This is a genomic window from Parvibaculum sp. (assembly GCF_049651025.1).
Classification (GTDB): domain Bacteria; phylum Pseudomonadota; class Alphaproteobacteria; order Parvibaculales; family Parvibaculaceae; genus Parvibaculum.
In genome coordinates, this window is the sequence record NZ_JBASBH010000035.1 from 1 (window position 1) to 57,671 (window position 57,671).

Here is a 57,671-nt window from a genome sequence, read left to right on the forward strand (position 1 = left end):
GATGAAGACCGCCGATGCGGCGAGCATGTACACAAGACCGATTGTCAGCATGAAGTAGGAAAGGATCGGTATCGGCAGCAGGAGCCAATAAAGTGGCTTTGCTGTGCCAGCGAGGATCGTCAGGCCCAAAGGGAAAGCGAGACCCACACCCAGGACAACCAATGTGGACAGCGCAATTTTCAGCGGCAGAATTTCGACCGGGAAGACAATCTGTTTGATAAGGCTCTTATTCTCGGTGATGCAACTCGGCGCACGTCCGACCGCCTCCTGAAAAGCCAACCACGGCACGAGGCCAGCCAGAAGATAGGCGGTATAGGTCAAGCCGCTATCGTTTGTTCCGAGGCGAACCCCGAAAATAAATGAAAAAACGAAGACATAAACCAGCATCATAAGTAGCGGCTGGCCAAAGACCCAGAAACGAGAAAAAATCAGACCTGCCTGGCGCTCATTGATATCCCTGCGCGTCATCTCCCACAGCAGCTCGCGGTACAGATACGATCTGCTCAACAAGAGCTGAAGCGCGTAACCATTGGCCGTGGGATTGAAGATACGGAGCATCTCAGGTTCCCTTGCATCCCAAAACATGCCACGCCGCATTGTGAGGCTCTTCCTTATTGAGCGTCACGACATCTGTGAAGCCTGCCTTGCGAAACCATTCATGGACGACGTCTTCAGGAATAGTCCAGTTGTAGAATGTATTCAGCATATCCATGTAGTTGATTGCGTTGTCAGCGTCTTCCGCCACCTTGAAGACAAAATCCATCTTCTCTTCAATCGTCCGACATTCCCGATGAAACTGTCGGCGCATGTTGCGCACCGCCTCGGAGGAGTGGTAGGTCGGCGCATAGACCATGACATAGAGACTCCCACCGGGAGCCACGGTCGAGGCCACATTCTCGAACGCGCGCAGAGGATCGTGCGTGCACATGACGACACCCCAACACAGCGTAAAGTCAAATGCCTGATGAAGTTCCGGCCTGGACGGGATGTCGAAGATATCCAATCGATCCGTATCGGGATTAAACCGACGAGTTGAACGAAGCGCGTGTTCCGACACGTCGACCGACTTGACGCGGGCACCCAAAGCACCAAGCGTTTTTGTCCAGCGTCCTGCGCCGCAACCAATATCCAGACACCGCTTTCCCTCAAAATATTCGAGAGGGAAGCTCGGTTTCAGATAAAGCCTGCCGCCCACGTTGCGGCGCTTTTCCATTCCGAAGTAACGACGCCATTGGCGAATTAACGGATAAAGCGCGCCAAGGCGCCGACGCTCCAGAACGCCCCTCACACCGGTCAGTTCGAAAATACGATCATCGATATACGGGTCGGACGTTTCGACACCTGTATGATCGCGGAAGCCTCGTTTTTGCTCCAGGAAAAGGCGCCACTGGTCGTCAAATTGCTGGCCGTAGACAACGGGGCTGTATCGGCCAGTGTAATCATCGCTCCAAATCACGAGATCGTCATCGAAATCCGGATTGCGTGGCTGGTTCGATTCCAACTGCATATCGTTCATCTTGGGCCACTTGCTCTCTTCATTATGAATGCGCCACCGGAAGACAGATTGATGATCGGCTCCGATTTATCCGCCATGAATTCATCTATCGCCTTGGTGACACCAGGGCATGAATCAAAACCGTAATCGTCAAGCAAAATGATGCCGCCTTGCTCCATACGCGGGTAGAAAAAGGCGATGGAGTCCAGGCTCGGTTGATGAAGATCGACGTCGATATGGACGAAACAGAAGCGGCGATCTTCGATCTCTGCGAAACGAGCAGGAATCCAGCCCTCGTAAAACTCTACGAAGGGTGTCGCACCAAGCGGCGCCAGAGCACGCCGCACATCGTCAATTGAGCTCGTCAATGCGCCGGAGTGCCAATAGTCGCCGTCGACTTCTCCAGGAACAGACAGGCCCTTAAAAGAGTCAAACAAACAAAGGCGCTTGACGAGTCTCCGCTCCACAACATGTCGCGCCATGAAAAAGGCTGAGCCACCCTGATAGGTGCCGCATTCGGCTACGTCACCATCAACGTCCAGAACGAGCTTGAAAAGTTGATCCAGCGCATATCGGCGCTCATAGGTCACATCGCTTTCGGGACAAAGCCGCACACACTCCATGGCAAAGTCACGATCCTGTTCGATGTGCCGACCGTGATCGGGCAAGGGCGTGTCTCGCCACATGCGACGAAAAACGCGACGAGCAAGATTGAACCGTTCCATAGGATGCATTTCATCCAGTGGAAAATTGTCCAGAGCCACTGAGATGTCGTCATTGTCCGGCAGAAACATGCTCGCAGGAATGAGCAATTGGTAAGTACGTCCATTGCCAACAGGTGACGTATTGTCACTCGCAGAGAAATGAAGCTGATTGTTCCAGTGGGAAAATCGCCCGGCACCTTCCGTACGTATCTGGTCGTGCGGAGTGTTTTTGGGGCCGATCTCCCTGCCGTCCTCGAACAACCGTGCTTGTGAACGGAACGGCGCCACTTCTACGTCACCGACAGGAACGTCTGACGACAAGTCACAGGCGTAAGCGTACCCCTGATCATACTGTACGCTTTCCATGCTGATAGAAATCAGCATTGATCTGCGCTTCTCGGTCAAACGGCTATCCTTCCGTACATGCGTTGCGCGCGGCAAATTATGGTGACGACTACTCTTGGCGTGACGCAGCGCCATTTGCGCTGGCGATAATTTATCGCGCTCTCAAAATCATTGTCGCCAAGGCTACGCATTCTCATTTTGCGCCCATGGTTTAAATATATCTGAAGGTATCACAACAACCTGAGTGCCATTTGCACCGGCTATTGAAATCGATTTCAACCGGCGCCTAGATATCAGGCTGCCATTTCATGCGTCGGACACACTTCGCTGTCGATCCACATTTGGAACCACAATTCCATCATGAGCAAGGGCCACAGCCGCGAGTGGTGCGCGTGGCTTCCTGAACAATGCTCATCCAGTAGGGCTTTGACCGCACTATGCTTAATAATGCCGCGATCGGTCGCTCGCGACGATAAAAGAAGATCGTAGGCCATTTCCTTCAGCTCGCCCCGCAGCCAATGATCGACGGGACATCCAAAGCCCATTTTCGGCCGATATAGCACCTCATGCGGCAGGTAGGGCTCCATCGCCTTCTTGAAGATGGCCTTTGTCGTTCCGCCAGGGATCGTCAGGTTCTCCGGTAGCGTCAGCGCCCACTCCAGCAACACGTGGTCGAGCAGCGGCGAACGACTTTCCAGCGAATGGGCCATTGTCGCAATATCGACTTTTACCATCAGGTCGTCGGGCAAATAGGTGTGAATGTCGGCCCAGTTCGCACCCGAAACGATACTTTCCGCCTCCGCAAGATAAGGTTGCAAAATGTCCAGCGCCGAGTCCTGGAGATAGTCGGACATCGCATCACCATAGGCACCTTGCTTGTGCTCATCGGCAAAGGCCGTAATGGTGAAGGAATAACGGTGCTGCCGTGCTTGCTCATCCGCACGCAGAAGGCCTGCAATTCGCTCGGCGCGCGACGCCATCCTTCCGCGGAACGGAAGGCGCGCAATCACTTCGGCTCCAAGATACCTCAGCGACTGAGGAACAAAATCGAGCCTTGAAAGCATTTGCATGGAAACGTAGCGGTTATACCCCATGAAAGCTTCGTCTCCGCCATCCCCGTTCAACGCGACGGTCACATGGCGGCGAGCCATTTCAGCGAGGTAAAAACTTGGAACAGCCGATGGATCAGCGAAGGGCTCTCCGTAGTGATAGACGAGTTTCGGCAGTATATTTACAGCATCCGGCTTTACTATGAGTTCATGATGGTCGGTGCCATAACGCTCCGCGACCATGCGGGCAAAAATGGTTTCGTCATATTCCTCGTTCTCAAATCCGATAGAGAACGTCTTTACCTGCCCACCGCCTTGCCTGGCCATCATTGCAACGACCGCCGACGAGTCGACGCCTCCCGACAGGAAGGCCCCGAGCGGAACATCGGCTATCATCCTTAGTCGGACGGCTTCCTCAAGATGATGCACCAGCTCCTCGGCGGCCTGATTGACATCCATCGCACGTCGGCGCGGGCGTGGCGCAGGCAGATGCCAGTAGGCTTCGATTTTAGGTTCAGTCAGCCGCCCCCCTTCATCGACGCCAATGACCATCTTGTGGCCGGCCGGAAGTTTCCTGATGCCGCGAAATGCTGTCAGAGGTGCCGGGACATACTGATAGGTCAGGAATTGATGCAATGCCTCCATGTCCGGTTCGCGCGGTATGCCAGGCCAAGCGAGGACGGCCTTGATTTCAGACCCGAAGAACAGACCCTCACTGGTCAAGGCATAGTTCAGCGGCTTCTTTCCGACGCGATCCCGGGCGAGGAGAAGTCTTTGCGACCGACGATCCCAAATAGCGATGGCAAACATGCCGCGTAATCGCAGCAAAACGTCGTCACCCCATGAGAGATAACCATTGAGAATGACCTCGCTGTCGCTATGGCTTCGGAACACGTGTCCCTTTGCTTCAAGCTCGGCGCGCAATTCGCGAAAGTTGTAAATCTCGCCGTTAAAGGCAAGCCAAACGCCCTCGTCAACGCTTCCCATCGGCTGATGGCCAGCAGGTGACAAATCGATGATGGAGAGTCGCTTGAACCCCAACCCCGCACGGCCATCAGACCACACGCCCTGATCGTCGGGACCGCGATGATGCAGCGTCGCCGCCATCTTATCCAACCGTCGCTCCGCAAGTGAGCGATCAATCGGATTATTCAAAACAAAGCCGGTCAATCCACACATCAAATAACGCTCAACTCAGGCGCTCGAAGACGAGTTGATGACAGCCATAACCATCGTTGGGAAGAATTTTGCGTAGCTTAAAGCCGTCCTTCTCATAGAAATCGATCAACTGTTGAGAGGATGCATATTCGTAAGGATACCCGCCAATCCAATCGATCATGTCGTGCCACCGACTCATGCCACGGCTCTTTTTGTATTCCGTCCAAAGGGAGAAGTAGCCGGCGACATTTTTGTTACGCAAATAATGCAAAAAATATCGCGCCTCAATGGGCGTCCAAACAGCTATGGCGTAAGGCAGCTTGAGAAGAACAGGTAACTTATTGTAGGTAATTTTTTTCTTCATCCAGTATGTGCTGACATCTCCGCAATCATTGTAAATCGCGATGAAAAGCTTACTGCCAACCTTACTGTTCAGCTTGATGTTCTCAAGTGCAGGCCACATCGCGCCCGTGTGGTGAAGAACACCCCACGAATAGACGATGTCGAATTGGCCCAGAGATTCCAGAAATTCTCTGTCCAGAACCGAGCCCGACAGGATATTCCAGTTCGGATCCTCTCCGAAGTAACGGTGACGTAGTTCTGCAGTGCAGGCGACCGATTGTGGATCATAGTCAAACGACAGCACACGGGCGCCTAGCCTGCGAGCAACCAGACTGAACAGTCCACTGCCGCTACCGATATCTATGAAGGTCTTTCCCTCGAGATCTTCGACCTCCAGAAATTCTTTGAGCGACTTCTCTGCCTCCGAGATCCGCTCGCCATTAAGAACACGAAGAAACCTTTTCCAATTACTTCCAAACTTGAATCTTCGTCCGCTTCTGATTTCGGAGGCGTGGGATTCTTTTACATGCGTATTCATTGGACTTCCGACTCGACAGCTTGGGAGGATGGGATTTCGAGATTGGCGCCGCCCTCAAGTTTGTAAACAGAGAGGGTTTCCCGGATCATGCGCGACATGCCATATCTCTCGGAAATAAAGGCAGGTCCTGCCTCGCGCGCCATTTCACGAAATTTTTCATTTTGCAGGATCGTTACTGTAGCATCAGCAATAACATCAGCATCATTTTGTTTGACAACGGTTCCGGTTATCCCATCGAGTACGGCTTCGCCCGCCCCTCCAGCATCCGTCGTCACGACTGGCAAACCTAGCCATTGTGCTTCAAGAAGCACATTCGGCGTCCCCTCGCCGGTAGAAGTCAGCATTATCAAGTCACAGGGTGAAAGGCCGTTCAGAGCGGGCGCAATGACGCCAAAAAAATGCGTTTGCATTTCGATGCCGTGCTCTTTGACTGCTCTTTGCATAACGGAGAGCATCGACCCTTGGCCGAATAATATGAAATGCGCATCTGGCATGATCTCAGCAATTTTAGCAGCGGATTCGATCCACAAAAGCGGCTGCTTTTCAGCACTGAAACGAAACATCCCACCTATCAAGGGCGCATCCGCCGGAATTCCGAGACGCTCGCGGAAGGCGACATTATATTCTGACGACGGCCGAAGATCGTCCGTAAACTGCACACCGTTGCGAATAACGTCAATCCTGTCACTCGGCATTTCCAGCCAATCGGCGTAGTCGCACGCCCCAGCCTGACTATTGTTCAAAAATATGACACGGTCACCGCTGTACTCACTCAGCGCTTTGTATATGGGATGGAAATATTCCGTATTAAGATCAAAATGCCGCGGGCTGAGATTGCGTCCCGACAAAACGACCTTGGGAACACCCGCAAGCATGGCTGCAAGACCCACTCTGACATTGCTCCAATCCAGCCATGCGTGAACCACCTCAGGGCGCATAGTCCGAAATTCGAAATACAGATTGGTAATGTCCAAAACAAGCGACGGATGAAGCTGAGGAGCTATGTCAAGGAAGGCTTGAGGAAGACCCTCCTCGTTATGCCTCTGTCCATGTGTCTTGATCGTACGGACAGGAGCGCCCGATTCGAGCGCAAGAGGCAGGTAGAAATCCCTCTTCTCTGGCGTGCCGCCTTCAAGATAGTCACAAAGAAGCGTAACGCTTTCGACGGGCGAATCGGCCAGACCGATCAACGTGTTCACCACTTGCCGCTCCGCCCCACCCGGCTGCAAGGAACCGCAAACCATCAGTACACGTCCCGGGACCACGGACATTGAGGCGTTCACCGCAAGCATCTTGCGAAACCAATCGACTTCAGGCGGCTTTATAACTGTGGCCACTACTTTTCCGCGAAACGAGGACGGAAGAACGCGTCGCGCGATGGCGCGCACGACTGAGTTGCGGGCAATCCGCCTCATGATCATTCTATCTCTCCCCCGCCCGCCTATTTTTAGCATTCTTGGAGCGCGCCATCCGCGGCGCAGCTGACCTGCTTATTTTCTTTTCTTGTTCCCTAGTCATCTCATGCCGGAGAGAGCATGACGGTAGTGGAAGATTTGTTAGGATACAAAGCAACGGATTTTTTATACACCGCATGAATCAGAATAAATGTATCGGCTGAAACTGCGGCGCGCAAACCATCTGCACAATCGAAACTGTTTGCCACATTATCGACCCTATAACTTAAGTCGATGAGCAGCCGCGCCTGAGGGTAAACAATGATGTCTATCGCTGACCCCGTCGATACACATGGGCGGCCACTGGTCACAAAATCGGGGGCGCTCCGGCTCGCCTTTGTCATTCCTACGATGGAAGCTGGCGGCGCGGAGCGTGTTGCCGCGACGCTTTGCAATCATTGGGCAGATATGGGCCATAATGTTCACCTTATCACATTTGAAGGCGATAACGACGTCAGCCATTATTCTCTTGCCCTCGGCGTCAAGCGCCACAAGCTTGATCTGCTACGCAATTCGCGCTCATTAGCAAGTTTTGCTGCCCATAACCTGAAGCGGGTCTTCGTCTTGAGGCGGGTGCTCCGTTCGATCGCGCCGGATGCCGTCATATCGTTCATGCCTGAGCCGAATGTAATCGCGTTGATCGCAAGCATTGGGCAGAGATGGCCTGTCATCGTCTCGGAGCGCATCCACCCCGGCTTTATGCAGCTAGGCCCGATACCGGCAGGCATGCGCCGCCTTATGTACCCACGCGCAGCGTCCGTTGTGGTGCAAGCAAGCGCCATTGGTCGCTACGTTGACGAGACGTTCAAAGTCACCTCGACGACCATCCCCAATCCGGTCGATCTCACTCAATTCACGACCACGGACAATATAAAATACGAGCCGGTACGCCGACGTATCGTTTCGGTGGGGCGGCTCGACCGCCAAAAAGGCTTCGACCTTCTGATCGATGCGTTTGGAATGGTGGCGAATGACTTTCCCGACTGGGATCTCGTAGTCTTCGGTGAAGGGAACCAGAGGACGACGCTGGAGCAACAGATCGATGCTCACAACCTCACCGATCGCATACGGCTAGCGGGGACTGTTACCGACACAGCGCGAGAACTTCAGCATACGGATATATACGCGCAATCCTCGCGATTTGAGGGCACGCCCAATGCGGTTATCGAGGCACTGGCTTGCGGCTGCCCGGTGATCGCGACGGATTGTCCGGGGGGCATTCGCGATATTCTTGGCGATAGCGATTACGGCCAGCTGGTGCCGGTCGATGACGCGGCAGCTCTGGCCGAAGCCCTGCGGCGGCTGATGACCAATGAAACCCTGCGTCAGGCCATGAGCCAGCGGGCGCCGGTTGCCGTAGCGGATTTGTCGGTTTCGGTGATTGCGGCGCAATGGATTAGTCTGGCGCAGCGCCTTATTGCGGAACGGCGGCGGCTGTAATGCAGAAAAAGATGCACTGACCGGTGACATTCGGGTAATCATCGAGGCCATCGAAACCGGGATCAGAAACGATATCTATCAGGGAGCAAGACATATGACTGAAGCATGGATTATTGACGCCTGCCGCACACCGCGCGGCATTGGCAAGCTCGGCAAGGGCGCCCTTGCCGAAATTCATCCCCAGCAGCTCGGCTCGGCCGTTCTGAAGGCTTTGGCTGAGCGCAACAATATCAATACGGCCGAAGTTGACGACGTGATCTGGGGCACCAGCTCGCAGCGCGGTCAGCAGGGCGGCGATCTCGGTCGCATGTCGGCGCTCGACGCGGGCTATGACATTCGCTCCAGCGGCGTGACGCTCGACCGGTTCTGCGGTTCGGGCATTACAGCAGTCAACATGGCTGCGGCAACGATCATGTCCGGCATGGAAGACCTCGTGGTTGCGGGCGGCACCGAAATGATGTCGATGCCCGGCCGCCGCGCGGAAGACGGCCCGCCGGTCATGGACAATGGCAATCTTCGCCTGCGCGCGCTTCATCCCCAGTCGAACCAGGGTGTCTGCGCCGATGCCATCGCGACGATGGAAGGCATCTCGCGCGAAGCCGTTGATGAGCTTGCTCTGGTGAGCCAGCAGCGTGCGGCGCATGCGATTGCGAACGGCCACTTCGACAAGAGCCTCGTGCCCGTCTATCACGAAGACGGAACGCTCGCGCTTGATCGCGAAGAGTTTCCCCGTCCGCAGACGACAATGGAAGGTCTGGCGAAGCTGAAGCCGTCTTTCGAAGCGCTGGCCGATATTCCGCTCGACGACAAGGGCACGACATATCGCAGCCTCATCCTTCAGAAGCATCCGGGCCTCGACATCAAATTCATCCACCATGCCGGTAACTCCTCGGGCGTGGTTGATGGTTCGGGCGCCCTTCTGCTCGCCTCGCCGACCTATGCCAAGAAGAATGGCCTGAAGCCGCGCGCGCGCGTCGTGGCCATGACCAATATGGGCGACTCGCCAACGCTCATGCTCAATGCGCCGGTGCCTGCCGCGCGCAAGGTGCTCGCGAAAGCCGGGCTGACGGTTGACGATATCGACCTCTTCGAAATCAACGAGGCCTTTGCCGTCGTTGCCGAAAAGTTCATTCGCGACCTGAAGCTCGACCGCGAAAAGGTCAACGTGAATGGCGGCGCGATGGCGCTTGGCCATCCGATCGGTGCGACCGGCGCCATCCTCATCGGAACGATGCTGGACGAGCTGGAGCGTCGCGATCTGCGTCGCGGCCTGATCACCATGTGCGCTGCCGGCGGCATGGCACCTGCGATCATCATCGAGCGCGTCTGATAACTGCCCTGCCTCCACCGCCCGCATCGGCTGGCGGTGGAGGCAAAGACCAAAAGAGAATGCCCGGACGCTTGGATGCGTCCGGGCATTTTTATTTGCGACCAGAAAGGCTCAGCTTCAGTAGGTGAGCGTGATCCGTGTGCCGACCTGCCAATCGCCACGCTGCGTCAGGCCCGCGTCGCGGATGGCATAGGCTGCCTCAAGCGACGAGCTCAGATTTCCGCCAAGGCTGTAGCCGAGGCCGAGACCTGCCGAGATCGGCGATGCGCTGCTGCGATCGAAGCGATCACGCACATAGGCCGCGTCAGCAAAGACATAGGGTGAAACCCGGTCCTGAATATCGCTGAACGAACCGAGGGCGCTGAAAGCAGGCAGACGCAGTTCATTGCGGGCAGTGACGCCGACATCGAAGCTGCCGTCGTCAGAGGTATAGCCACGCACGTTACTGATGCTGATCTGACGCGCTTCGGGCAAGGCGCCTGAAGCAAGCTGTCCCTGCACTTCGCTGGACACGCTGAAGCCCGGCGCGATGACGAAGCTGTGATTGATGCTCGTCTGGATGTAGTCGTAACGCGCATTCTGAACGCGGCCAGCCGAATAGCTCAGGAAATCGGCGCTGCTATTGTGGCTGCCGATGCCACCGGGCGAGGCATGGAGCGAGGCATCGATCAGCGTCGCGCCGAGCGGGCTGGTGAAACCACCCGACCAGCCGAGGAAGAGCTGATAGACGTCGACCATCTGGCTCAGCGCATGGAAGCCAAGGAAGTAGGTGTCGCTGTTCTGGTGCACGGCTTCGACACCGGCATAGATGTCGCCCGACATGCTGCTGAAGTTCGACATGGCACTGCGATAGGCGACAGTGCCTTCAATTGTGCGCTGGCGAATATCAAAGGGGCTCACATTCTTCGCCGTCTGGACGGCGCTGAACGTGACTTCAAGCTGCTGGCGCGGCGCAAGCGGCAAGGCAAGACGCATCGCGTGGCTGATATAGCTCGGATGACGCGCATTGTTGAAGAACTGGCCCTGATCGTACCAGAAGTCGCGGCTGCCCGTGATCTGATAGGAGAGGAACGAATCCGGGATCAGGAAGTCGCCCGCCATGCCGCCCGCAAAGAAGCGGTCGCGCGTGGTCGAAGGCGCACCGGAATTGGCATAGCCCGCATAGACGCGCCAGGGCTTGCCCTCGGTCACGCGCAGGTTGAGATCGGTCTCGCCGGACTGCGTGCCCGGCGTGAAGACGGCTTCGGCCTTGTGGAAATTGCTGCGGTTGATCCAGTCGAGATCCTGAACCAGCGGTCCGGTTTCAACGCGGTCGCCCGACTTCACGCGGACGCGATCCGTGTAGAAGCTCGCATCGCCACGCGTATTGCCGGTGGCTTCGACCTTGCCCACCTTGAATTCGATGACGCGGAACTGAACGATACCCATCGTCACTTCTTGCGGCGGCGTCATCACGGCGACGAAGGGCAAACCCTTGGCGCGGTAGATATTGGCAATCGTCGCTTCGACTTCGGCAATGGCGCGACGCGTCATCGGCTTGCCGATATATGTGCTGAGCTGGGCCTGTGAATCGGCGTCGGCAAGATCGGCGACGCGGCTCGCATCGACACCGGCAAGGTTTGCAGATTTAACGACCGCATCCTTCGGGCCGAGAATGACGATGGCCTTGAAGTCCGGTCCAAGCGGAACAACGTCCAGTGCTTGCGGCACAGCGTTCGGCGGCACCACAGTTGCCGGGCCTTGCTGCTGCTGTGCAGGCGGCAGGTTACGCTCGATCGCATCCGCCGCGGCGGGGCCGGCTCCCAGAAACGCCAGCAAACCTGCCGTCGTCACTACAATTTTATTCATCTTCCGCATTAACCGCCCCTGGCGCCGTATATGTAAAAATATCCGGAGCGAGGGTTCCCCCTCGCTCCGGCGGTTATGTCTTTCAGTTCATCGAGATGAACGTGATGCCTTCGCTCGGCGTCCAATTGCTCGGATAGGGCTTGTCGACGCAGATCCCATCAGCGGCTTTGCAGTTGCCGTCGATGCTGCCCGTCACGTCGCCGCCATCGCCGCCGTTGCCGGCATTGTCGCCAGTTTGCGAAGCGACGGTGCTGCCGGTCGGCTGATCCGCCGTGCCGCCTTCATAGGTGGTGCCGGGGGCCTGGGTCAACGGATCGATTGTGAAGGTGCCGTTGATGAAGGCGAGCGCGTAGTTGGACGAAAGGCCAAGTGTGCCTTGCGTGATCGCGTAGTCGCCTGGAAGCGAGCCAGCATCGCGGGTGATGTCGCCAGCAAACTCATCGCCATTGACGAGATTGCCATTGGTGATCGCCCAGGTCAGTGCGGGGTCGTCTTTACCGAGCAGCTTGCGCAGATTGTCAGCCGTGACGGTGATCATACGCTGGGTAATCGTGAGATCATTGCCCACATAGTTGATCGTGTAGTTGCTGCCGACTGCGAGCGAACCTTGATTGATACCGTAGCTGCCGACGTTTTGACCTTCGTCGCGGCTCAGGCTACCGGACAAGATCGAGGTGCCCTGACCGAGTTTGAAGCCCGAGGCCGTGTAGCCCAGCATCGGATCATTCTCTCCATAGACCTTCGTCTGGCTGTTGGCCGTAACAGTCAGCGTGGCAGGCGTCACCGCCAGCGTGCCGGTGTTGTAGACGAAGCTGTAGTTATTATCGAAGGCAGCCAGCGCGTAGATGTTGTAGTTGCCGACATTCGAGTTTTTGGTACCCGTCGTTGCCAGCGTGGCTTTGCGATCGATGACGCTCGCGTCCTGGCCCAAAACGAAGCCGGAGTAGGTCGCCGTCAGAAGAGGGTTGGCGTCGCCATAGATCTTCGACTTGTTGTCGGCTGTGACAGTCAGAACCGCCTTGTTCACCAGCAATGCGCCGGGGATATAGGTGAAGTTGTAATTGTTATCCAAAGCGCCAGCGGCTTTGATCGAATAGATGCCGGCGTTCGAGTTCTGCGTCGCGCTGGTCGTGACCGTAGCATGCGTATCGATAACCGAGGCGTCCTGGTTAAGCTTGAAGCCGTAATAGCTGGCCGTCAGCGCCGGATTCACATCGCCATAAGTCTTCGACGCGCTGTTGGCCGTCACGAACAACGTCGCCTTGTTCACCGTCAACGTGCCAGCGTTAAAGCCGAGATTGTAGTTGGACGAAGCGGCCAGATTACCCTGCAGGATGCCGTAGGTGCCGACATCGGAGGCCGCGGTCGCACCGCTGAAAAGGCCGCCCGTCAGCGTATCGCCGTTGACGAGATTGCCGCTCGTGATTCTGTAGGTGAGCGCCGGGTTCGCATCGCCGTATGTACGGCGCTTGTTGTCAGCCGTGACCGTGATCGCGCGCTGACCGATCGTCAGGGTGCCAGCGACGAATGTCACTGCGTAGTTCGACGAAGCGCCTACTGTGCCCTGCGTGATGTCGTAGGTGCCGACATTTGAGGTCACGCCTGCCAGCGTCGCCAGATCGCCCGTCAGCGCATCGTCATTGACGAGGTTTCCGGCCGTGACGCCATAGGTGAAGGCCGGGTTCGCATCGCCATAGGTGCGGCCCTGGTCATTAGCGGTGACCGTGATCGCGCGCTGACCGACGGAAAGCGCACCGCCAGCATAGGCGATGTCGTAGTTGGACAGGCCCGAACCGATGGCGTTGCTTGCGGTGATCGCATAGGCGATGTCCGACGCGTTTGCCGTGACTGCGGTACCATCAGAAGCCAGCGTCACGCCCGACACGCTGTCGGAGTTCTTGAGGCCGGCAACGCTGTAGCCGGTCAAGGTCAGCAGGTCGCCATAGACCTTGCTGGCGTTCGACGCTGTGATCGTGAGCGCCGCCTTTGCGACCGACAGGCCATTGGCAATCGTCGTGCTCAAAGCGCCATAGGCTGCGGTGACACCATAAGAGCCAACGTTTGCCGTTGCGGCCGTTCCAGCGGACGTCAGTCCGATGGTCGAGATCTGCGTGGCATCCAGAGTTTGGGTCGAACCGGTATCGGCCTTATAGGCTCCGGTAACGGCGGCGTGTCCGCTGGTGGTGAGCGAGGCTGCCTCGACACTGGACGAGGTCAGGTCGAGCGTATCGCCGTAGGTCTTGCTGATGGGCTTCAGCGTGACCGACAGGGTGTTGGTTGCCGTGTCATTGGCGAAGACATAGCGGTTGCCGAGCGCCGAAACGGCGCCAAGCGCTTCCACGCCCCACACGGCCGTGTTGCCGCTATCGAGACCACCGAACGTGTTGCCGGTCGAGCTACCCGCATAAACCAGCCAGTTGGCATTGCTGCCGCCGGTCGTCAGAGCGTTCGAGCCCGCCTTGTTGATGAACTTGCCGTCGGCTGCGACGGTGATCGCCGTGCCGTTAGCCGAGCGCGTCGTGTTGATGCCGTCGCCATTCGTCGATCCGTTCGCGAGGGTGATGTCGCTGCCCGCGCCTTGCGCATACAGAGAGACAATACCGTTCGAGAAGATGCCGTTTGCCGTGACAGTCAGGTCCTGCGAGTTGGTGAAGGCGAAGTTGCCGACGCGCGCATTGCTGGTACCTGCCGTGATCGACGTAACGGTATTCGCTGTGCTGTCGAGCGTGACGGTCGGGTTATTGCCCGACGAGGCGCGCTGGATGCTGAGTGCGTTCGCGGCGATATAGCCGGACGTGCCGTCCATGATGGCGCCGTTTGCACGCAGCGTGACATCGCTGTTGGAGCCGCTGGCTTTCAACGCATTGTTGATCGCGATGTTGCGCCCGGCTGTGAGGCTGACCGAACCATCGCGGCGGTCCGTGTCGAGCGCACCGGTCAAAGTGACGTCGCTATTGTTGCCGTTTGCCTTCAGGCTGACATCGCGATTGAAGTAGATGCCTGCCGAGCCAACAGTCAGCGACTTGTTGTTGTTGAAGGTCAGCGAACCGATGCGCGCGTTTGTGCTGTTGCCGCCCGCGGTGAGCGTGCCGACCGAATTGGACGAGCTGTCCAGCGTGACACTGACGGAGCCGCTATTGCTGTGGTTCTGGATATCGAGATTGGCGACTCGCACATATCCATCGTTCTGGCCATTGGAGTTGTCGGTGATCGAACCGTCGGCCTTCAAAATCAATGCGGCATTGGCATGGCTGGCCGTAACGGCGCGATTGAACGTGATGTCGTTATGCGCGTCGAGCGTCAGGCTGCGATCGCTGGTCCAGTTGACCGCCGAGCTCACCGTGATATTGCCGCTCTGGTTGCCGCCGCCGCTGGTGCTGACCACGGTGTTGTTGGAAGCCAGCAGGTTCTGCAGCGTCGTTGCACCAAGCGTCGAATTGCTGCTGCCAGAGGTGACGCCGCCACCTGTGCCGCTGACAATGGTGAGGTTGTAGGGGTCGAGCAGCAGCATGCCGGTTTCGCCGGTTTCCGCCGTGCCGAGGAAGTTGAGCGCGCCCTTGCTCGATACTTCCGCGAAGCCGCCGAGGTTGCCTGCGCCGAGCGTGCTGACCGCGCCCTGATAGTCGGTGAAATCTTCCGACCAGAAGACGACTTTGCCGCCTTCGGCAGCGCTGCCATTGGCGGAGATTTCGGCGCCTGAAGCAACCGTGACTTCGGATGCGTTGGCCACATCGTAATCGACGAACTTGCGCGATGCGTCCTGGCCGCCGAACTGGTCGCCGCCGATGAGGATCGTGCCGCCCTTCGTGCCGTTCGCATTGACGCGCGCATTGGCGCCGAGCGCGACCTTGTCGGCCGTGGCGACGATGGTGCCGCCTGCGCCGTTTGCCTTCTGCGCTGTGACTGTGCCGTCGACTTCCACCGTGCCGCCTTCAGCGGTGAGGAAGACGCGTCCATCACTCGACGAAACGCCGGTCGCGGCGATAAAGCCGTTGGTGCTGCCCGCGAGAGCATAGACGTTGCCGTCGGCGGCGCGCAGTTCAGCGTCGGCAGCCTTGATGGCGCCCGCGTTGCGCGCTTGCGTATCCGATCCGCCCGCCTTGACGATAAACTTGCCATCGGCAACCGAAGCGTCGCGCATCAGCACTTCATAACCGGCGGCGAGCGCCGCCGTGCCGTTTGCGGCTTCGATGGAGCCTTCGTTGTTGACCTTCGCGGCAATCAGCGCCACGTCGCCGCCGAGCGCACCGAGCTTGCCGTAATTGACGATGGCGGCCTTGCTGTCGCCCTTGAAGGTGAGGTCGCCGCCATTCAGGAAGTCGCTGTCCTGCACGTCTTGCGTCGAGGCGACGAAGCTGCCGCCGACGTCAATGATGCCGCTGGAACCGACGATGACGCCGTTCGAGTTGATGAGATAGACGCTGCCCGTGGCCGAGAGCGCTCCGTCAATGGAAGAGACGGTGGCGCCGGTCACCCGGTTGAGCGTCGCGCCGGTGCCGTTGTTGAACTGCACCGAATTGCCATTGCCGATCGAGAAATCCGACCAGTTGACGATGCCGGCCCCGGAGGACTGGTTAATCAGCATCTCGTTTGCGGACGGAGCGCTTATCACGACATCGCCTGCCACGACCTGAGCACCTGAGGGGAGCGCGCCTGCGGCGAACACCGGCTGCACCATCATGATGCTGATGGCGGTGTAGCTGACCGTGTTGCGCAGCGCTGTCCTGGCGGTCTTTGCGACGGCCTTAGCATTTAGTTTCGACACGAAATTCCCCTTATCGACCAATGAGATACCGTCAGGAGAGCAAGGTTCGTGCCGCTCCTGTTTCCCAATATCCGACTCACTTTTTGAAAGTGTTCAGGCGGATTATCACGTCCCGAAATGGGATTTTCAAGTGAATTAGTTGGTAAATATCATAATGAGACAATGTCTCTATTCATCATTCATCTATAGATCGATGACATAGAGAATATTTTGTGTGCCATAGGCAGACACTAAGGATGAACTGATGCCTGTGGATAAAATGGCCTCCATGAGCATGGCGAGGTACCAAACGATCGGACGCTAGGGAACAAGCGCCTCGCGAACAGGAAAACTCGCGGAAAATTGCCCCTGCCGCAGAAGGAAGGCGGCGCAAGGAGGGCCCCGCCATTACTGGCCGGGCACTATTTGAGGGATTAACTACTGTCCCGATATAACGCGGCCCACAATCGCGCCAGGCGTCCGATTGAAAGTGGGACACCCTGCCCCGTCAAAATCGGACGGTCGGCGAGCCATTCATATAATCATTATACGGATGAATATGCCGGCGATATGCGCCTGACCATCAGGCAAGTCCGCGGGAAACGCCGTCGATCACAGAGATTCGCCGCGTCCGCCCTGTTTCAAGGCAGCGCCTGCAAGCTCGTTGGCCCGGTATAAAAGGGAGATTGGCTGGGGCGGGAGGATTCGAACCTCCGTATGACGGAATCAAAATCCGTTGCCTTACCACTTGGCGACGCCCCAGCAGTATCACAGGTGCGTAGCGACTCTGCGAAACGGGGCGGAAGATAGCGGCATCGGGTTGGGGGTGCAACTCCCTGGAAATCGGTTCGTTTGCGCGCGTTTGGCCTCTTGCAGCCCCCCGGCCGGGAGGCTATAACGCCGCCTCAGATTGGATACGGAGTGTGGCGCAGTCTGGTAGCGCACCTCGTTCGGGACGAGGGGGTCGGAGGTTCGAATCCTCTCACTCCGACCAATCTAGCCGCTGGTTTCTGCTTTCCCGAAAAGCACGCTCAACAGAAACCCGGACAAAACTCCATATCCAGCATATCCGATGCCGTTCGCAGGCCTGCAAAACTGCGGGCGTGCTGCAGGTGTCGCTTCCAAACGCATCGCTGCATGTGCCCGATTTGACAGGCCCGGCGCGAAACCTATTATGCGCCCTGCTCGATGGTTCCCGAGGCGCGAAGGTTCGCGGCTGAGGGAGGCAAGAGGGAACAGGGTGAGGCAAGCGTCTTCGACAAGAAGGCTCGAGCCGATGCCCTGGCTGCCCCCGCAACTGTAAGCGGCGAGGCCTCGTTCGAAAAAGCCACTGTTGATTGCGCCTTTTGCGGGCACACACAACGGGAAGGCGGAACAAGGCCGATGACCCGTGAGCCAGGAGACCTGCCATTAAGCGCGTCATCTACCGGTGGCCGGGGTGTGCCAACGGGGCGGCTTGTCCGCATGGGTGACGCGTCGGTTTCGCGTCCCTTGCGGTGTTCCTGCCGCATCGTGTTGTGCGGTCTGTCGCGTCTTCTCCATGGGCTTCCCCGCTCTGTTTGTTCGCGCCCCACGTCGCCGGTCCATGCGGCCGGGGTTGGCCGCGAACGACACGATGGGGTTCTTATGAACAACTCAATGCCCAATGGGCGCCGCCTGGGAGCGGCCCTCTTCACTCTTGCGGCGATATCCGCAAGTCCTGCTCTTGCCGATCAAACCGCAAGCATAGCGCCTGAGCTTCTGATCACGGCGGGCACCATGCCGCTGCCGACGAAGGAAGTCGCCAGCTCCTACACAATCATCACGGCGGCGGATATTCAGCGTTTTCAATATCGCACCGTTGTCGACGCGTTGAAGTCCGTTCCGGGCGTTCACATTGTGCAACAGGGCGGTTCAGGCTCGCTCGCCTATGCCTTTACGCGCGGCGGCAACTCCAACCAGACGCTCGTTTTGTTGAACGGGCAGCCTGTGAGCGACCCCGCCTCCCCTTCCAACGCTTTCAACTTCGCCTTCCTCACGCTTGAAAATGTCGAGCGCATCGAGGTGGTGCGCGGGCCGCAAAGCGCGCTTTATGGCAGCCAGGCGATCGGCGGCGTCATCAACATCATCACAAAGCAAGGCACGGCCACGCCGTCGAATACGCTCAGCGTTGAAGCCGGATCGCGCGGCTCGCTGAATACGAGCATCACGTCGAGCGGCAGCGTCGGCAAGACCAACTACTTTGCGTCTCTCGCGCGGCAGGCCACGAACGGCAACGACATTACGCCGTCGAGATATCGCCTCGGTACGCCGGAGGAGAAAGATGGCAATGAGGACATCAACGGCTCGCTGCAACTCAACAGTGCGCTCAACGAGCTGGTGACCGCATCTGCCTTCGCGCAATTCGGCGATACGCGCAATGCATCCGATACGAGTTTTGGAGGCATCGACGCCGGTGCGAAGACGATCCAGCTTTTTCTCAGCGGCTCGATCGAAGGTAAATTCGCAGGCGGCGTCTGGACGCCGAAGCTCAACACCTCGTTCACGAAATATCATCGCAACGATGTGGACTATCCCGACGTCCTCTCGGTGGACGACAGCCAGAGCAACAATCGCGGCGAACGCTTCACGCTGAGCGCGGACAATGCATTCAAGCTCGCCGATTGGAACCTGCTGACGATCGGCGCGGAATATGCGCATGAGACATTCACGTCGAATGGCTATCTGTTCATTCCCGATCCTGTGTGGGGCGACTATCTCTCGGTGGCGGATTCGGCGGCTGCCACATCGTCAACGGCGATATATGGATCGAACCATGTCGATCTCGGCGGACGGTTCTTTGCCACCGTCAGCGGTCGCTATGACATGCCCAAGGATTTCGGCAATCAGTTCACCTATTCGATTGCACCCGGCTATTACATCGAAGAAACCGATACGCGTCTGACGGCGAGCTATGGCACGGCCTTCAAGGTGCCCGCACTGTTCGAGCGCTATGGTTTCACGGCGACAACCTATGGCGACTATCACGGCAATCCCAATCTGAAGCCTGAAAAAAGCCGCGGCTGGGAAGTGGGCGTCGATCAGGGGCTGTTTGGCGACTATGCCAAGGTCGGCCTGACTTATTTCAAGAGCCGTATCGAGGATTCCATCCGGCAGGATGCGTTCTTCACGACGTCGATCAACAGCCCGACCTTCCATGCGTCGGGCGTGGAGAGCTATATCGAAATCGATCCGCTGCCCAATGTCTCGGCACGTCTCGACTACACCTATACGCTGATCGACAAGGGGGCGGCGGCGACGCCGATCCTTCGTCGGCCCCGCCATATCGTCAGCGGAACGCTCGGCTGGCAGGTTGACGACAAGACGGACCTTGGCCTCAATGTCGAATGGGTCGCCAATTATTTCGATGTTTACAACAGCCCCGTCGTCTTCGGCATTTTCAAGGCGAGCCCCTATGCGGTCGTGAATATCAGCGGATCGCATCAGCTTACCGACAGCGTGAAGCTGACGGCGCGGATCAACAATCTGCTGAACAAGCAATATGAGCCGGCAGATGGATTCCAGGCGCAGGGCTTCGAAGCCTTTGCGGGCATCGCCTATACGTTCTGATCGAACGCGAGTGAACGAGAATGAACGCGGGGAGGAACACTCCCCGCGTTTTTCATTTTCCGGTGAAGTTCGCTTTGCGCTTCTCGACGAAGTGGGCGACGCCTTCCTTGAAGTCGGCTGTGCCGAAGCTCTTCTGCATTTCGCTGTCGCCGACTTCCAGCGCTTCGTTGAAACCCTGAAAGAGCGCTTTCCAGATTTGCGCTTTCATCACGGCCATCGAGCGGGGCGAGACGGTTTCGGCAAGCACCGTCGCATAATCCATCACCGCGCCCATGAATGTCTCCTGCTCGAAGACCTTGTTGACGAGGCCCATGCGCTCGGCTTCGGCGGCTGTGAACTTGCGGGCCGAGAGCAAGAGGTCGAGCGAGTGAGCGGGGCCGACGAGATGCGGCAAGAGCCAGGATATGCCGTGCTCGGCAATCAGACCGCGCTGCGCAAAGGCGGTCGTGAACTTCGCGTCGGAACCAGCAAAGCGCATATCGGCATATAGCGCGAAGACGAGGCCGAGGCCTGCCGCCGGGCCGTTGATCGCGGCAATGATCGGCTTCCTGATTTGAAAGAGATAACCGAAGCGGCCGCCATAATGCGGCGTGACGTCCGGCCCGAGATCGTTGCGAAAATCGAAGGTTTCCTCGCGCGTGGCTTGCGCCAGTTCGCGGTCCTCCCAGTTCGCCGGTTTGATCTGCTGAAGGAGGCCCATATCGGCCCCGGCGCAAAAGCCGCGCCCTGCCCCGGTTATCACGATGACGCGCACCGCATCATCTTGCACTGCAGCAGCGAGCGCCCGCTTGATGCTCTTTTCCATGGCGGCAGTCCAGGCATTGAGCCTGTCCGGCCTGTTCAGGGTGATGAGGCCGACGCGGCCCTTCACCTCATAAATGAGATCCTCATACTGGCTCATGGCTTTCTCCCTCGGTTGGCTTTTGCTCTTGCGGCATTTTGAGCGAGTATAGGCACGAGAAAGCGCGCTCAAAAAGGATGCGAAAGAAAAAATGACAGGGTTTCAGCAGATCGTCGTCGATAGCCCGGAGCCGCATGTCGCGCGGATCGTGCTCAATCGTCCGCAGCAGATGAACGCCTATTCGACCCAAATGTGCGAGGAACTGGTCGAGGCGCTGGAAGATTATCTGCGCGATGACGACAAGCGCTGCCTCATCCTCACCGGCGCGGGGCGCGGATTTTGTTCGGGCGGCGATGTCAGCGGCGCCGATGGCGAGCACGCGGAACTGATGAAGACGCAGCTTTCTCACGGACGCGAAATGCGCGACGGCATGCACCGCGTCATTCTTGCGCTGTCGCGCATCGACAAGCCGGTGATTGCGATGATCAACGGTGCGGCGGTCGCTGGCGGATTGACGCTGGCCCTTGCCTGCGACATGCGCATTGCGTCCGATCAGGCAAAGCTTGGCGACACGTCTGGCCGCTTCGGGCTCCTGCCGGACGAAGGCGGCGCCTGGCTCTTTCCCCGCGCCATGGGCCTCGACCGGGCATTGAAGATGACGCTGCTTGGCGAGGTTTACAACGCAACCGAGGCTGAGCGCCTCGGGCTTGTAACGGAAGTCGTGCCGCATGCCGAGCTTGAAGTGCGGACATTCGCGCTGGCTCGCGCGCTTGCGAAGAAAGCACCGCTCGCCGTTCGGCTGGCGAAGAACATGATGCTGCGCGCGAGCGACGTGTCGCTGGAGCGTTCGCTTGGCGATGCGGCACTTTCCGTCATGGTCGCCAATCCGAGTGCGGATGTGCGCGAAGGCGTGAAAGCGTTCTTTGAAAAGCGGGAGCCTAAATTCGCGGGCAAGTGAAGCCGCTTGTCGCCCCTGCAAATCTGCTAGCCTTCCGATCAGCACAATCGAAACGGAACACCATCATGCCTATGCCCGAAAAGGGAACCGACTGGGAAAGCCTCAAACGCGAGATGCAGGAGCGCGGTGCGCATGACGTCAAATGGCGTGATGGCAAGACGGCCGTTTATGTCTTCAATGCCGGGCCCGATGTCGAGCGCGTACAGAAGGAGGCCTATACGCTCTTCATGTCGGAAAATGGCCTCGGGCCGATGGCCTTTCCGAGCCTGAAGAAGATGGAAGATGAAGTCGTCGCGATGGGGCTTTCGCTGCTTCATGCGCCTGACGGTGCCGTCGGCAACATCACATCAGGCGGCACGGATTCGATCACCATGGCGATGAAGACCGCGCGCGACTTTGCGCGCAAGGAAAAGGGTGTGACCGGCACGCCCAATGTCGTGTTGCCCTATTCGGCACATCCCGCCTTCGACAAGGCGGCGAAGATGATGGAGATCGAAATTCGCCGTGTGCCGGTCGGTGCCGATCTGCTGGCTGATGTGGAGGCGATGGGCAAGGCGGCGGACGAGCGCACGATCATGATCGTCGGATCGGCGCCCTGCTTTCCTTATGGGCTTATCGACCCCATCGAGAAACTCGGCGCACTCGCGCAAGCGCGCGAGCTGTGGCTGCATGTGGACGCTTGCGTCGGCGGATATATCGCGCCTTTCGTGCGGATGAATGGCGGCGATGTTCCGCCTTTCGATTTCGAGGTGCCCGGCGTTTCGTCCATGTCGGCCGATCTGCACAAATATGGCTATTGCGCCAAGGGCGCATCGACCGTGCTTTTCCGCTCCGAGGCGCTGCGTGCTTACATGATCTTCGACACGGATTCATGGCCGGGCGGGCGCATGGTCACGCCGACGCTTGCGGGCACGCGGCCCGGCGGCGCTATCGCGGCGGCATGGGCGGTGATGAATTTTCTCGGCGTCGAGGGTTATCGCGCCAAGCACAAACAGGTGACGGATGCGCGCGAGAAGATCGAGGCGGGCGTCAAGGCGCTCGGCTTTCGCATTCTCGGAAAGCCGCAGCTCGGCCTTATCGCCTATACGCATGACGAGATCGACTGCATGGCGGTGTGGGGCAAGTTGTTTGAGCGTGGCTGGTTTACGAGCCTGACGACGCAGCCCAAGGGGCTGCATCTGATGCTCTCGCCCTTCCATCTGCAGGTGGCGGACACTTATCTGGCCGATCTCGCCTGGGCGGTGGAGCAGGTCAAAGCCGGTGCGAGCGGCGCAAAGCGCGAGGCGCGCTACAGCTGAATGCAAAAGAGCCCGCCAAATCGGCGGGCTCTTTCATATCGAAGGCGACTGAACGATCAGTTGCCCGTGGCGTTGTCGATTTTCTCGCCGGCCTTTTCAGCCGGGCCTTGCGGGTTCACTGCGTCCTTCATGGAATCTACAGCGTTGTCGAGTTTTTCGCCCGCCTTTTCAGCCGGGCCCTTGTCGTCGCATGCGGCCAGCGCGCCCATCAACGGGAGCGTGAGAGCGATGCCGATCATTGCTTTGCGCAACATATTCAAGACTCCATGTTCTTTCGGGAAAGTGACGTCAGATGACGCCGAGCAGCAAGAGGACGAGAAGAATGATGAGTATCGTGCCGATACCGCCACTTGGATAGTAACCCCAACTGGAGCTATAGGGCCAAGTCGGCAGTGCACCGACAACCAGCACAATGAGCAAAATCAGCAATAAAAGATGCATGTTGGTTCAACCCATAAAACTCAGTGAAACAGAAAATAGATGAGGATGAGGATCGGAATCGGAACGCCGACGATCCAGAGAAACAAATAGCGCATGTCTATTCCTCCACATGGCGCGCATGATTGACGATGCGCGACGCGAGATAGACGACAACCGCCGTCACAACGACAGATGTCACGGGCCGCTTGCGGATCGCATTCACGACAGTGTCGACGACAGGATGCGCAAAGGCTTCCTTTGTCAGGTCTCTGGCATCGTCTTTCAGCGCTTCAGCATCTCTGCGCAGACGGGTCGTTTTGCTTCTGATCGCCATAGCACTATTCACCGTCACTCTGTGGGGCACACAATTCACCGGCCATAAGGCCCGGCTCGTCTAGTGAAACGCCGTAAATCAGGTGCGGTTCCCTTGACCGGGTCGAATAGTTTCCAGGGCAAGGGCGTCCTATGCGGGACATGTTCCCAAAGCGCATTCGCCTGCTACACTCCAGCCGACAAAAGAAGTCACTGGGAGGGACTCTGATGGGCGGGTTTGTGCGGTCGGGTGAGCGCGTATCCGATATTGCGGTTTTGTCTGAGCATGCGGCGCGCGCCGGGTCGGGGTTTGCGAGCCTCGGCATCGGGCCGGGCGACGTTGTTGCCATCTATCTCCGAAACGACTTTGCCTTTTTCGAAGCCTCCGTCGCGGCGGGCCTTGTCGGCGCTTATTCGACGCCGGTCAATTGGCACAATTCCGCCGATGAAGCTGCTTACATCTTTGAAAATTCGGGCGCGAAGGCGATCGTCATCCATGCCGATCTCTATCATCCAATCGCCAGCGCGCTGCCTGCCGGGGTGCCGGTCTTCGTCGTAGAGACGCCGCCAGAGATCATCGCCGCCTATCGCCTCCCTGCCGATGCGCTGCGACTGCCCGCGGGGGTACCACTCTGGAGCGAGTGGCTCGCGAAATTCCCACCCAAGGAAAAAGGGCCCGACGAGCCGCCGGGCACGATGATCTACACGTCCGGCACGACCGGACACCCCAAGGGCGTGCGCCGGGCGCGACCGAATGGCGAGCAGGCGCTTGCATGGCAGAAACTCGTCGGCGGCGTGATGGGCTTCGATCCGAAATTCGGCAATCCCGTCGACATGGTGACCGTGATCACAGGGCCGATGTATCACTCCGCGCCCAATGCCTATGGACTGTTTGCATTTCGCGTCGGCGCGAATGCGATCCTGCAGCCGCGCTTCGATCCCGAAGAATTGCTGGCGATGATCGACAAGTACAAGGTTACGCATCTTCATATGGTGCCGACCATGTTCGTCCGTCTGCTGAAGCTTCCCGATGAGGTGAAGAAGAAATACGACCTTTCGTCCTTGCGCTTCGTCGTCCACGCGGCGGCGCCCTGCCCGGTTCATGTGAAACAGGCCATGATCGAATGGTGGGGGCCGGTAATTTTCGAATATTACGGCGGCACGGAAACCGGCGCGGTCGTTTTCTGCGACAGCAAGGAATGGCTCGCTCATCCTGGGACGGTGGGCAAGGCGGTCGACGGCGCGGAAGTTCGTGTGCTGGGGGAAAATGGCGAGGAGCTTGCCAAGGGCGCGACCGGGGAAATCGTTTGCCGGACGTTCACCATTCCCGATTTCACCTATCATCGCGACGAAGAGAAACGGCAGCGCGCGGAGAAAGCGGGCCTGATCTCGCTTGGCGATATGGGTTATCTCGACGATGACGGCTTTCTCTATCTGTGCGACCGCGCCAAGGACATGATCATCTCGGGCGGCGTCAACATCTACCCTGCCGAGATCGAGGCGGAGCTGCACAAGATGCCGGGCGTCGGCGACTGTGCAGTCTTCGGCATTCCCGACGAGGAATTCGGCGAACAGGTCTGCGCCATCGTGCAGAGGCTGCCCGGGGCAGACATCACGGAAAGCGCCGTGCGTTCATTTCTCCGTGAGAAGATCGCCGGCTACAAGGTGCCCAAGCACGTCGAATTCCGTACCGACCTGCCGCGCGAGGACTCCGGCAAAATCTTCAAGCGCAAGCTGCGCGAGCCTTTCTGGGAAGCCGCCGGACGGAGAATCTGAGTTCTCCCGACGTCCTGCTGCACGTGCGAAGGCCGGTAGAACCGGCTCGCACCGCCGTGAAAATCACCGGCCACTTTGATCGACTGCGGATCAATTCCGCGGGTTCGAGGCCGTTCGAGCGGTCTTAATTCGCTCCGACCACGGCCGGATGGTCGCGCCTGTCGGCTCGAGCCGGGCCGCCGCATCCTCTTTTTATGCGATCTTTATTCTTTCGCGCCCCAAGTCATCTCGATTTTTGTGTCACATTAGGTGTCTGCTCCGGTCACGCTACGGACCCTGTCGAAGGAGACTCCTCATGCTCGACGCCGGAATGCTCGCTCTCGCGCTCGCCTCCTTTGCGGCGCTCTTTGGCTATCTTTTCCTCTGCGACCGTCTGTGAGGCCCCCATGAGCTTCGATCTCATTCTGGGGGGCGGCGTCGCCCTTTTCATTCTCGGCTATCTGCTTGTCGTCCTCGCCATGCCGGAAAGGTTCTAGGAGCCTGCCATGACAGCGAACGGTCTTATCCAGATCGCGCTTTTCAGCGTGATCGTTTTGCTTATCGCGCGCCCGCTCGGCGGCTACATGACGCGCGTGTTCAAGGGAGACCATGTCTTCCTCACGCCGATCCTCCGGCCCGTCGAGTTGCTCTTTTACAGGCTCGCAGGCGTTGACGAAAAAGACGATCAGCATTGGCTCCGCTATGGCGGCGCGATGCTTTTTTTCAATTTGGCCTGCTTTGCCCTTCTCTACGCCATGCTGCGTTTGCAGGCCTATCTGCCCTTCAATCCGCAGGGCTTCGGCAATGTCGATCCATTGCTTGCTTTCAACACGGCGGTTTCCTTCGTCACCAATACCAACTGGCAGAACTACGGCGGCGAGACGACGCTGAGCTACTTCGTCCAGATGGCCGGCCTCACCGTGCACAACTTCGTCTCGGCGGCGACCGGCGTGGCGCTGGCGATGGCCTTCATTCGTGGCTTCTCGCGCGCGTCGGCGAATGGGCTCGGCAATTTCTGGATCGATCTCACACGCTGCTCGCTTTACGTGCTGCTGCCCGTCGCGATCGTCGTCGGCCTCTTCTTCGTCTGGCAGGGGATGCCGCAGACACTGGGTGCCTATGTCGATGCGACCACCGTCGAAGGCGCACACCAGACCATCGCCGTCGGGCCCGTCGCTTCGCAAGAGGTGATCAAGATATTCGGCACGAATGGCGGCGGCTTCTTCAATGCAAACTCGTCGCATCCCTTCGAAAATCCGAACGCCATCACCAATCTCGTCCAGATGCTCCTGATTTTCGCAATCGGCGCGGCGCTCACAAACGTTTTCGGCCGCATGGTCGGCAACGAGTGGCAGGGCTGGGCACTGTTCGGCGCCATGGGCGTCCTGTTCCTCGTCGGCGCGCTCACAGCCTATCATTTCGAAGCTGTCGGCAACCCGAACATATCTGCGCTCGGCGTCGATCAGACCGTCAGCGCGCTACAGGCGGGCGGCAATATGGAGGGCAAGGATGTCCGCTTCGGCATCGCCAATTCCGCCCTCTTTGCCACCGTCACGACGGATGCGTCCTGCGGCGCCGTCAATTCCTGGCATGACAGCTTCACGCCGCTTGGCGGGCTCGTTCCCATGGTCAACATGGAGCTTGGCGAAATCATTTTCGGCGGCGTCGGTTCCGGTCTTTACGGCATGCTGCTCTTTGCCATCGTCGCCGTCTTCATTGCCGGGCTGATGGTCGGGCGCACGCCGGAATATGTCGGCAAGAAAATCGAGGGCTATGACGTCAAGATGACGGCGCTCGCCATCATCATCCTGCCCTTCTCAACGCTGGGCTTCACCGCACTTGCAAGCTCGCTTCCCGTCGGCGTGTCGAGCATCGCCAATGCCGGTCCGCATGGCTTCAGCGAGATCCTCTATGCCTTCAGCTCGACCACAGGTAACAATGGCAGCGCCTTTGGCGGCCTGACGGGCAACACGCCCTTCTACAATGTCACGCTGGGGCTTGCGATGCTGATCGGCCGCTTCGGCATGATCGTTCCGATGCTCGCGGTTGCCGGCTCACTCGCGCGCAAGAAACACGTCGCGACTTCCGCCGGCACGTTTCCGACCGATGGCGGGCTTTTCGTCGCGATCCTCATCGCCGTCATCATCATCGTCGGCGGCCTCACCTACTTCCCGGCTCTTTCGCTCGGTCCGATCGTCGAACACTTCTCGATGGTCAACGGCACGCTTTACTGAGGAAAAATCATGTCACTTGCTCATAACCCGGCAGCCAGCGAGAGTTCCTCTCATCGCCTCAAAACGGCTTCGCTCTTCCGGGGCGATCTTGTCAGGCAGGCGATCATCGACTCCTTCGTGAAGCTCAGCCCGCGCACATTGGTCAAGAACCCGGTCATGTTCGTGGTCGAGATCGTCGCCGCGCTGACAAGCGTTCTGCTGGTGCGCGATCTCGCCATCGGCGCGCATGTCGGCTTCACGGCGCAGATCGTCTTCTGGCTATGGTTTACCGTGCTGTTTGCAAACTTCGCTGAAGCCCTTGCCGAAGGACGCGGCAAGGCCCAGGCCGATGCGCTTCGCCGCACGCGCTCTGAAGCCGTCGCCAAGCTTTTGCGGAAGAGCGGCGCCGGTTATGACATCGTCCCGGCAGCTCAGCTCAAGGTCGGCGACGTCGTGCTGGTCGAGGTGAACGATCTTATCCCGAGCGACGGCGATGTCGTCGAGGGCGTCGCATCGGTTGACGAATCCGCCATCACCGGCGAATCCGCGCCTGTCATCCGCGAAAGCGGCGGCGACCGCTCCGCCGTTACAGGCGGCACACGCGTGCTGTCGGACCAGATCAAGGTCCGCATTACCGCCGCACAGGGCTCGACCTTTCTCGACCGGATGATCCATCTCGTCGAAGGCGCCGCGCGGCAGAAGACGCCGAATGAAATAGCGCTCAACATCCTTCTCGTCGGCCTCACCATCATCTTCCTGTTCGCGACGGTAACGATCCCGAGCTTTGTTTCCTATGCGGGCGGCACCGTGCCGGTCACGGTTCTCGTCGCGCTCTTTGTCACGCTCATCCCGACGACAATCGGCGCGCTGCTTTCTGCCATCGGCATTGCGGGCATGGATCGCCTCGTGAAATTCAACGTGCTCGCCATGTCCGGCCGCGCCGTCGAGGCGGCAGGCGATGTCGATACGCTGCTCCTCGACAAGACGGGCACCATCACGCTCGGCAATCGCGTCGCCAGCGAATTCGTGACCATGCCCGGCGTCAGCGCACAGGAGCTTGCCGATGCAGCGCAGCTTTCCTCTCTAAGCGACGAAACGCCGGAAGGCCGCTCCATCGTCATTCTCGCCAAGGAAAAATATGGCCTGCGCGGGCGCGAGCTTGCCAATCTCAACGCGAAGTTCATTCCCTTCTCGGCCCAGACACGCATGAGCGGCATCGACATTGACGGGCATCAGATCCGGAAAGGCGCCGCCGATGCGATATTGCAATTCGTCGGCGTGAATGCTCCCAATGCCGTCGTACCGAAGGAATTCCAGCAGGTCGTCGACGGGATCGCTCGCGCGGGCGGAACGCCGCTCGCCGTGTCGAAAGATCACACTATCCTCGGCGTCATCCACCTCAAGGACATCGTCAAGGGCGGCATTCGCGAGCGTTTCGCGGCGCTGCGCCGGATGGGCATTCGCACCATCATGATCACCGGCGACAACCCGCTGACGGCAGCCGCCATTGCGGCGGAATCGGGTGTTGACGATTTTCTCGCTCAGGCAACGCCCGAGGACAAGCTGCGCCTGATCCGCGAGGAACAGGCCAAGGGAAAGCTCGTCGCCATGTGCGGCGACGGCACCAATGACGCGCCCGCGCTTGCTCAGGCCGATGTCGGCGTCGCCATGCAGACCGGCACGCAAGCCGCCCGCGAGGCCGGTAACATGATCGACCTCGACAGCGATCCGACAAAGCTCATCGAGATCGTCGCCATCGGCAAGCAATTGCTGATGACGCGCGGCACGCTGACCACGTTTTCGATCGCCAACGATGTCGCAAAATATTTCGCGATCATCCCGGCCATGTTCGCGGCCTTCTATCCGGGCCTCGGCGTGCTCAACATCATGCATCTCTCGACCCCGCAAAGCGCGATCCTGTCGGCCATCATCTTCAATGCGCTCATCATCATCGCATTGATCCCGCTGGCACTCCGGGGCGTTCAGTACACGCCGCGCAGCGCCGCCGCCTTCCTGATCCGCAATCTGCTGATCTATGGCGCGGGCGGCATCATCGTTCCCTTCATCGGCATCAAGCTCATCGATCTCACCATCACGGCAATCGGTCTTGTCTGAGGAAAAGCCATGTTGAAAGAAATCCGCCCTGCCATCATCCTCACGCTGCTGCTCACGCTGCTCCTCGGCCTTGCCTATCCGCTCGGCATGACGCGCCTTGCCGGAATGTTCTTTCCTCATCAGGCATCAGGCAGCCTCATCGTGAAGAACGGCGCCGTCATCGGCTCCGAAATCATCGGCCAGACCTTCTCGAGCGCGAAATATTTCCATAGCCGCCCCTCGGCGACGACAGGGACCGACGACAAGGGCAACACCATTGCGCTCCCCAACAACGCCGCCAATTCGATGGGCTCCAATCTCGGGCCGACCAGCAAGGCCTTGATGGAGCGCATCAGGGGCGACGTTGAAAAGCTGAAAGCCGAAAACCCCGGCGCGGCCATTCCCGTCGACATGGTGACGACCTCGGCAAGCGGTTTCGACCCCGACATCACGCCCGCAGCCGCCCTCTTTCAGGTGCCCCGCGTCGCCAAGGCCCGGAATCTCGATCAGGCCAAGGTGGAAGCCCTCGTCAACCAGTTCACGAAACCGCGAACGCTGGGTATCATTGGCGAACCAGCGGTCAACGTCCTGAAGCTCAACATGGCTCTGGATGCCGCAACGGCGGGATGAACGCGTTGACCCGACAGGCATAGATGGCAAGCATCGACCAGACGGCGAGACGACCCACTCCCGAAGCCTTGCTGGAACAGGCGGCGACGGAAGGGCGCGGCAAACTCAAGATCTTCCTCGGCGCTGCGCCCGGCGTCGGCAAGACATATGAGATGCTGAGCTCCGGCGCCCAGCGCCAGAGAGAAGGCGTCGACGTCGTCATAGGCATCGTTGAAACGCATGGCCGCGCGGAAACCGAAAATCTGACGCGCGGCCTTGAAACGCTGCCCCGCGGCCGCATCGCCTACAAGGGCCGCATTCTCGAAGAGATGGACATCGATGCGGTTCTCGCGCGCCGTCCTTCGCTCGTTCTCGTTGACGAGCTTGCGCATACGAACGCGCCCGGCTCGCGCCACCCCAAGCGCTATCAGGACGTCGAGGAGCTGCTCGATGCGGGCATCGACGTCTATACGACGCTCAACGTGCAGCATGTCGAGAGCCTCAACGACGTCGTGGCGCAGATCACGCGCATCCGGGTTCGCGAGACCGTGCCGGATTCGATCATCGACCGTGCCGACGAGATCGAGGTCATCGACGTCACGCCGCAAGAGCTGATCCAGCGGCTGCATGAAGGCAAGGTCTATGTGCGCGACGCGGCGCAGCGCGCGCTGAAGCATTATTTCTCTCCCGGCAATCTGACGGCGCTGCGCGAACTCGCCCTCAGGCGCACGGCGCAGCGCGTCGACGAGCAGATGCTGAGCTATATGCGCGCGCATGCGATTGCGGGACCCTGGGCGACGGATGAACGCCTCCTCGTCTGCATCGATGGCGGCCCGGCCTCCACCGGCCTCGTGCGCTACGCGCGGCGCTCCGCCGACCGGCTGCGCTGCAACTGGGCGGCGATCCATGTCGAAACGCTCGGCCATATTCCGGTGAGCGAGGCAGAGCGCGACAGGTTGAGCGAGGCGCTGCGTCTCGCCGAGACGCTGGGTGGCGAGGCCGTCACGCTTTCCAACGATCACGTTGCCGACGCGATCCTTGCCTATGCGCGCGAGAGCAATGCGACCCAGATCGTCCTCGGGCGGCCGCATGGCACCCGCTGGTTCGCGGCCTTTCGGCCCAACGTCACCAGCAATCTCATTCGCAATGCCGGGCAGATCGGCATTCATGTCGTGCCGGGCGATTCCGGCCCGGCAGAAAAAACCATCCGCACGCGCGTCGCGGGTGAAGGCGTTGACCTGATGCCTTATGCAATGAGCACGTTGACCGTCGGCGCGGCAATCGGCCTGGGCCGCCTCATCCATGTCATCACGCCGCTTCCCAATATCTCGCTGGTTTTCCTCGCCGCGATCCTCTTCACCGCCGTCAATTACGGGCTCTGGCCCTCGCTCTATGCGTCGCTGATCAGCACCCTCGCCTATAATTTCTTTTTTCTCGCACCGCTTTACACCTTCACCATCGCGGACCCGGCAAATATTCTCGCCCTCATCTTCTTCACCATCGTTGCGGTTCTCACCAGCAATCTGACGGCACGCACGCGGCGCCAGATCGTCGTTGCCCAAACGCGCGTCAAGACGACGACGGACCTCAATTCCTTCAGCCGCAAGCTTGCCGGCATCAATGACCTCGACGATCTGCTCTGGGCGGCGTCCTTCCAGATCGCCTCCATGCTGAAACTGCGCGTCGTCTTCCTCTTTCCCGCCGACGGCCATATGAGCGTCGCCGCAGCCTATCCGCCGGAAGATGTCGCGGATGACGCGGACCTCGCCGCCGCGCGCTGGGCCTTCGACCATCAGCGCCCGGCGGGCCGCAGTTCGGACACGCTGCCCGGCGCCAAGCGCCTCTTCCTGCCGATCAAGACCGCGACCGGTATGCTCGCGGTCGTCGGCCTCGACCGCGAAGCGCCCGGCCCGCTTTTCACTGCCGATGAGCGACGGCTTCTTGATGCGTTGCTCGACCAGATCGCGGTTTCCATCGAGCGCATCAGGCTTGCCGAGGATATCGACAATGCGCGTGTGATGAGCGAAACGGAGCGGTTGCGCGGCGCCCTTCTCACCTCCATCTCACACGACCTCAGAACGCCGCTCGCCTCGATCATCGGCGCGGTCTCGAGCCTCAGAAGTTATTTCGACCAGTATGATGCGAAGCAGCGCACGGACCTCATTGCGACCATCGAGGACGAGGCCGAACGCCTCAATCGCTTTGTCGGCAATCTGCTCGACATCACGCGCCTCGAATCCGGCGCACTCAACATTCGCACCGACCGGGTGGAGATCGGCGAACTCATCGAAACGGCGCTGCGCCGCGCCGCACGCATGCTCGCAAAGCATCGCGTGGAGGTCGCGCTCTCGCCTGACCTTCCACCCGTCCGCGCCGATGCCGTTCTGCTGGAACAGGTGATCTTCAATCTGCTCGACAATGCCGCAAAATATTCGCCGCCGGGCAGTCTTGTCCGCATCGGCGCCGAGCATGCCCATAGCGAGATTCTTATCCGCGTGACCGATGAAGGCGAAGGCATACCGCCCGACGAGATCGATCTCATCTTCGACAAGTTCCATCGCGTACGCGCAGGCGATCAGCGCCCGGCCGGAACGGGGCTTGGCCTCGCCGTCTGTCGCGGTTTCGTGGAAGCGTTCGGGGGGCACATCACCGCCGCCAACCGCGCCGACCGCCACGGCGCACAGTTCACCATCGCGCTGCCTGTGGGCCCGCTCGATGCATCAGACAAGGCAAGATATCAGGCATGAGTGCATCGACGCATATTCTCATCGTCGACGATGAACCGCAGATCCGACGCTTCCTGCGCACCAGCCTCGGCGCGCAGGGCTATCGCCTGTCTGAAGCGGCGACCGCCGCCGAGGCGCAAGCGATGGCGGCGAAAGACGAACCCGACCTCGTCATTCTCGATCTCGGCCTTCCCGACGGCGACGGATTTTCAGTGATCGAGACGTTGCGTGCACATTCGCATGTTCCGATCATCGTGCTGTCGGTACGCAGCGACGAGCAGGGCAAGGTCCGCGCACTCGATCTCGGTGCCGACGACTATGTGACGAAGCCCTTCGGCATGGAGGAACTGGTTGCGCGCGTGCGCACGGCCCTGCGTCACAAACTTCAGGTGCAGGGCGAAGCGCCGATCTTCCGCAGCGGCGATCTCACCGCCGATCTTGTGCGTCGCCTCATCACTGTTGGTGGCCGGGAAATAAAACTTTCCGCGAAGGAATATGATCTCCTGCGCATTCTCATCATGCATGCAGGCAAGGTGCTGACGCATGGCTTCCTGCTGCGCGAAGTCTGGGGCCCGGCGCATACGGAAGACGTGCAATATCTCCGCGTCTATATTCGCCAGCTCCGCGAAAAACTCGAAGCCGATCCCACCTTGCCGCAATTAATTCTCACCGAGACAGGCGTGGGCTACCGGCTGCGAGCGGAGTGACGAACGGCATTCAACAGATCATCGTCAGCGGCGCCATCTCCAATGCGCCCTCCATCCGGCTCGCTCCCGGCCAGTCCCTGCGTGGCGAAGATGACGGAGCTTCCATCACCTTCACCCTGGGCAAAGACGGCGTTCAGCTTTCATCCGACAATCGCGTCCACAACATCCATCTCAAGACCTCAGTGGGCAAGTGCGCGATCCTCAACGACACCGCTGTTGCGAGCTTTGGGCGGATCGAACTGCGCGGCGTCACGACGACCGGTCGCGTCCAGATTCTGGCGCGCGACGCGGTGCGCGGCGGCCATGTCGACGTGAACGGCCACTACACCCCCGCCACCAAGGCGGACGTCGCCGCCGAGCGCGCCTATATGGTCGATCTGCATCAGCAGGTGCTCAACCTCGTGCGATCCGGCCAGTCATGGGACGAACTCTATCGCAACGTCCACTTCAGCAACGATGGCAAAAAATGGATTGCCTTCGACAGCGTCCGTCCCAAATCAAAATTGCCCAAGCGCCACGCGACGTACGGCATCCGTATCGGTTGGTTCGTGACCGACTTTGTGAGCGGGTGCAGGTACCTCCTGCACAGTATTGGTCACCTTGCCGATGCCGGTGACTTCCACTTCGACCACGTCGCCCGGATTCATGGGGCGCGAATTTGCGGGTGTGCCTGTGAGCACGATGTCGCCCGGCAGAAAGGTGATGTGTCGCGATAGATCGGCGAAGATGTAATCGATCGGGAAGGTCATGTCGCTGACCGGCCCGTCCTGCACCACCTTGCCGTTAATGTAGGTGCGCACGCTCTCCTTGCGGATATCGACACCCCTGACGATGCCGGGGCCAATCGGACAAAAACCGTCCTGGCCCTTCACCCGCAGCATCGAGCCTGCATCCGTGTCGCGAAAATCTTGCGCACCGACATCGTTGGCCGGAGCAAAACCCGCGAGATGATCCCAGACATCCTCGCGCGCAATATTGCGCATCGGCTTGCCGACGATCGCCGCGATCTCGCCCTCATAGTTGAGATATTTGCAGTTCGCGGGCCGATTCAGAAAGCCGCGATGGGAATTGAGCGTCGTCAGCGGCTTCTGGAAATAGGTCGGCGTCACCAGCGGCGGAGCCTTGAACTCGGCGCGACGAGAGTCGTAGTTCAAATGGATGCAGATGATCTTGGTCGGATCGCAAGGCGGAAGGTAAACAGCATCGGCGTCGGCAACCGTGCGTCCATCGCCGAGCCGCAGCCAGTCTCCTTCGGGACGCACCCATTTCGGCGTTCCTTCGTGAAGGATACGGCGCCATTCCTCGCGGGGACCATTCAGAACCGACATTCATTTCTCCCGTTCATTTTCTGATTTGGATTCAGCCGGGGAGCTGATCCAGCAAGCTCCCCGGCAATGCTCGCCGCCCATACTCTGGGGAAGCGGCGGACATGGTCGATCTCGTCGCCGCTATTCGGCAGCGGTCTCCATGATGCCCTTCATGACACCGGCGACGGGCTCGTGCCCGTAGGTGTCGCGCTGGTAATATTCAGACTGATGCGTCGCGGGACGGGCGCCCCAACCAATTTCACACATCCAGCCCGAGGGGTTCATGAAATAGAACGAATACATATGATCGTTGGCATGACGCCCCGGCGCGATCGCGACGGGAACGTCGTTCTGCCGCACAATTTCGTAAGCGAGACCGACGTCGTCGAAACTCTCCACCTCGATCATCAGGTGGTTGATCCGCTTGGTGCCGGGCGGGCCGAAAGCGATCGTGTGATCGCGGCTGTTGCAATGCATGAACATGAGTTCGGCTGGCCGAGGAAGGCCCGGAAAGGGAATCTTGTATTCGATGCCACCGCGCATGCCGAGCAGCTTGTAGAATTCGTACGTCTTCTCAAGGCCGACCGTCTCGCGCTGGATCAGATGTCCTAGCCCGCCATCGCCGGTTTTGAACTTGCCATGCATCCGCCGCCCCGGATGAAACGGCTTGTCGAGCTGGAGCTGCGGCCCGTGAAAAATTTCGAGCGGATAGCCGCTGGCATCCTCGAACTTCATCAGCTCAAGGACACGGCGATCGTCAGCTTCCTCCGGTGTGCCGATGCGGACTTTCACGCCGGCATCTGAAAGCTGTTTCTGCATCTGACGAAATTCCTCGACGCCCGCGACGCGGAATCCGAGATAGTCGACATCGTCATGGCCGTTTTCCTCGACGATGAATCGATGATGCCAATAATCCATGCGGAAATAGCAGCGACCCGCCTCGCCTTCATCGACCACTTCCAGTCCGAGTATCCGGGAAGCGTAGTCCTTCCATTTATCGAGGCTCTTGACGCCGAGCCCCATGTAGCCAAGCTCCGTGACCTGCACCATGCCCATTCCTCCCCTCAGGCGAACGATCCTTTGCGGATCGATATGTTCTTGATGTCGCTATAGAAGTCGAAGCTCCAGGTTCCGCCTTCGCGGCCGATCCCGGAATCCCGGCTTCCGCCGAAAGGCACCGCGAGATCGCGCACGAAGAAGCAATTGACCCAGACCGTGCCCGCTACGACCTTCGATGCGAATGCGGTCGCGCGCGCTTCATTCCGGCTGAAGAGCGTCGCGGCAAGGCCGTATCTGGTGCCATTCGCAAGCTCGATCGCCTCATCGTCGGATGAGAAGTTCTGCCAGGTGAGAACGGGGCCGAAGACTTCGCGCTGCGCGATTTCGAGTTCCGGACTCACGTTGGAAAAAAGCGTCGGCTGGAAATAAAGCTCGCCGAAATTGGCGCGCGAGCCGCCCCAGAGCGGCACGGCCCCATCTGCCTTGGCGCGGTCGACGAAGCCCGCGACACGATCGAAATGCTCTTTATGAATGAGCGGTCCGACACGAGTATCCTTGTCACGCGGATCACCGACGATCATGTGGCTCGCGGCGCTGCGAACTTTTTCCAGAAACGGTTCCTCGATCGATTTCTCGACCATGATCCGAGTACCGGCAAGGCAGACCTGCCCCGCATTCATGTATTGCGCGGCCACCGTTTGCGCCGCCGCATCGAGATCGGCATCTGCGCAGACGATGAAAGGCGACTTTCCGCCAAGCTCCGAACTCATCGGCGTGATGGAGCGCGCCGCTGCCTGACCAATGATTTTCGCCGTGTCCGTCGAGCCCGTAAAGCTGATGCGATCAACATCGGGATGATTGACAAGCGCATCGCCAGCTTCTTCGCCTATCCCCTGCACGACATTGAGAACGCCTGCGGGAACACCAGCAGCATGGGCGATATCGGCCATCAGCGAGCAGGTGAGCGGCGCCCATTCCGGCGGCTTGACGACGATGGTGTTGCCAGCGGCGAGCGCGGGGCCAACCTTCCATGTCGTCAACATCAAGGGCGCATTCCACGGCGTGATCAGTGCCGCGACGCCTGCAGGATCATATCTCACATGATTGACGACCTCGGGCGAGTCGATCGAATGACCATCGAGCGTCAGCGCCCAGTCGGCAAAAAATTCGATATTCTGTGCCGCGCGCGGAACGACCCTGTGCACGTTGCCCATGAGCAGCGAACCGTTGTCCATGGTTTCAACGGCGGCAAGTTCATTTGCGCGCGCCAGAATGCCTTGAGCGAAGCGCTTCAGGATCGGCAAGCGACCTTTGGGACCAAGAGCGGCCCATGCCGGAAACGCCTTGCGGGCGGCGGCGACAGCCTGATCCACCTCCGCCTTGCCGCCGGCGGCGACATCCGCCAGGTGCGAACCGTCCACCGGCGACATATTGGCGAACCCCCGTGCAGACGATACGCGCCGCCCGTCGATCCAGTGATCGGTCGAGACCTCGACACCGGCAATATTTGCAACATTCCTCGCCATCACACCGCCTCCGCAAGCTTGAGTTCCGGGGCGAGCGGCGCGTCTTCCTTCAGGAAACGGTCGACCAGACGATCGGCCCGACCGCGGTCGGCGATCATGTGGGCGACCTGCTGGTTGCGCGCGCCAGAGGCCAGATAGAAGCGCTCATATTGTTCGCCGCGGCTTGCAAGCGCGCTACCTGTAAAGTCCCAGGCGAGACGGAAGAGGCGGCTGCGCGTCTCGGCGTCGATACCGTTTGCTCCATGCATGTAGCGATCGATGAGCGGCCGCAAGCCCGGATCTGCAAGCTGCGCTTCGGTCGGCGCGGCCAACAGATTGTGCGAACCGAGAAGACGGATGATCTCGTTCACGCGGGGGAACCAGCTCGGCAGCAACGATTTCAGCGCGGTGAGCGGCGCACCGTTCGGGAACCAGACACCGTTACCGAACTCATAGGCGTCCTGTTCGGCCGACTGGATGCAGGAGCGCGCGAATTGGCCATAGCTCCACAATTCGCCCAGCATCTGCACGGATGGCGGCTGCAACCCGCCAATCGCCTCCGTCATGCGCGTTGCGATGCCCCATGCGAATTCGAGCTTGGTCTGTGCCCGGATCATGGTTTGCTGCATCACATTCGGAAACCAGCCGGTTGCCATAACCTGATTGTAGACATTGACGTTGCAGTTGATGTGGATGCGGTCTCGCGGGACCTCCACATCGTCAAAGATGACAAAGGCATCCTGCTCGTCGAAGCGCGAAGATAGCGGATGGTCGCGCAAGTTAAGCGTGCCGGCGCAGCTGTCACGGCAGATGAATTTGAGGCCGGGCGTGTTGATGGGGATGCAGAAGGAGAGTGCATAGTCGTGCGCATCGGGGCGCACGGGATGCGCCGGATAGACAGCAAGCTCGTCCGCAAAGGGGGCAAGCGTCGCCAGAACGCGGGCGCCGCGCACAATGATGCCGTGTTCCGTCTCACCGACCTTATGAAGCGGCACTTCATTCGGCGGACCCACGATATCGCCGGCCGCCTTGTCGACCGTCGGATGGATGATGGTGTGGGTGAGCGAGATGTCATTGCGGCGCAGGAATTTCTGATAGTTGACGAGGTTCTCCGCGCCCTCCTCATTGCCGTTCGCGCCCCATTCGTCAGAGCGGCCTGCAAATCCCGCATAGGTCACGTTCATATAGTCTGGCGATCGCCCCATGACGCCGACTGTATATTCCGCATGGCGCGCCAGCGCCTTGTGGCGGCGCAGAATGTCCTCCTTCGAGCGCGGAATCATGTGGCTGGCATTGATCTTCTCGCCCGTTTCCGGGTCCGGCATCAGGCAGTCCTCTGCATAGGCGTATTGCAGGTCGAAAAGACCGGCAAGGCCGCGCGCGGCGCCTGCGAAGGCCGGATGATCGACAATATCGGTGACGCGGTCGGACCCTACCCAGATCTCGCGGTCGCCCTTCAGACCCTTCAGGAATTCCTTTCCTGTACGTGCCGCCATGTGCGCTCCCCTCCCTTGAATGTGGGACGTCGCCTCATGAGTGCGCGCCCGTTTATGATTCAATTCATTTATGAGTACAATCACTTTTAAAAAACGTGTCAAGCGTCGAGTTATATTGCGGCGGCGAAAGGTGCGATTGACAACGGGGAGCGATCGGCCAAGTTGTTTCTTCGACGAGAATTCGAGCGAGATTCGCAGGAAGAGCGGTAGGAAGTGGCTGAAACCAAGGCGACGAAGGTACGGAAGGCGGGCGTCCCGCCCATCCCACGCACAGGACGGCGCGAGCGCAATAAACAAGAAAAGCTCGACCGGATTCTTGCCGCCGCCCGCGATCTTTTTGCCGCCAAGGGCTTCAACGAAACGACCACGCAGGAAATCGCCCAGCGCGCCGATATCGGAACGGGCACGCTGTTCCTCTATGCAAAGACCAAGGAAGACCTCCTCATCATGGTCTTCCATGACGAAATGATCGAAACGTCACGGACAGCTTTTCGCAAGGTTTCGCCGGACACGCCGCTGATCGATCAGCTCATGCAGGTCTTCAACTCGATGATCGCCTATCACAATCGCGACTTGCCGCTCGCGCGCGCGCTCATTCGCGAAATCACCGTGCTCTCCCGCCCCGAACGCCGCGAGGATGTGCGCTCGCTGATGCGCGTTATCTATAGCGGCATCGCCGATCTTCTTGCGGCGACGCAGAAGAAAGAAAAACTACGGACGGACGTCGATCTGATGATGGCCGCCGAAAATTTTTTCGGCATCTATTACCTCAGCCTGATCGGCTGGCTCGGCGGACAAACGACGAAGCAGGACTTCGTGAAAAGACTTCGCAGAAAGCTCACAATCGCCGTCGAGGGGCTGATCGATCGCACCGCCGGAACGCCCGCCGCAGCGAAAAACAGATCGGCGCAAAAAATCAGATGATCGCACCCATATATTGACTTTAGTCAATTATGATGGAACTCATTTATATAGTTGCGCCATGCGAATTCGCACGGGCGCCCAACATGAGAGCAGATCATGTCTTCATCATTGAAAGCCCGCTGGAAGGCGGGAGAAGTGACGCTCGGCGCCTGGTGCATGATTCCGAATGCACTAACGGCTGAAGCGCTGGCACATGGCGGGTTCGACTGGGTACTGATCGATATGCAGCATGGCTGCATGGATTATCAGACGGCCCTCGACATGATCCGCGCCATCGATCTTACGTCGGCCATTCCCATCGTGCGCGTGCCCTGGAACGATCCCGGAATCATCGGCCGCGTTCTCGATGCGGGCGCTCTGGGCGTCGTGATCCCAATGATCCAGACGGTGGAAGATGCGCGCCGCGCAGTTGAGGCCTGTCTTTATCCGCCGGCAGGCCGCCGCAGTTTTGGCCCTGTGCGCGTCGGCATGCGCGACGGGCCCGGATATTTTGCCGAAGCAAACTCGCGCGTCGCCGTCATTCCCATGATTGAAACGCTGGAAGCGCTCGCGGCGGTCGAGGATATCGCGGCTGTACCCGGCGTCGACGCTCTCTTTGTCGGCCCGTTCGACCTGTCCGTCGCGCTCGGCCTTCCACCGGGCGACAATGACGGCAAGCCCGCCTTCGATGCGGCGATCCGCAAGATTTCGAATGCCGCCAAAGGAGCCGGTGTGGCGACGGCCGTTCTTTCCAACGCCAAGGTCGCACCGCTCCGCATCGAGCAGGGCTTTCAGATGATTTCCGTCACCACCGATATTTCCGCTCTCACCATGGCCACGCGTGCGGACCTTCTGACGGTTCAGGCAAGCACGAAGGGAAACGCACATGCTCGATAAAGCGACACGGACAAAAATCGTTACCGATCTTTGCGGGGTCTATGAGACACGAAAGCCCATACGCCTCCTCACCAAGACCTATCCCGAAATCGAGATCGAGGATGCCTATCGCATTCAGGAAGAATTCGTCGCGCGCCATGTGAGCAAGGGGGCGCGCATCAAGGGATACAAGGTCGGCCTCACCTCGAAGCCCATGCAGGAAATGGCAGGCTCGACGGAGCCCGATTTCAGCGCCATGACCGACGATTTCTTTCTGCCGGAAGACACGCCCCTGCCCGCTGCACGCTTCTTCGCCCCCATGATCGAAATCGAGATCGCCTTCGTCATGAAGCACGCGTTGAGGGGACCCGGCATTCTACCTGTCGACGTGCTTCGGGCGACGGACTTTGTTCTGCCCGCAATCGAGATCGTCGACTTCCGGCTCGCACGGGAGCCCGGCATGAATATCATCGACACGGTTGCGGATCTTGCTGCCTGCGGCGCAGTCGTTCTCGGCGCCAATCCCCGGCGGCTCGATGCAATCGACATTCGGCGCGTGAAGGGCTCGATCATCCGCAATGGCAAGATCGAGCAGGAAGGCGAAGCCTCGGCCGTGCTGGGCAATCCGGTGACCTCGGTCGCCTGGCTCGCGAACAAGCTCGGCGAATTCGGTGTCACCTTCGAGCCGGGCCACGTCATCCTGACCGGATCCTTCGTTCGCGCCATGCCCGTCAATGCGGGCGACGACATCGTGTGTCGCTTCGATCAGGGGTTTGGTGATGTCGCAACAAGTTTCATCTGACCGGAGAGGCCAGAAGGCGATATAGTAACCTTCGTTCCCTTGGCGGTTCCCGTTTGCCAAGGCCTCATCGAAAAACACGAGAAAAAGCGACATGCCGATAATCAGAGGTTACAAGCAGCTAATGGCGGAGGCGCGGGAGAAAATCCGTACACTGACGCTTGCGGAGGCCGAGGCGCTGCTTGATGCCCCTAACGTCGTCTTCGTCGATATTCGCGACGTCCGCGAGTTGGAGCGCGAAGGCATCATTCCGGGGGCCTTCCATGCTCCGCGGGGAATGCTGGAATTCTGGGTTGATCCGGAAAGTCCTTACTACAAGGATATTTTCGGCTCAGGAAAGGAATTCGTTCTCTACTGCCAGTCAGCCTGGCGCTCTAGTCTCGCGACAGCCGCTTTGCAGGATATGGGACTGACGAATGTCTGCCATATCGAGGGCGGCTTCGGGGCATGGAAAGAAGCCGGGCTGCCCATCGGGGAAAAGCCGCAGCACAAGCGCTGAGCTGCCCCTTCTCGGGAAACGGAGAGCGCCACGCCAGCGGTGCACAATAGAGAAAGACATTCGATTGGCGGCAGGCCCAAAAAATCTGCAGAATCCGCTTGTCGAGCTTGAACGGCTGGAATCGCTCGACAGCATGGAAGGCATCGTCCATGTCGAGCAATCGCAACCTTCGCGCCTCTATCGATACGTTCCGAGCGGCGCGCTGCTTCACGCTGTCTATCCGGGCGTGCTCGCCGCGCTGACAATTGCGCTCGCCTCTTCATGGCTCTCACAGCATTACGGCGCGCCGGTCATGCTGTTCGCGCTGCTGTTCGGCATGGCTTTTCATTTCCTGCATGAAGAAGGGCGCTGCGTTGCCGGGATCGAGTTTTCGTCACGCACCGTGTTGCGTGTCGGCGTCGCGCTTCTCGGCGCTCGCATCACGGCTGCACAGATAGAAAGTCTTGGCATCGTCCCGGTCGCAACGGTCGTGGTCGGCGTTGCCACAACAATCCTCGTGGGCATATTGCTCTCCAAACGCCTCGGGCTGGGTGGAACCTTTGGCCTCCTGTCCGGCGGCGCCGTCGCGATATGCGGCGCGTCGGCCGCGCTTGCCATTGCGTCGGTATTGCCACATCACAAGGAGAGCGAACGGGACACCATCCTCACCGTCGTCGCGGTGACCGCTCTCTCCACGCTTGCGATGATCCTCTACCCGGTCTTCGTCACAGCGCTGAAGCTCGATCATGCCCATGCCGGGATTTTTCTGGGCGGCACAATCCACGACGTCGCCCAGGTCGTCGGCGCAGGTTTCATGATCTCGCCCGAGACCGGCGACGTTGCGACCTATGTGAAGCTCCTGCGCGTGTCCATGTTGCTCCCGGTCGTCTTCATCATCGCGCTTGTCGTCGCCAGAAACGCCAGCACCGCCGCATCCAGAAAAGCTCCTTTGCTGCCTCCGTTTCTGCTCGGCTTCGCCGCGCTGGTCGCATTGAACAGCTTTGGTCTCCTGCCAAAGCAATCCATCGAGGGTGCCACAGATGTCTCGCGCTGGTGTCTGATAACGGCCATTGCCGCGCTTGGCATGAAGACGTCATTCAAGGATCTCGTAACCGTCGGCTGGCGGCCAATCGGCCTGATGCTGGCGGAAACCGCGTGGATCGCCATCCTCGTCCTCGTCTCGGTCGAATTCTTCGCCTGACGCCTCGAAGCTTCGGCGGAAACGATTGGACGGCGCGGGCGTAGAAGAACCTCCAGGCTGAGCCTCGCGATTCAAATCTCTGCCATTTTCGTGCGCTCGAATCCATCATTGCGCAAAAACCATTCAGAGTTCGGCGATGCGACTGCGGCTTATAGCTCGCTTTGAATCGATCTATTCTACCGCACAAGTGAAATTCCACTGATCAACATGATGGTCGCAATAATGATCCGCAGGGACAGGAGAACTGCGTAGAGAAAGTTAGCCGCAGTTTCCGTAGTCGGATCAATAGCGACCCATCCAGATAGGGAATTAGGCTTGAGGATCGGGGCGTCTCTTATACCCAGAACCCACCTTGCTAGTCCGGACGATATCGAGTGGCTTCAGGACTAAAGCCAGGCGACCGCGCCGAGCAGCATGCTGATATGGCCGTCGCCCCATAGCGGAAGCAGGAGGCGGCTATAGTCGCTCGTTCTGTAATAGGTCGGCGCATGGCCTTCGACTGTCGCGCTGGCTTGCGACTGGAAAAAGTGGAGCGGGTCATGCGTGTCGATCTCATCGGCAAAGCTGCCCGCAAGCGCCTTGCCATAGCGCGCGGAAACGTCCCGGCCGACGATGTCGAAGCGAAAGCGTTCGGGCCTGGTGAATGCGGCAACGAGCATCAACCTGCCCTCCAGCCCGGGCAGGTCGGTCAGCTTCACATCGTCCCAATAGGGCATATCGCTTGCCTGACCACGTATCAGGCCCTTCCAGTAGGCGTGCACCTTGGCGAGATCGTCTTCGAGATGCGGAGGCAGGATGTAGGCGGAGGCGGCGTTGGTCATTTTGGCTTCCTGCTTGCGGGTGATGTGTCGAGCCGTTTTCCGAATTGCTTCGACCCGTTCTCGGTAAAAGAATCTTCAGTCCATGATTGAAGCGGCGCGTCGCCGAGCGCGCGATAGATGCGTTGCAGATATGCGAAAGCTTTTTTCCTTGCGCCCGTTTCATCCACGAGACCCTTGCGATTGTAATAGTCCTGATAGGCGGGATGCGTGCGCAGCGGCGAGCGGAAATCCTTGAGCACCCAGGGCGAAAGGCCGCGAAGCCTGTGGCTCTTCGCCAACATGGCGAGCTGGAGTTCATAGAGCCTGAGCTGGTAGGACTCCGACATCATCGTCTGGTCGTCGCCTTCGAAACCCGCTTTCGCGTCGGCACCGAATTCCGTAACGATGAGCGGCTTGTCGGCGACAGGGTCGAAGGTCAGTTCCTGCATCAGGACGAGGAACATGCGCGCCATTTCCGCCTCATCCATCGGTACAGTGCGCGCCCATTGCGCCGCATAGTACCAGCCGAAATATTCGTTCCAGGCAATGACATCCAGATATTCCGCCAATGGATCGTCGATCGCGAGCGCAGGCGCACGAGCGAGCGTCTGGAGAATTGCAGGATTGCTCGCGTCGACGCCGTCTGCGGCGAAAGCGCTGCGGATGGGCGCCTTGGTCCGTTCATCGACGGACGGGTCCAGCAGGAGCCGCGCACGGATTGTTGCGACGACAGGTTTGCGCACATCCTTGTCGCGGCCATAGATCGCCGCGGAGACGAGGCGAGTGCCGTCGAGAGCGCGCACGTCATCAATAAGATTCTTGAGGAATTCGAGGCGCGAAGCGGTTGGCGGCGTTTCATTGGCGACCGACCAGATGATGACGCTGGTACGATTTCTGTCGCGCTCGACCATCGTCCGCACTTGCGCCTTTGCATTTTCGAGCGTCGCCGGATTGTCCCAGGAGATCTGCCAATAGACGGGCGATTCCGACCAGACCAGAAGGCCTAGTTCGTCGGCAAGCCGCGTCACATATTCATTGTGTGGATAGTGCGCGAGCCGCACGAAATTGCAGCCGAGTTCCACGGCGAGCGAAAGAAGTGCGCGGGCGTCCTCCGGTCCGAAGGCGCTGCCGTCATGGCGCGGGCTTTCTTCATGCGCAGAGATTCCTTTGAGGAAAACAGGCGCGCCGTTCAGCAGAATATCGGCCCCGCGCCGCTCGACCATGCGAAAGCCGATGCGGTCGCGGATCGTCTCGCCGTTGAAATTCAATTCAACATCGTAAAGCTGCGGGTGCGCTGAAGACCACAGGCTTGCCCTGGTGTCGAAGACCGTTTCGGCAAGGCCCTCTGCATCGACGGTTGCGCGCGCCGTTTCTCCGAGCGCTGGCAGAACGACTTCGATTTCGCGTCCGGTCGTCGCGCCTTCGACATGAAATGTCGCACGGATGCGGCGCGTGGCGAGATCGTCGAGCCTGATCCAGTAATCGCGGATATAGGGATCGGGGAGCGAGAGAAGCAGAACCTCGCGCTTGATGCCGCCATAGTTCCACCAATCGGTGAGAAGCGTCGGCACGGTTTCCGCATCGACCCGCGCATCCACCTTGACGATCAGAAAATTGTTTCCGTTCTTCAATGTCTCTGTCACGTCGAAGGCAAAGGGCGTGTAGCCGCCTTCATGCGTTCCGATGCGCGTGCCGTTGAGCCAGATTTCGGCCCGATAATTGACTGCGCCGAAGTGAAGAAGGTAGCGGCGTCCCGGCTCCCACGCGGCTGCAAAGTCTCTGCGATACCAGACAGTCGATTCATAAAAGAACAGACGCGCATCCTGCGTGTTCCAGTCGCGGCCTGTCTGGAGCGTGTGCCGGTCGTCGAATGCGAATTCGATGAGCTCAAGCCCCTGCGCGCTCTCGCGGCCCTCGGTGAGACCATCAATATTGCGGCCCGGCAACGGCGGATGAAGCCCCGGGCTGCGCGGATCGACAATGATGCGCCATGCACCGCCAAGATCGAGATGTGCACGCCCGAAGGGGTTCTGGATCAGAGACGCATCATGAGCTTGTATGGCGGTCATGCGGTCAGCTCACTCTGCGGATGAGGTCCGCATACCAGCGGGCCGACGACTTCGGCGTGCGCTTCAGCGTCTTGAAGTCCACATAGACGAGGCCGAAGCGGTTGGAGAAGCCTGCGCCCCATTCGAAATTGTCGAGAAGTGACCAGACGAAATAGCCGCGCACATCGGCGCCCGCCTTGACCGCCTCGCCAAGTGCGTGGGTATAGGCGCGGAGATAGTCGACGCGTTTCTCGTCGAGAATTTCGCCTGCCGCGTTCGGCGCGTCATTATCGCCGCAACCATTCTCCGTCACATAGATGGGAAGTTTGTAACGCTTTGCCGTGTCGATCAGGATTTCGCGGAAGGCATCGGGATGGATCGGCCAGCCGATGCCGGTATGGGCGGCACTGTCCGGCGACTTGCCCCAGCCGAAGCCGAGCTGCGCGCCCGCATCGGCGCGCGCATAGATCGGCGAATAATGATTGAGGCCGAACCAGTCGGTCTTGCGGCAGATCTGCGCCATGTCGCCGGCTTTCTGATAGGGCTCCATGTCGAGCGCGGCGAGCGGCGGATAGGCGGCAAAATTCTGCGGATCGGGGAAAATCAGATTCCAGTGCGTGTCGAGAAGCGCCGCCGCTTGCGCGTCCTCCGCACTGTCGCTTTCGGGATAGACCTGCTGGCGGTTATGCACGATGCCGATGGAAGCATCGGGGACAAGCGAACGGATCACATCGACGGCGCGGCCATGCGCAAGGTTCAGATGATGGACCGCCTTGAAGTAGGATGCCCTCTCCACGATGCCCGGCGCATTCCAGCCCATGGCATAGCCGAACATGGTTGAGACGGATGGCTCGTTAAAGGTGGCGAAGCGCTTCACACAGTCGCCGTAGCGGCGCGAGATGAGCGCCGCATAGTCGGCGAACCATCCGGCTATATCGCGGCTCGTCCAGCCGCCGAGATCGTCCAGCGCTTGCGGCAGATCCCAATGATAGAGGCAGAGCCACGGTTCGATCCCTGCTTCGAGCACGCTGTCGATCAGACGGTCGTAGAAATCGAGGCCCTTTTCATTGGTAACGCCGCGTCCGAGCGGAAGCACACGCGGCCAGGCAATCGAAAACCGATAGGCTTTCAAACCGAGATCGCGCATCAATGCAACGTCTTCGGCATAGCGGTGATAATGGTCGCAAGCGACATCGCCCGTGTCGTCATGGGCAATGCGGCCATTCTGGCGGCAATAGGTGTCCCATATGCTTGCGCCGCGCCCGTCCTCCTTCGCCGCGCCTTCGATCTGATAGCTCGATGTCGACGCACCCCAGAGAAATCCCTTCGGAAGCACGTTCTTCTGCAACTCGACGGTTGCGGCCTTGGCGTCGGTGACGATGGGGGATTGTGTCATGATCCGTCTTTGCTGATCGGCACGAGGCGTGCGTTTTCGGCTCTTTCAAGGCAGAGCTTGCGGTCGTGAAATCTTTCGAGCGCGGGGTGAAAACCGATCGTCATGATCGTGGCGTCCGGGAATTCGTGCCGCAACGTCTCCATCATTTTCTCTTCACCCTTTGGGTCGAAAGCGTCGCTGGCTTCCTGCATGAATATCCAGCTCGGGCGATGGAGAAAGAGCCGCGCGAATCCGAGGCGTTGCTGGCCGCGCTGCGTGAGCACCTGATCCCATGCTTCAACATCGCCGAGCCTCATGGTGAGATAGCCGAGCCCAGCATGATCGAGCGCCGCGCGGATGACATTGTCGTCAAAGAGATCGGGTTCGTCCGGATAGCTGATCGCCGTGCGCAGGGAGCCATGCGGAATGAAGGGGCGTTGCGGCATGAAAAAGATGGACCGGTCCTTCGGCAGAAGGACGCGGCCCCTGCCCCACGGCCAGAGCCCGGCGACCACTTTGAAGAGATCGACGGCGGCGTCTGCGTCCCCGTCAATCAGCACCCGTTCGCCTTCGCGGATTTCAACATCGAATCCGTCGAGAACGTGCGGGCCTTCGGGCCTCGAGATATGCAGATCGCTGATGATGAGTGTCGGTATAGCGGCGGTGGCAAATTCGATGCGCTCTTCCATGCCGTCGACAGGTTGTTCGTCTAGCGCGGCGAGGTCGTCATGCAACGACAGAACACGATTGGCGGATGCGCTCCACCTTGCCATGTCTGCCAGATTATCGATCGGCCAGGACAGGGCGGAGGTAAGTTTCTGGAACGCCTGAGCCGTCTGCATCAGAACGCCGAGCGACATGGTGCCGGCAATATATTGCGGGGCGCAAACGAGGATCGGGAAAACCGGAAGCAGCGCGCCATAGCCGGAGGTGAAGAACAGGATCCACGTATAGGCCAGCGTCTGGCGGCCCCACCATTCGCGAATGTCGGAGAAGAGAGCGAATGACCGCTGCCGTTCCATCTTTTCGCCGCCGACCAGAGCAATCGCTTCGGCTTGTTCGCGCGCACGGGCGAGGCCGAAACGGAAATTGGCCTCGACCGTTTGCAGCCCGTTCGTCGATCTGACGAGAGGCTGGCCAAGGATAAGTCCCATCACAGTGCCTGCACCCGCATAGGCAAAGGCGAGCACAACCATGTAGCCCGGAACATGCAATGACGAGCCGTTCAGGCTGACCGTGGTGCCACCGGCGACGGAGAGCAGAATGTCGACAAAGCTGCCGAGAATGAGCAGCGAGTAGACCAGCGTATGGCTGAGGCTGATCGCAAGATCGGTAACGATGTTGATGTCGTCAGCGATGCGGCCGTCGGGATTGTCGTGCTCGCCCGGCGTAAAGGTGAGCCGGTAATGGCGCTTCTCCGACATCCAGCGGTCGATGACATGTCTGGTGAGCCAGCCGCGCCAACTGATCTGCAGCCGCTTTTTTACCTGCAAATGCATGGCGGCCACGGCCATGGTGAGGCTGAAGATGATGGCGAAAATACCGATCTGGGCGAGGAAGCGGGAGGTGGATCGCTCGCCAAGGGCGTCGAACAGCGCGCCGTTCCAGTAATTCGTCCAGATGGCGAGGACGACTTGCGCCAAGGTCAACAGCACAAGACCGGCTGTGAGGCCGATTGCCTTCCACCGGTCTTCCGTGGTCCAGAAAGGCGCGGCCATGCGGATGAAACGCCGCAAGAATCGATAGCGAGAAAGGATCGAGCCTTCCGGGGTGCGGCGGACGATGGGAGCGTCGATCGTCATCTGTCCTTCAGTCCGGCTTCATGCGAATGGCTGGCAGGGACACGTAAAGACTACTCCCTTGTCTTTCCCGGCGTCGAGATAGCGAATTGGCGCCGCAACGGGCCTGCTCCTATCCGGCGGAGACGTGGCCGTGTTGCAGCGTTCGGACTTGTACGTTTCGGCGCACGCACTGCTTCGGCGTCCGCAAGGATGGTCATGGTGCGGATGACGCTTTGCGGATTGACGCTGATCGAGTCGATGCCGAGCTTTGCGAGAAAACGTGCGATCCCGGGGTTATTCGCAGGCGCTTCGCCGCAAATGCCGACATGGCGGCGGTTGCGCTTTGCGCCGGTGACGGCGAGACGCAGCATTTCCATCATGCCGGGATCTCCCTCGTCGAAGTCGAAGGCGACGATTTCGGAATCGCGGTCGACACCGAGCGTAAGCTGCGTCAGATCGTTCGAGCCGATGGAGAAACCGTCGAAAAGCTCGGAGAAAGCGTCGATGCGGATCACATTGTTCGGAATCTCGCACATGACAAAAATTTCGAGGCCGTTTTCGCCGCGCTTCAGCCCGTGTTCGGCCATGCTGGCGATGACTTTGCGCGCCTCTTCTTCGCGGCGGCAGAAGGGAACCATGATCTTGAGATTGTCGAGGCCCATCTTGCCGCGCACCCTGGCAAGCGCCGCACATTCAAGCGCGAAGCCCGCCGCATAGGCCTGATGCGTATATCGCGAGGCGCCGCGAAAACCGAGCATGGGATTGGCTTCCTTCGGTTCGAAAGCCGCGCCCGCGATGAGGCTTGCATATTCGTTCGTCTTGAAGTCGGAGAGCCGGACGATGACCGGCTTTGGATAGAAGGCGGCGGCTATCGTGCCGACACCTTCCGAAAGTTTCTCGACGAAGAAGTCCGCCGGCTTCTTGTAGCCTCGCGTCAGCGTTTCGATTTTCCTGCGGTCGCTTGCAGATGCCACCTTCTTCGGTGCGGCAAGGGCCATGGGATGAACGCCGATATATTCGTTGATGATGAATTCCATCCGCGCAAGGCCGACGCCGTCATTGGGCAGCATGGCTGTGCGGAAGGCGAGATCGGGATTTCCGAGATTGACCATGATGGCGGTCTTCGGTCGCTTCAGCTTGTCGGTCGTCATCCGCGTGACGTTGAAGGGAACGGCGCCCTTGTAGATGTGGCCGGTCTCACCCTCGGCGCAGGAGATCGTGACGATCTCACCCGTCTTGATCTTTGCGGTCGCACCTTCCGCACCAATGACCGCAGGCACGCCCATCTCGCGCGCGACAATGGCGGCGTGGCAAGTGCGGCCGCCATGATCGGTCACGATCGCCGCCGCCTTTTCCAATACGGGTTGCCAGTCAGGGCTTGTCGTTCGCGCCACCAGAACCTCACTGGGCTTGAATTTGGCGAGGTCTCGCTTGTTCACGATGACGCGGGCCTTGCCGGTCGCGATCTTCTCGCCGACGGCGCGGCCGGACGCGACGACGGCGCCCTTTCCTTTCAGCGCATATGTTTCAAAAACATTCGTCGCCCGCTGGGAGGCGACCGTCTCGGGCCGCGCCTGAATGATGTAGAGGCGGCCATCCACTCCGTCCTTCGCCCATTCGATATCCATGGGCATCGGATGGCCTGCTGCCTTCGAGTAATGACCCTCGATCGCCATAGCCTGACCGGCAAGGTCCAGCGCCTCGCGGTCGGAAATGCAATAGCGCTCGCGATCGATGCGCGGCGTCTTCACGAGACGCGTGCTTACCTCCTTCTTCACGCGCGCGTATTTGAGCTTCACTTCCTTCGCTCCGAGCGAGTGGCGAAGAATGGCGCGATGGCCTGCCTTGAAGGTCGGCTTGTGCACATAGAACTCGTCCGGATCGACCTGACCCTGCACAATCGTTTCGCCAAGGCCATAAGCGCCAGTGATGAAAACAACGTCGCGAAAGCCAGACTCCGTATCCAGCGTGAACATCACACCGCTCGCCGCCATATCCGAGCGCACCATCTTCATGACGGCGACGGAGAGAAAAACCTTGGAATGGGCAAAGCCACTATTATTCCGGTAGACGATAGCGCGGTCGGTGAAGATGGACGCAAAGCAGCGGCGACAGGCATCGATCACATGGGGCAAGCCGCTCACATTGAGGAAGCTTTCGTGCTGGCCCGCAAAACTTGCAGTCGGCAGGTCTTCGGCAGTGGCGGAACTGCGCACGGCGACCGCGACGTTCTTGCCATATTGCTTCTGCAACGTTGCATAGGCCGTCTCGATCTGCTGCCTGATTTCGTCCGTTCCCGTTGCTCGGTAAACGATATCGCGCGCCTTGGCGGCGTTGCGGGCGAGCGTCCTGGTATCGGCGCGCTTGAGGCCCTTGAGGAGCGGCGCGAGCTTTTCCCAGGCCCCCGCCTTGGTCAGCGCGTCGCGATAGGCCCCGGCGGTCAGCGCAAAGCCGTTTGGAACGCGAACGCCCGCGTCGGATAGCGCGTTGTAAAGCTCGCCAAGCGACGAGGTCTTGCCGCCGACAAGCGATACGTCCGCGACATGGATGTCCTTAAACCAGCGAATGTAATCGTGATGCGGCATGACGCTCTTCTCCCCCGGCACAACGGCCAGAGTCTTATGCACAATCGGCCCGCCCGAAACATTGATTGAGGTCAAAGGCCTGGGATCAAGAGCCTGACAATATGATCGGGGCAATTCGCCCCAAAGCCCGCGATCCCGGGATCGAGAAAATCGGAGAAGCCCATGGACAGCGACGAAGCTGACCTCGCAAGACGCCGCTCCAATATGGTCGATCTGCAGATCGCCGCGCGGGGTGTACTGAGCGCGAATGTGCTGGAGGCGATGCGAAAGGTACCGCGCGAGGCCTTCCTGCCGCATGAGATGCGGGAATTCGCCTATGACGACGCGCCGCTTCCCATTGCCGAAGGGCAGACGATCTCTCAACCCTATATCGTGGCCTTGATGACAGAGGCTCTCGGCCTTGAAGGCAATGAGCGCGTGCTCGAGATCGGGACGGGATCGGGTTACGCCGCCGCTGTCCTGTCGCGCATCGCAGGCGAAGTTTACACCGTCGAGCGCGTCGGCCAGCTCGCGGAAAAGGCCGCGACGGTGCTTGCCGATCTCGGCTATGCCAATGTGCATGTCAACCATGCCGACGGAACAATGGGCTGGAACAGAGGCGCGCCTTACGATGCAATCGTCGTGACAGCGGGCGGGCCGGAGGTGCCGGAAGCACTGAAGAACCAACTCAGGATCGGCGGCAGGCTCGTCGTACCGGTCGGCGACGATCCACGCTTGCAGGAGCTTGTGCGCGTCACGCGGCTTTCCGAAAACGAATACAAGACGGAGGAACTTCTCGATGTTCGCTTCGTGCCGCTGGTCGGCGAGGCGGGATGGACGCAGGCGGAAGCCGAGGCGGGCGCACCACGGAAAGCCCGGGCACCCGAGACGGAGGATGCAAAGCTTGCAAAGGCGATCGCAAGGGAGAGCGAGCCGTTCGGCAGCATCGACAATGCAGACCTCGAACCGCTCCTGAAACGTATCGGCGATGCGCGCGTCGTCCTGCTTGGCGAGGCAACGCATGGCACGTCGGAGTTCTATCGCATGCGGGAGCGCATTTCGCGCACGCTCATCGAAAAGAAGGGCTTCTCCTTCATCGCCATCGAGGGCGACTGGCCGGATGCTGCACGCATCGACCATTATGTGCGCCACGCCGAATATCCGCCTTCCGAATGGACGGCCTTTGCGCGCTTTCCGGTCTGGATGTGGCGCAACAGGGAAGTACGCACCTTTGTCGACTGGCTCCGCGCTCACAACGCCGCGGTCGAGCCCGCGCGCCGCGTCGCCTTTCACGGCCTCGATCTCTACAGCCTCTATAATTCAATTCGCTCGGTGCTCGCCTATCTCGATGAGGTCGATCCGGCGACGGCGGAGGTCGCGCGCAGGCGCTACGGCTGCCTGACGCCCTGGCAGACGGACCCGGCGACCTATGGCCATGCGGCGCTCACGGGGACATACCGGACCTGCGAGAAAGAGGTCGTGCACATGCTCTCCGATCTTCTGGAGAAGCGGCGCGCCTATGCCGAGAGCGACGGCGAGCGTTTTCTCGACGCGGTGCAGAATGCGCGCCTCGTCGCCAACGCGGAGCGCTACTACCGTATCATGTATTATGGTTCGCGCGCGTCATGGAATCTGCGCGACACGCATATGTTTGAAACGCTGAAGGCGCTTCTCGGCTTTCACGGCGCAGGAAGCAAGGCAATCGTCTGGGCGCATAACTCGCATGTGGGCGATGCGTCGGCGACGGAAATGTCGGCGCGCGGCGAAACCAATATAGGCGAGCTTTGCAGGCGCGAATTCGGATCCGCCGTCTATTCCATCGGCTTCGGCACGAATAGCGGCACGGTGGCGGCCGCGTCGAACTGGGAAGCGCCGATGGAGATCAAGAAGGTGCACCCTGCCCTGCCCCAAAGCTATGAGCGGCTTTGTCATGAAACCGGCAGCGAGCGTTTCTTTCTCAAGCTGCGCGCGCCGATCGCGACGGATATCGCGCAAGGCCTGTCGAAGCCGCGCCTCGAACGCGCCATCGGCGTCATCTACCGGCCCGAGACGGAGTTGCAGAGCCATTACTTCGAAGCGACGCTGCCACGGCAGTTCGACGAATATGTCTGGTTCGACAAGACGCGAGCCGTGACGCCTTTCGAGACCGAGGAGCTTGAGGATATGCCCGACACCTATCCGTTCGGGCTCTAGCGGCGGCCTTCACATTGCGTCTTTCAAGACCCATGTGTCGCCCCTCTTGCGGTAGCCTTTCTTGACCGCCGCCCATGCCACGCGAAAAGCCGCTTCCTCCCGGCGCGCGCCTTCCGACGCATACTGGTTCCAGGCATGGTTGAATGCCTCGCGGAAAATGTCCTGCGCATGGGCAGGAAGATGGCCGCGCACCGTAGGAGGCAGATCCGCATTCGTTTCATAGGGCATGCAATGCCTCGCGCGACGCTAGAGATTTTCGGTGAAGTCGGCGCAACTCTCGTCAAAGGCATCGAGCCCTTCCTCCAGATAGTCGCCAAGAAGAGGAAGGCCCAGAAGATATTCTGCCGTGCGTGGATTATGCGCATCGCGTGCAGCTTCCAGTGCCTCATCCCACTCTTCAGCGCTGTAGGTGCCGCGTCCCACCCATGCGAGCGCGACGAGCGCGATCTGCTCATCCTCGGCGAGGCCACGGATAAAGGCGACCAGTTGCTGCCGCGTCGGATCGTCTGAAAAATCCTCAAGGGCGTCGCGCATGTCATCATCCGTCGGGTTCGACCCTGAATCCGGATCGGACACCTCCGCCTTCACATCGAACATGCGCGCCTTCTGGATGATGTAGCAAACTTTTTCAGTGCTGATTTCAGGCATGGAGCCTCCTGCGCACATGAGTTCTGTCGTCCACGGCTCCCTAGGCTTCGATGATGACCTTCAACGCATGGGTCTTGGCCGCGTCTGTGAAGGTCTCGTATGCCTCGATGATATTGGCGAGCTTGAAGCGATGCGTAATGAGAAGCTTCGGATCGATCTTTTTCGACTGAACTGTTTTCAGAAGCATCGGCGTCGTCACCGTGTCCACGAGGCGCGTCGTGATGGAGATATTCTGCGACCAGAGCCTTTCGAGATGCAAATCGACCTTGATACCGTGGACGCCCACATTGGCGATCGTGCCGCCGGCTCCCACAATGTCCTGACAGATGAGAAAGGTCGCGGGAACGCCGACCGCCTCGATGGCTGTGTCAACTCCGTGCCCGCCCGTCATTTTCATCACCGTCTCGGCCGCCTTGCCGTCCGCACTGTTGATCGTCGCGGTTGCGCCGAAGCGTTTTGCAACTTCGAGCCGGTTGTTATCGAGATCGATCATGATGATCTCGGCGGGCGAATAGAATTGCGCAGTCAGAAGCGCGGCAAGGCCGATGGGCCCCGAGCCGACGATGGCGACGGTGTCGCCCGGCTTAACCTTGCCGTTGAGCACGCCGCATTCAAAACCTGTCGGGAGAATGTCGCTCAGCATGACGAGGGCTTCCTCGTCCGAGCCGGCGGGTATGGGATAGAGACTCGTGTCGGCATGAGGGATGCGTACAAACTCGGCTTGCGTGCCGTCGATCTTATTGCCGAGAATCCAGCCGCCGGTCGTGCAATGGGAATACATACCCTTGCGGCAATACTCGCATTTGCCGCATGCCGAAATGCAGGAGATGAGAACGCGGTCGCCCTTCTTGAATGCAGTAACGGCGGCGCCTGTCTTCTCGACGATCCCGACGCCTTCATGGCCGAGGATGCGCCCCGGCTCGCAGGTCGGAACGTCGCCTTTGAGGATATGAAGATCAGTGCCGCAGATCGTCGTGCGGGTCATCCTGACGATGGCGTCGCTCGGATCGACGATCTCGGGCGTCGGGCGGTCCCGCAGAGCTTTCTTGCCCGGCCCTTGATAGACGAGAGCTTTCATTTCCTCTTCCTCCTCACAACACTAACGGATCCAGTGGACATGCGGCGCATGCCTGTCGGTAGCTTCGGGCCAGGCGGCGGGATGGCCGACAATGATGGGGGCGACTGCGACTTGCGCAGGCGGCAGGCCGAGTTCGGCCTTCGTCGCCGATTTGTTGAACCAGGGCCGGGCGAGCCCGACCCAGCAGGTGCCGAGATCGCAGGCGCGGGCGGCCAGCAACAGGTTCTGTCCGGCGAGACAGCAATCCTCCGCCGCCTGGGCTTCGGGACCGGTGGCGTAGATGACGATGAGTGCAGGCGCACCGTAGAAAATCGAGAAATTGCGATCCTCAAGCGTCGGCCGCATGTGGCTGAGCTGCGGATAGGCATCGAGTTCCGCCAGCAGCGACGCCTTGGCAAGCTCGCCCAGCGTTGCGACCCGTTCCTTGCCGAGGGCCACAGCGAAAGCCCATGGCTGCATATTCATCGCGCTTGGCGCTGCGATGGCAGCCGCAATCAATTCGTCGATATCTGGCTGGGCGATGTGCTTGTCGCTATAGGCCCGCACTGCGCGCCGGGTCTTGATCGTCTGAAGAAGGTCCATGCCGGGCGCTCCTGACGGGACAGACAAACATGCCGTATCCCTTGTCATTTAGCGCCCGTGACGCCTCACGCGCATTGACCTCGATCAACTTGCCCGGCCTGAGCGACCGCGCCCCGAAAGGTTCGGACAGGCTTTGCAGTAGGTAAAAATCCCTAGCCGATTTCCGGCCTTAATCGAGAAATGGGGGCTGCCGCTATCCAAAATCCTTGTAGTATCAAGGCCGGACAAGGCTCGAATATTTCGAGAGAACGCACCGCTTCGTGTGCTGAAGGGGTGATCGACGCAGGCACTCCAACAAGAAGTGAGCGGCATGTTCAAATCCATATTTGTTCCCACCACAGGTTTTTCCAACGATCCGGCCGCGCTCGAAACGGCGCTCGCGGTCGCGCGCACCTTCGGTGGGCATCTCGATTGCGTGCATGTGCATCCCGATCCATCGCAGATATTCATGCAGGCTGCAGGCTATGACGTAGGCATGGGCACGGGTGCCGCCTTCGCCGTCGGAGACATCGCAACAGCGCTCCAGGAGGAGGACAGCAAGCGGACCGAGCGATCCCGGAAAACCTTCGATGCTTTTTGTCTGCGCGAAAAGCTGGAACAGGTAAGCCTGGCTCCCTGCCCGCGCGCGCCGACCGCCGCCTGGACCGAACTCATGGGCCGCGAGATCGACATTCTGACCCGGCAGGCGCGTGTTCATGATCTCACCGTGATCGGGCACCCGACGCAGTGGGGCGGGCTCACGCGCGAGATGATGGGCAGCATGCTTCTCGGCAGCGGGCGGCCGCTCCTCCTCGCGCCCGCGAAAGCGCCCGCTCGTCTCGGCGAAACGATTGCGATCGCATGGAAGGACACAGCGGAGTCGGCCCGCGCCATCACGGCGGCGATGCCCTTCATCGCCAAGGCGCGGCAGATCGTGCTCATCAACATCGCCGAGCATGACGCTGTAACAATCGAGGCGGTCGATGCGCTCGCCAGGAACCTGCGCTGGCACGATGTTCAGACAGACATCCGCTATCTCGCCCATCCCTGCGGTTCGATACACGACACGATCCTGACGATCGCCAAGGAAG

The 57,671-nt window shown here is 59.6% G+C and carries 45 protein-coding genes, 2 tRNA genes and 1 riboswitch (1 of these 48 running past the window's edge); of the genes, 20 read left to right on the forward strand and 27 right to left on the reverse strand.

Features of this window, described 5'->3' with window-relative positions; all coding sequences use genetic code 11:
- The 6 genes from WA943_RS04450 to WA943_RS04475 form a co-directional block, all read right to left on the reverse strand.
- The coding region (locus tag WA943_RS04450) for an ABC transporter permease (protein ID WP_424468643.1) at positions 1–558 on the reverse strand (558 nt) is incomplete at its 3' end.
- A 1-nt stretch (position 559) separates the two neighbouring features.
- Complete coding sequence (locus tag WA943_RS04455) at positions 560–1,516, reverse strand: class I SAM-dependent methyltransferase (RefSeq protein ID WP_424468644.1); 957 nt, start codon at positions 1,514–1,516, stop codon at positions 560–562.
- The gene (locus tag WA943_RS04460) at positions 1,513–2,604 is read right to left on the reverse strand and encodes a TylF/MycF/NovP-related O-methyltransferase (RefSeq protein ID WP_424468645.1); all 1,092 of its coding nucleotides are present in this window, start codon (positions 2,602–2,604) and stop codon (positions 1,513–1,515) included. The genes WA943_RS04455 and WA943_RS04460 overlap by 4 nt, the downstream gene beginning before the upstream one ends.
- A 233-nt stretch (positions 2,605–2,837) precedes the next feature.
- On the reverse strand, positions 2,838–4,763 hold the full coding sequence (gene asnB, locus WA943_RS04465) for an asparagine synthase (glutamine-hydrolyzing) (protein ID WP_424468646.1): 1,926 nt from the start codon (positions 4,761–4,763) through the stop codon (positions 2,838–2,840).
- Positions 4,764–4,782: 19 nt separating this feature from the next.
- A complete protein-coding gene (locus WA943_RS04470) occupies positions 4,783–5,631 on the reverse strand; it encodes a class I SAM-dependent methyltransferase (RefSeq protein ID WP_424468647.1) in 849 nt (282 codons plus the stop codon).
- Positions 5,628–7,052, reverse strand: a complete 1,425-nt coding sequence (locus tag WA943_RS04475) for a glycosyltransferase (protein WP_424468648.1) — start codon at positions 7,050–7,052, stop codon at positions 5,628–5,630. Before WA943_RS04475 ends, WA943_RS04470 begins: the two co-directional genes overlap by 4 nt.
- Positions 7,053–7,436: 384 nt before the next feature.
- Between WA943_RS04475 and WA943_RS04480 the strand changes: the two genes are divergently transcribed.
- Positions 7,437–8,525 (forward strand): glycosyltransferase family 4 protein, encoded by a 1,089-nt coding sequence (locus WA943_RS04480; RefSeq protein WP_424468718.1) that lies wholly within the window; start codon positions 7,437–7,439, stop codon positions 8,523–8,525.
- 94 nt (positions 8,526–8,619) lie between these two features.
- Positions 8,620–9,855 carry an acetyl-CoA C-acetyltransferase gene (locus WA943_RS04485; RefSeq protein WP_424468649.1) on the forward strand — a complete coding sequence of 412 codons (1,236 nt, stop codon included), beginning with the start codon at positions 8,620–8,622 and terminating at the stop codon, positions 9,853–9,855.
- Positions 9,856–9,972: 117 nt separating this feature from the next.
- Here WA943_RS04485 and WA943_RS04490 read toward each other — a convergent pair whose 3' ends face one another.
- From WA943_RS04490 to WA943_RS04500, 3 genes are all read right to left on the reverse strand, one after another.
- A complete protein-coding gene (locus WA943_RS04490; RefSeq protein WP_424468650.1) occupies positions 9,973–11,703 on the reverse strand; it encodes a ShlB/FhaC/HecB family hemolysin secretion/activation protein in 1,731 nt (576 codons plus the stop codon).
- 82 nt (positions 11,704–11,785) lie between these two features.
- The gene (locus tag WA943_RS04495; protein ID WP_424468651.1) at positions 11,786–16,468 is read right to left on the reverse strand and encodes a beta strand repeat-containing protein; all 4,683 of its coding nucleotides are present in this window, start codon (positions 16,466–16,468) and stop codon (positions 11,786–11,788) included.
- Positions 16,469–17,134: 666 nt separating this feature from the next.
- Positions 17,135–17,209, reverse strand: a tRNA-Gln gene (locus tag WA943_RS04500).
- Positions 17,210–17,364: 155 nt separating this feature from the next.
- On the opposite strand from WA943_RS04500, the gene WA943_RS04505 reads away from it, so the two are divergent.
- A tRNA-Pro gene (locus WA943_RS04505) sits at positions 17,365–17,441 on the forward strand.
- A 178-nt stretch (positions 17,442–17,619) separates the two neighbouring features.
- A riboswitch (cobalamin riboswitch) is annotated at positions 17,620–17,873 on the forward strand.
- A 200-nt stretch (positions 17,874–18,073) separates the two neighbouring features.
- Positions 18,074–20,035, forward strand: coding sequence for a TonB-dependent receptor plug domain-containing protein (locus WA943_RS04510; RefSeq protein WP_424468652.1), 1,962 nt, complete (start codon positions 18,074–18,076; stop codon positions 20,033–20,035).
- A 52-nt stretch (positions 20,036–20,087) separates the two neighbouring features.
- Here WA943_RS04510 and WA943_RS04515 read toward each other — a convergent pair whose 3' ends face one another.
- Positions 20,088–20,936 carry an enoyl-CoA hydratase gene (locus tag WA943_RS04515; RefSeq protein ID WP_424468653.1) on the reverse strand — a complete coding sequence of 283 codons (849 nt, stop codon included), beginning with the start codon at positions 20,934–20,936 and terminating at the stop codon, positions 20,088–20,090.
- Between the two features lie 91 nt (positions 20,937–21,027).
- On the opposite strand from WA943_RS04515, the gene WA943_RS04520 reads away from it, so the two are divergent.
- Positions 21,028–21,834: an enoyl-CoA hydratase/isomerase family protein gene (locus tag WA943_RS04520; RefSeq protein ID WP_424468654.1), complete on the forward strand. Its 807-nt coding sequence runs from the start codon at positions 21,028–21,030 to the stop codon at positions 21,832–21,834.
- Positions 21,835–21,899: 65 nt separating this feature from the next.
- Entirely contained in the window at positions 21,900–23,132 is a 1,233-nt protein-coding gene (locus tag WA943_RS04525; RefSeq protein ID WP_424468655.1) for a pyridoxal phosphate-dependent decarboxylase family protein, read from the forward strand.
- 56 nt (positions 23,133–23,188) lie between these two features.
- Here the strand turns inward: WA943_RS04525 and WA943_RS04530 are convergent, their stop codons facing one another.
- The 3 genes from WA943_RS04530 to WA943_RS04540 form a co-directional block, all read right to left on the reverse strand.
- Positions 23,189–23,386, reverse strand: a complete 198-nt coding sequence (locus WA943_RS04530; RefSeq protein WP_424468656.1) for a hypothetical protein — start codon at positions 23,384–23,386, stop codon at positions 23,189–23,191.
- Positions 23,387–23,420: 34 nt separating this feature from the next.
- Positions 23,421–23,573: a DUF3309 family protein gene (locus WA943_RS04535; protein WP_424468657.1), complete on the reverse strand. Its 153-nt coding sequence runs from the start codon at positions 23,571–23,573 to the stop codon at positions 23,421–23,423.
- A 97-nt stretch (positions 23,574–23,670) separates the two neighbouring features.
- Positions 23,671–23,886 (reverse strand): hypothetical protein, encoded by a 216-nt coding sequence (locus WA943_RS04540; RefSeq protein ID WP_424468658.1) that lies wholly within the window; start codon positions 23,884–23,886, stop codon positions 23,671–23,673.
- 206 nt (positions 23,887–24,092) lie between these two features.
- Between WA943_RS04540 and WA943_RS04545 the strand changes: the two genes are divergently transcribed.
- The 7 genes from WA943_RS04545 to WA943_RS04575 all read left to right on the forward strand — a co-directional run bounded on the left by WA943_RS04545 (position 24,093) and on the right by WA943_RS04575 (position 33,968).
- A complete protein-coding gene (locus tag WA943_RS04545) occupies positions 24,093–25,640 on the forward strand; it encodes an acyl-CoA synthetase (protein ID WP_424468659.1) in 1,548 nt (515 codons plus the stop codon).
- 386 nt (positions 25,641–26,026) lie between these two features.
- Positions 26,027–26,116: a K(+)-transporting ATPase subunit F gene (locus WA943_RS04550; RefSeq protein ID WP_152216705.1), complete on the forward strand. Its 90-nt coding sequence runs from the start codon at positions 26,027–26,029 to the stop codon at positions 26,114–26,116.
- A gap of 9 nt (positions 26,117–26,125) precedes the next feature.
- Positions 26,126–27,853, forward strand: a complete 1,728-nt coding sequence (gene kdpA, locus WA943_RS04555; RefSeq protein WP_424468660.1) for a potassium-transporting ATPase subunit KdpA — start codon at positions 26,126–26,128, stop codon at positions 27,851–27,853.
- A gap of 9 nt (positions 27,854–27,862) precedes the next feature.
- Positions 27,863–29,947 (forward strand): potassium-transporting ATPase subunit KdpB, encoded by a 2,085-nt coding sequence (gene kdpB, locus WA943_RS04560; RefSeq protein WP_424468661.1) that lies wholly within the window; start codon positions 27,863–27,865, stop codon positions 29,945–29,947.
- Between the two features lie 9 nt (positions 29,948–29,956).
- The gene (gene kdpC / locus WA943_RS04565) at positions 29,957–30,556 is read left to right on the forward strand and encodes a potassium-transporting ATPase subunit KdpC (protein WP_424468662.1); all 600 of its coding nucleotides are present in this window, start codon (positions 29,957–29,959) and stop codon (positions 30,554–30,556) included.
- 23 nt (positions 30,557–30,579) lie between these two features.
- Entirely contained in the window at positions 30,580–33,282 is a 2,703-nt protein-coding gene (locus WA943_RS04570) for a DUF4118 domain-containing protein (protein ID WP_424468663.1), read from the forward strand.
- Entirely contained in the window at positions 33,279–33,968 is a 690-nt protein-coding gene (locus WA943_RS04575; protein WP_424468664.1) for a response regulator, read from the forward strand. The genes WA943_RS04570 and WA943_RS04575 overlap by 4 nt, the downstream gene beginning before the upstream one ends.
- 179 nt (positions 33,969–34,147) lie before the next feature.
- On the opposite strand, the gene WA943_RS04580 is transcribed toward WA943_RS04575, so the two are convergent.
- From WA943_RS04580 to WA943_RS04600, 5 genes are all read right to left on the reverse strand, one after another.
- Complete coding sequence (locus WA943_RS04580; RefSeq protein WP_424468665.1) at positions 34,148–34,351, reverse strand: hypothetical protein; 204 nt, start codon at positions 34,349–34,351, stop codon at positions 34,148–34,150.
- A gap of 114 nt (positions 34,352–34,465) precedes the next feature.
- The gene (locus WA943_RS04585; RefSeq protein ID WP_424468666.1) at positions 34,466–35,296 is read right to left on the reverse strand and encodes a fumarylacetoacetate hydrolase family protein; all 831 of its coding nucleotides are present in this window, start codon (positions 35,294–35,296) and stop codon (positions 34,466–34,468) included.
- A 120-nt stretch (positions 35,297–35,416) separates the two neighbouring features.
- On the reverse strand, positions 35,417–36,325 hold the full coding sequence (locus WA943_RS04590; protein WP_424468667.1) for a VOC family protein: 909 nt from the start codon (positions 36,323–36,325) through the stop codon (positions 35,417–35,419).
- A 14-nt stretch (positions 36,326–36,339) separates the two neighbouring features.
- Positions 36,340–37,800, reverse strand: coding sequence for an aldehyde dehydrogenase (locus WA943_RS04595; RefSeq protein WP_424468668.1), 1,461 nt, complete (start codon positions 37,798–37,800; stop codon positions 36,340–36,342).
- Positions 37,800–39,275: a 4-hydroxyphenylacetate 3-hydroxylase family protein gene (locus WA943_RS04600; RefSeq protein ID WP_424468669.1), complete on the reverse strand. Its 1,476-nt coding sequence runs from the start codon at positions 39,273–39,275 to the stop codon at positions 37,800–37,802. Before WA943_RS04600 ends, WA943_RS04595 begins: the two co-directional genes overlap by 1 nt.
- A gap of 213 nt (positions 39,276–39,488) precedes the next feature.
- Between WA943_RS04600 and WA943_RS04605 the strand changes: the two genes are divergently transcribed.
- The 5 genes from WA943_RS04605 to WA943_RS04625 all read left to right on the forward strand — a co-directional run bounded on the left by WA943_RS04605 (position 39,489) and on the right by WA943_RS04625 (position 43,532).
- Positions 39,489–40,199 (forward strand): TetR/AcrR family transcriptional regulator, encoded by a 711-nt coding sequence (locus WA943_RS04605; RefSeq protein WP_424468670.1) that lies wholly within the window; start codon positions 39,489–39,491, stop codon positions 40,197–40,199.
- 96 nt (positions 40,200–40,295) lie between these two features.
- Positions 40,296–41,075, forward strand: coding sequence for an HpcH/HpaI aldolase family protein (locus tag WA943_RS04610; RefSeq protein ID WP_424468671.1), 780 nt, complete (start codon positions 40,296–40,298; stop codon positions 41,073–41,075).
- Positions 41,065–41,856 (forward strand): 2-keto-4-pentenoate hydratase, encoded by a 792-nt coding sequence (locus WA943_RS04615; RefSeq protein ID WP_424468672.1) that lies wholly within the window; start codon positions 41,065–41,067, stop codon positions 41,854–41,856. The genes WA943_RS04610 and WA943_RS04615 overlap by 11 nt, the downstream gene beginning before the upstream one ends.
- 91 nt (positions 41,857–41,947) lie before the next feature.
- Complete coding sequence (locus WA943_RS04620; RefSeq protein ID WP_424468673.1) at positions 41,948–42,352, forward strand: rhodanese-like domain-containing protein; 405 nt, start codon at positions 41,948–41,950, stop codon at positions 42,350–42,352.
- A 64-nt stretch (positions 42,353–42,416) separates the two neighbouring features.
- Positions 42,417–43,532 carry a YeiH family protein gene (locus tag WA943_RS04625; RefSeq protein WP_424468674.1) on the forward strand — a complete coding sequence of 372 codons (1,116 nt, stop codon included), beginning with the start codon at positions 42,417–42,419 and terminating at the stop codon, positions 43,530–43,532.
- Between the two features lie 386 nt (positions 43,533–43,918).
- Here the strand turns inward: WA943_RS04625 and WA943_RS04630 are convergent, their stop codons facing one another.
- Genes WA943_RS04630 through ppsA form a run of 5 tightly spaced genes read right to left on the reverse strand, consistent with a single transcriptional unit; the run spans position 43,919 to position 52,121 of the window.
- Complete coding sequence (locus WA943_RS04630; RefSeq protein ID WP_424468675.1) at positions 43,919–44,353, reverse strand: hypothetical protein; 435 nt, start codon at positions 44,351–44,353, stop codon at positions 43,919–43,921.
- Positions 44,350–46,401, reverse strand: coding sequence for a glycoside hydrolase family 2 protein (locus WA943_RS04635; RefSeq protein WP_424468676.1), 2,052 nt, complete (start codon positions 46,399–46,401; stop codon positions 44,350–44,352). The genes WA943_RS04630 and WA943_RS04635 overlap by 4 nt, the downstream gene beginning before the upstream one ends.
- 4 nt (positions 46,402–46,405) lie before the next feature.
- Complete coding sequence (locus WA943_RS04640) at positions 46,406–47,776, reverse strand: GH1 family beta-glucosidase (protein ID WP_424468677.1); 1,371 nt, start codon at positions 47,774–47,776, stop codon at positions 46,406–46,408.
- The gene (locus tag WA943_RS04645) at positions 47,773–49,557 is read right to left on the reverse strand and encodes an ABC transporter ATP-binding protein/permease (RefSeq protein WP_424468678.1); all 1,785 of its coding nucleotides are present in this window, start codon (positions 49,555–49,557) and stop codon (positions 47,773–47,775) included. Before WA943_RS04645 ends, WA943_RS04640 begins: the two co-directional genes overlap by 4 nt.
- A 50-nt stretch (positions 49,558–49,607) precedes the next feature.
- A complete protein-coding gene (ppsA, locus tag WA943_RS04650) occupies positions 49,608–52,121 on the reverse strand; it encodes a phosphoenolpyruvate synthase (protein ID WP_424468719.1) in 2,514 nt (837 codons plus the stop codon).
- A 162-nt stretch (positions 52,122–52,283) separates the two neighbouring features.
- Between ppsA and WA943_RS04655 the strand changes: the two genes are divergently transcribed.
- Positions 52,284–54,293, forward strand: a complete 2,010-nt coding sequence (locus WA943_RS04655) for a protein-L-isoaspartate(D-aspartate) O-methyltransferase (protein ID WP_424468679.1) — start codon at positions 52,284–52,286, stop codon at positions 54,291–54,293.
- 9 nt (positions 54,294–54,302) lie between these two features.
- Here WA943_RS04655 and WA943_RS04660 read toward each other — a convergent pair whose 3' ends face one another.
- The 4 genes from WA943_RS04660 to WA943_RS04675 are packed head-to-tail and all read right to left on the reverse strand — an operon-like array spanning position 54,303 to position 56,601.
- The gene (locus WA943_RS04660) at positions 54,303–54,521 is read right to left on the reverse strand and encodes a ChaB family protein (protein ID WP_424468680.1); all 219 of its coding nucleotides are present in this window, start codon (positions 54,519–54,521) and stop codon (positions 54,303–54,305) included.
- Between the two features lie 18 nt (positions 54,522–54,539).
- Entirely contained in the window at positions 54,540–54,941 is a 402-nt protein-coding gene (locus tag WA943_RS04665) for a DUF3775 domain-containing protein (RefSeq protein WP_424468681.1), read from the reverse strand.
- Positions 54,942–54,981: 40 nt separating this feature from the next.
- On the reverse strand, positions 54,982–56,019 hold the full coding sequence (locus WA943_RS04670) for a zinc-dependent alcohol dehydrogenase family protein (RefSeq protein WP_424468682.1): 1,038 nt from the start codon (positions 56,017–56,019) through the stop codon (positions 54,982–54,984).
- A gap of 21 nt (positions 56,020–56,040) precedes the next feature.
- Positions 56,041–56,601 (reverse strand): nitroreductase family protein, encoded by a 561-nt coding sequence (locus WA943_RS04675; RefSeq protein WP_424468683.1) that lies wholly within the window; start codon positions 56,599–56,601, stop codon positions 56,041–56,043.
- Between the two features lie 310 nt (positions 56,602–56,911).
- Between WA943_RS04675 and WA943_RS04680 the strand changes: the two genes are divergently transcribed.
- A protein-coding gene (locus WA943_RS04680; protein WP_424468684.1) for a universal stress protein crosses the window boundary here: on the forward strand, positions 56,912–57,671 show its 5' portion. The gene runs 122 nt beyond the window's last position; only the first 760 of its 882 coding nucleotides appear in the window; it begins with the start codon at positions 56,912–56,914; its stop codon lies off the right edge, out of view.

Coding starts and splice junctions, on each gene's coding strand:
- WA943_RS04455 (WP_424468644.1), bottom strand. CDS start 1,516: ATGAACGATATGCAGTTGGAATCGAACCAGCCACGCAATCCGGATTTC.
- WA943_RS04470 (WP_424468647.1), bottom strand. CDS start 5,631: ATGAATACGCATGTAAAAGAATCCCACGCCTCCGAAATCAGAAGCGGA.
- WA943_RS04475 (WP_424468648.1), bottom strand. CDS start 7,052: ATGATCATGAGGCGGATTGCCCGCAACTCAGTCGTGCGCGCCATCGCG.
- WA943_RS04480 (WP_424468718.1), top strand. CDS start 7,437: ATGGAAGCTGGCGGCGCGGAGCGTGTTGCCGCGACGCTTTGCAATCAT.
- WA943_RS04485 (WP_424468649.1), top strand. CDS start 8,620: ATGACTGAAGCATGGATTATTGACGCCTGCCGCACACCGCGCGGCATT.
- WA943_RS04490 (WP_424468650.1), bottom strand. CDS start 11,703: ATGAATAAAATTGTAGTGACGACGGCAGGTTTGCTGGCGTTTCTGGGA.
- WA943_RS04510 (WP_424468652.1), top strand. CDS start 18,074: ATGAACAACTCAATGCCCAATGGGCGCCGCCTGGGAGCGGCCCTCTTC.
- WA943_RS04515 (WP_424468653.1), bottom strand. CDS start 20,936: ATGAGCCAGTATGAGGATCTCATTTATGAGGTGAAGGGCCGCGTCGGC.
- WA943_RS04520 (WP_424468654.1), top strand. CDS start 21,028: ATGACAGGGTTTCAGCAGATCGTCGTCGATAGCCCGGAGCCGCATGTC.
- WA943_RS04525 (WP_424468655.1), top strand. CDS start 21,900: ATGCCTATGCCCGAAAAGGGAACCGACTGGGAAAGCCTCAAACGCGAG.
- WA943_RS04530 (WP_424468656.1), bottom strand. CDS start 23,386: ATGTTGCGCAAAGCAATGATCGGCATCGCTCTCACGCTCCCGTTGATG.
- WA943_RS04535 (WP_424468657.1), bottom strand. CDS start 23,573: ATGCATCTTTTATTGCTGATTTTGCTCATTGTGCTGGTTGTCGGTGCA.
- WA943_RS04540 (WP_424468658.1), bottom strand. CDS start 23,886: ATGGCGATCAGAAGCAAAACGACCCGTCTGCGCAGAGATGCTGAAGCG.
- WA943_RS04545 (WP_424468659.1), top strand. CDS start 24,093: ATGGGCGGGTTTGTGCGGTCGGGTGAGCGCGTATCCGATATTGCGGTT.
- WA943_RS04550 (WP_152216705.1), top strand. CDS start 26,027: ATGAGCTTCGATCTCATTCTGGGGGGCGGCGTCGCCCTTTTCATTCTC.
- kdpA (WP_424468660.1), top strand. CDS start 26,126: ATGACAGCGAACGGTCTTATCCAGATCGCGCTTTTCAGCGTGATCGTT.
- kdpB (WP_424468661.1), top strand. CDS start 27,863: ATGTCACTTGCTCATAACCCGGCAGCCAGCGAGAGTTCCTCTCATCGC.
- kdpC (WP_424468662.1), top strand. CDS start 29,957: ATGTTGAAAGAAATCCGCCCTGCCATCATCCTCACGCTGCTGCTCACG.
- WA943_RS04570 (WP_424468663.1), top strand. CDS start 30,580: ATGGCAAGCATCGACCAGACGGCGAGACGACCCACTCCCGAAGCCTTG.
- WA943_RS04575 (WP_424468664.1), top strand. CDS start 33,279: ATGAGTGCATCGACGCATATTCTCATCGTCGACGATGAACCGCAGATC.
- WA943_RS04580 (WP_424468665.1), bottom strand. CDS start 34,351: ATGCAGATCGACCATATAGGCGCGCTCGGCGGCGACGTCCGCCTTGGT.
- WA943_RS04585 (WP_424468666.1), bottom strand. CDS start 35,296: ATGTCGGTTCTGAATGGTCCCCGCGAGGAATGGCGCCGTATCCTTCAC.
- WA943_RS04590 (WP_424468667.1), bottom strand. CDS start 36,325: ATGGTGCAGGTCACGGAGCTTGGCTACATGGGGCTCGGCGTCAAGAGC.
- WA943_RS04595 (WP_424468668.1), bottom strand. CDS start 37,800: ATGGCGAGGAATGTTGCAAATATTGCCGGTGTCGAGGTCTCGACCGAT.
- WA943_RS04600 (WP_424468669.1), bottom strand. CDS start 39,275: ATGGCGGCACGTACAGGAAAGGAATTCCTGAAGGGTCTGAAGGGCGAC.
- WA943_RS04610 (WP_424468671.1), top strand. CDS start 40,296: ATGTCTTCATCATTGAAAGCCCGCTGGAAGGCGGGAGAAGTGACGCTC.
- WA943_RS04615 (WP_424468672.1), top strand. CDS start 41,065: ATGCTCGATAAAGCGACACGGACAAAAATCGTTACCGATCTTTGCGGG.
- WA943_RS04620 (WP_424468673.1), top strand. CDS start 41,948: ATGCCGATAATCAGAGGTTACAAGCAGCTAATGGCGGAGGCGCGGGAG.
- WA943_RS04630 (WP_424468675.1), bottom strand. CDS start 44,353: ATGACCAACGCCGCCTCCGCCTACATCCTGCCTCCGCATCTCGAAGAC.
- WA943_RS04635 (WP_424468676.1), bottom strand. CDS start 46,401: ATGACCGCCATACAAGCTCATGATGCGTCTCTGATCCAGAACCCCTTC.
- WA943_RS04640 (WP_424468677.1), bottom strand. CDS start 47,776: ATGACACAATCCCCCATCGTCACCGACGCCAAGGCCGCAACCGTCGAG.
- WA943_RS04645 (WP_424468678.1), bottom strand. CDS start 49,557: ATGACGATCGACGCTCCCATCGTCCGCCGCACCCCGGAAGGCTCGATC.
- ppsA (WP_424468719.1), bottom strand. CDS start 52,121: ATGCCGCATCACGATTACATTCGCTGGTTTAAGGACATCCATGTCGCG.
- WA943_RS04655 (WP_424468679.1), top strand. CDS start 52,284: ATGGACAGCGACGAAGCTGACCTCGCAAGACGCCGCTCCAATATGGTC.
- WA943_RS04660 (WP_424468680.1), bottom strand. CDS start 54,521: ATGCCCTATGAAACGAATGCGGATCTGCCTCCTACGGTGCGCGGCCAT.
- WA943_RS04665 (WP_424468681.1), bottom strand. CDS start 54,941: ATGCCTGAAATCAGCACTGAAAAAGTTTGCTACATCATCCAGAAGGCG.
- WA943_RS04670 (WP_424468682.1), bottom strand. CDS start 56,019: ATGAAAGCTCTCGTCTATCAAGGGCCGGGCAAGAAAGCTCTGCGGGAC.
- WA943_RS04675 (WP_424468683.1), bottom strand. CDS start 56,601: ATGGACCTTCTTCAGACGATCAAGACCCGGCGCGCAGTGCGGGCCTAT.